Annotated in this window: 58 protein-coding genes and 1 tRNA gene (1 of these 59 cut by a window edge); 12 read left to right on the top strand and 47 right to left on the bottom strand. The window is 61.1% G+C overall.

The window, feature by feature from the left end; all coding sequences use genetic code 11:
* From ACERIT_RS06285 to ACERIT_RS06275, 3 genes are all read left to right on the top strand, one after another.
* A protein-coding gene (locus ACERIT_RS06285; protein ID WP_373673987.1) for an HVO_0476 family zinc finger protein crosses the window boundary here: on the top strand, positions 1-411 show its 3' portion. It extends 240 nt beyond the left edge of the window; only the last 411 of its 651 coding nucleotides appear in the window; the start codon falls outside the window, past its left edge; the stop codon is at positions 409-411.
* Positions 412-480: 69 nt separating this feature from the next.
* Positions 481-1,122, top strand: coding sequence for a protein-L-isoaspartate O-methyltransferase (gene pcm / locus ACERIT_RS06280; RefSeq protein WP_373673986.1), 642 nt, complete (start codon positions 481-483; stop codon positions 1,120-1,122).
* 64 nt (positions 1,123-1,186) lie between these two features.
* The gene (locus ACERIT_RS06275) at positions 1,187-1,999 is read left to right on the top strand and encodes a protein-L-isoaspartate O-methyltransferase (RefSeq protein ID WP_373673985.1); all 813 of its coding nucleotides are present in this window, start codon (positions 1,187-1,189) and stop codon (positions 1,997-1,999) included.
* 126 nt (positions 2,000-2,125) lie between these two features.
* Here ACERIT_RS06275 and ACERIT_RS06270 read toward each other — a convergent pair whose 3' ends face one another.
* Positions 2,126-2,593: a carboxypeptidase regulatory-like domain-containing protein gene (locus ACERIT_RS06270; protein ID WP_373673984.1), complete on the bottom strand. Its 468-nt coding sequence runs from the start codon at positions 2,591-2,593 to the stop codon at positions 2,126-2,128.
* Positions 2,594-2,667: 74 nt separating this feature from the next.
* On the opposite strand from ACERIT_RS06270, the gene ACERIT_RS06265 reads away from it, so the two are divergent.
* Genes ACERIT_RS06265 through ACERIT_RS06250 form a run of 4 tightly spaced genes read left to right on the top strand, consistent with a single transcriptional unit; the run spans position 2,668 to position 4,890 of the window.
* On the top strand, positions 2,668-3,804 hold the full coding sequence (locus ACERIT_RS06265) for an ATP-binding protein (RefSeq protein WP_373673983.1): 1,137 nt from the start codon (positions 2,668-2,670) through the stop codon (positions 3,802-3,804).
* Between the two features lie 36 nt (positions 3,805-3,840).
* Positions 3,841-4,209 carry a CrcB family protein gene (locus tag ACERIT_RS06260; protein WP_373673982.1) on the top strand — a complete coding sequence of 123 codons (369 nt, stop codon included), beginning with the start codon at positions 3,841-3,843 and terminating at the stop codon, positions 4,207-4,209.
* A complete protein-coding gene (locus ACERIT_RS06255) occupies positions 4,206-4,556 on the top strand; it encodes a CrcB family protein (RefSeq protein WP_373673981.1) in 351 nt (116 codons plus the stop codon). Before ACERIT_RS06260 ends, ACERIT_RS06255 begins: the two co-directional genes overlap by 4 nt.
* Before the next feature lie 43 nt (positions 4,557-4,599).
* A complete protein-coding gene (locus ACERIT_RS06250) occupies positions 4,600-4,890 on the top strand; it encodes a hypothetical protein (protein WP_373673980.1) in 291 nt (96 codons plus the stop codon).
* Positions 4,891-4,927: 37 nt separating this feature from the next.
* On the opposite strand, the gene ACERIT_RS06245 is transcribed toward ACERIT_RS06250, so the two are convergent.
* The 4 genes from ACERIT_RS06245 to ACERIT_RS06230 form a co-directional block, all read right to left on the bottom strand.
* Positions 4,928-5,779, bottom strand: coding sequence for a hypothetical protein (locus ACERIT_RS06245; protein ID WP_373673979.1), 852 nt, complete (start codon positions 5,777-5,779; stop codon positions 4,928-4,930).
* Positions 5,780-5,900: 121 nt separating this feature from the next.
* Positions 5,901-9,392, bottom strand: a complete 3,492-nt coding sequence (locus ACERIT_RS06240; protein ID WP_373673978.1) for a UvrD-helicase domain-containing protein — start codon at positions 9,390-9,392, stop codon at positions 5,901-5,903.
* Positions 9,385-10,650, bottom strand: coding sequence for a hypothetical protein (locus ACERIT_RS06235; protein ID WP_373673977.1), 1,266 nt, complete (start codon positions 10,648-10,650; stop codon positions 9,385-9,387). The genes ACERIT_RS06240 and ACERIT_RS06235 overlap by 8 nt, the downstream gene beginning before the upstream one ends.
* Positions 10,647-11,375: a hypothetical protein gene (locus tag ACERIT_RS06230; protein WP_373673976.1), complete on the bottom strand. Its 729-nt coding sequence runs from the start codon at positions 11,373-11,375 to the stop codon at positions 10,647-10,649. The genes ACERIT_RS06235 and ACERIT_RS06230 overlap by 4 nt, the downstream gene beginning before the upstream one ends.
* A gap of 372 nt (positions 11,376-11,747) precedes the next feature.
* Between ACERIT_RS06230 and ACERIT_RS06225 the strand changes: the two genes are divergently transcribed.
* Entirely contained in the window at positions 11,748-13,094 is a 1,347-nt protein-coding gene (locus ACERIT_RS06225; protein ID WP_373673975.1) for a tyrosine-type recombinase/integrase, read from the top strand.
* Here ACERIT_RS06225 and ACERIT_RS06220 read toward each other — a convergent pair.
* From ACERIT_RS06220 to ACERIT_RS06210, 3 genes are read right to left on the bottom strand one after another with little or no spacing between them, the layout of a single operon-like run.
* On the bottom strand, positions 13,076-13,261 hold the full coding sequence (locus tag ACERIT_RS06220) for a hypothetical protein (protein ID WP_373673974.1): 186 nt from the start codon (positions 13,259-13,261) through the stop codon (positions 13,076-13,078). The two genes, ACERIT_RS06225 and ACERIT_RS06220, sit on opposite strands and share 19 nt — an antisense overlap.
* A 37-nt stretch (positions 13,262-13,298) precedes the next feature.
* Positions 13,299-14,423, bottom strand: a complete 1,125-nt coding sequence (locus ACERIT_RS06215) for a hypothetical protein (protein WP_373673973.1) — start codon at positions 14,421-14,423, stop codon at positions 13,299-13,301.
* Positions 14,420-15,115, bottom strand: a complete 696-nt coding sequence (locus ACERIT_RS06210; protein ID WP_373673972.1) for a hypothetical protein — start codon at positions 15,113-15,115, stop codon at positions 14,420-14,422. Before ACERIT_RS06210 ends, ACERIT_RS06215 begins: the two co-directional genes overlap by 4 nt.
* Before the next feature lie 496 nt (positions 15,116-15,611).
* Between ACERIT_RS06210 and ACERIT_RS06205 the strand changes: the two genes are divergently transcribed.
* Positions 15,612-15,830, top strand: coding sequence for a hypothetical protein (locus tag ACERIT_RS06205; protein WP_373673971.1), 219 nt, complete (start codon positions 15,612-15,614; stop codon positions 15,828-15,830).
* A gap of 62 nt (positions 15,831-15,892) precedes the next feature.
* On the opposite strand, the gene ACERIT_RS06200 is transcribed toward ACERIT_RS06205, so the two are convergent.
* Positions 15,893-16,963: a Cdc6/Cdc18 family protein gene (locus ACERIT_RS06200; protein WP_373673970.1), complete on the bottom strand. Its 1,071-nt coding sequence runs from the start codon at positions 16,961-16,963 to the stop codon at positions 15,893-15,895.
* A 239-nt stretch (positions 16,964-17,202) separates the two neighbouring features.
* On the opposite strand from ACERIT_RS06200, the gene ACERIT_RS06195 reads away from it, so the two are divergent.
* Positions 17,203-17,898, top strand: coding sequence for a TVP38/TMEM64 family protein (locus ACERIT_RS06195; protein ID WP_373673969.1), 696 nt, complete (start codon positions 17,203-17,205; stop codon positions 17,896-17,898).
* On the opposite strand, the gene ACERIT_RS06190 is transcribed toward ACERIT_RS06195, so the two are convergent.
* Genes ACERIT_RS06190 through ACERIT_RS06180 form a run of 3 tightly spaced genes read right to left on the bottom strand, consistent with a single transcriptional unit; the run spans position 17,890 to position 20,410 of the window.
* Complete coding sequence (locus tag ACERIT_RS06190) at positions 17,890-18,867, bottom strand: YbhN family protein (protein ID WP_373673968.1); 978 nt, start codon at positions 18,865-18,867, stop codon at positions 17,890-17,892. The two genes, ACERIT_RS06195 and ACERIT_RS06190, sit on opposite strands and share 9 nt — an antisense overlap.
* Positions 18,864-19,502 (bottom strand): PHP domain-containing protein, encoded by a 639-nt coding sequence (locus tag ACERIT_RS06185; protein WP_373673967.1) that lies wholly within the window; start codon positions 19,500-19,502, stop codon positions 18,864-18,866. The genes ACERIT_RS06190 and ACERIT_RS06185 overlap by 4 nt, the downstream gene beginning before the upstream one ends.
* The gene (locus ACERIT_RS06180; RefSeq protein WP_373673966.1) at positions 19,499-20,410 is read right to left on the bottom strand and encodes a UbiA prenyltransferase family protein; all 912 of its coding nucleotides are present in this window, start codon (positions 20,408-20,410) and stop codon (positions 19,499-19,501) included. Before ACERIT_RS06180 ends, ACERIT_RS06185 begins: the two co-directional genes overlap by 4 nt.
* Positions 20,411-21,081: 671 nt before the next feature.
* Between ACERIT_RS06180 and ACERIT_RS06175 the strand changes: the two genes are divergently transcribed.
* The gene (locus ACERIT_RS06175; protein ID WP_373673965.1) at positions 21,082-22,173 is read left to right on the top strand and encodes an NAD-dependent epimerase/dehydratase family protein; all 1,092 of its coding nucleotides are present in this window, start codon (positions 21,082-21,084) and stop codon (positions 22,171-22,173) included.
* Positions 22,170-24,116, top strand: coding sequence for an ArnT family glycosyltransferase (locus ACERIT_RS06170; RefSeq protein ID WP_373673964.1), 1,947 nt, complete (start codon positions 22,170-22,172; stop codon positions 24,114-24,116). The genes ACERIT_RS06175 and ACERIT_RS06170 overlap by 4 nt, the downstream gene beginning before the upstream one ends.
* A gap of 168 nt (positions 24,117-24,284) precedes the next feature.
* On the opposite strand, the gene ACERIT_RS06165 is transcribed toward ACERIT_RS06170, so the two are convergent.
* From ACERIT_RS06165 to ACERIT_RS05995, 35 genes are all read right to left on the bottom strand, one after another.
* Entirely contained in the window at positions 24,285-25,193 is a 909-nt protein-coding gene (locus ACERIT_RS06165) for a glycine-rich domain-containing protein (RefSeq protein ID WP_373673963.1), read from the bottom strand.
* Between the two features lie 42 nt (positions 25,194-25,235).
* Positions 25,236-26,114 (bottom strand): hypothetical protein, encoded by an 879-nt coding sequence (locus ACERIT_RS06160; RefSeq protein ID WP_373673962.1) that lies wholly within the window; start codon positions 26,112-26,114, stop codon positions 25,236-25,238.
* On the bottom strand, positions 26,115-26,690 hold the full coding sequence (locus ACERIT_RS06155; protein WP_373673961.1) for a hypothetical protein: 576 nt from the start codon (positions 26,688-26,690) through the stop codon (positions 26,115-26,117).
* A complete protein-coding gene (locus ACERIT_RS06150) occupies positions 26,687-27,598 on the bottom strand; it encodes a hypothetical protein (RefSeq protein ID WP_373673960.1) in 912 nt (303 codons plus the stop codon). The genes ACERIT_RS06155 and ACERIT_RS06150 overlap by 4 nt, the downstream gene beginning before the upstream one ends.
* Positions 27,591-28,853, bottom strand: a complete 1,263-nt coding sequence (locus tag ACERIT_RS06145) for a baseplate J/gp47 family protein (protein WP_373673959.1) — start codon at positions 28,851-28,853, stop codon at positions 27,591-27,593. The genes ACERIT_RS06150 and ACERIT_RS06145 overlap by 8 nt, the downstream gene beginning before the upstream one ends.
* Positions 28,854-29,168: a hypothetical protein gene (locus ACERIT_RS06140; RefSeq protein ID WP_297884501.1), complete on the bottom strand. Its 315-nt coding sequence runs from the start codon at positions 29,166-29,168 to the stop codon at positions 28,854-28,856.
* 55 nt (positions 29,169-29,223) lie between these two features.
* Positions 29,224-29,904, bottom strand: a complete 681-nt coding sequence (locus tag ACERIT_RS06135; RefSeq protein WP_373673958.1) for a Gp138 family membrane-puncturing spike protein — start codon at positions 29,902-29,904, stop codon at positions 29,224-29,226.
* The gene (locus ACERIT_RS06130) at positions 29,904-30,782 is read right to left on the bottom strand and encodes a hypothetical protein (protein WP_373673957.1); all 879 of its coding nucleotides are present in this window, start codon (positions 30,780-30,782) and stop codon (positions 29,904-29,906) included. The genes ACERIT_RS06135 and ACERIT_RS06130 overlap by 1 nt, the downstream gene beginning before the upstream one ends.
* Positions 30,779-31,126: a hypothetical protein gene (locus ACERIT_RS06125; RefSeq protein WP_373673955.1), complete on the bottom strand. Its 348-nt coding sequence runs from the start codon at positions 31,124-31,126 to the stop codon at positions 30,779-30,781. The genes ACERIT_RS06130 and ACERIT_RS06125 overlap by 4 nt, the downstream gene beginning before the upstream one ends.
* Positions 31,126-31,689 (bottom strand): hypothetical protein, encoded by a 564-nt coding sequence (locus ACERIT_RS06120; RefSeq protein WP_373673954.1) that lies wholly within the window; start codon positions 31,687-31,689, stop codon positions 31,126-31,128. Before ACERIT_RS06120 ends, ACERIT_RS06125 begins: the two co-directional genes overlap by 1 nt.
* Before the next feature lie 4 nt (positions 31,690-31,693).
* Positions 31,694-34,816, bottom strand: coding sequence for a phage tail tape measure protein (locus ACERIT_RS06115; protein WP_373673953.1), 3,123 nt, complete (start codon positions 34,814-34,816; stop codon positions 31,694-31,696).
* 1 nt (position 34,817) lies between these two features.
* Positions 34,818-35,147 (bottom strand): hypothetical protein, encoded by a 330-nt coding sequence (locus ACERIT_RS06110; protein WP_373673952.1) that lies wholly within the window; start codon positions 35,145-35,147, stop codon positions 34,818-34,820.
* Positions 35,081-35,557: a hypothetical protein gene (locus ACERIT_RS06105; RefSeq protein WP_373673951.1), complete on the bottom strand. Its 477-nt coding sequence runs from the start codon at positions 35,555-35,557 to the stop codon at positions 35,081-35,083. Before ACERIT_RS06105 ends, ACERIT_RS06110 begins: the two co-directional genes overlap by 67 nt.
* 16 nt (positions 35,558-35,573) lie before the next feature.
* Positions 35,574-35,981: a hypothetical protein gene (locus ACERIT_RS06100; RefSeq protein ID WP_373673950.1), complete on the bottom strand. Its 408-nt coding sequence runs from the start codon at positions 35,979-35,981 to the stop codon at positions 35,574-35,576.
* Positions 35,982-35,998: 17 nt separating this feature from the next.
* Complete coding sequence (locus ACERIT_RS06095) at positions 35,999-37,294, bottom strand: hypothetical protein (RefSeq protein ID WP_373673949.1); 1,296 nt, start codon at positions 37,292-37,294, stop codon at positions 35,999-36,001.
* Positions 37,295-37,338: 44 nt separating this feature from the next.
* Positions 37,339-37,926, bottom strand: a complete 588-nt coding sequence (locus ACERIT_RS06090; protein WP_373673948.1) for a hypothetical protein — start codon at positions 37,924-37,926, stop codon at positions 37,339-37,341.
* A gap of 6 nt (positions 37,927-37,932) precedes the next feature.
* Entirely contained in the window at positions 37,933-38,379 is a 447-nt protein-coding gene (locus tag ACERIT_RS06085; protein ID WP_054519910.1) for a phage virion morphogenesis protein, read from the bottom strand.
* Between the two features lies 1 nt (position 38,380).
* Positions 38,381-38,665, bottom strand: a complete 285-nt coding sequence (locus ACERIT_RS06080) for a hypothetical protein (RefSeq protein ID WP_054519911.1) — start codon at positions 38,663-38,665, stop codon at positions 38,381-38,383.
* The gene (locus ACERIT_RS06075; RefSeq protein ID WP_373673947.1) at positions 38,662-39,045 is read right to left on the bottom strand and encodes a hypothetical protein; all 384 of its coding nucleotides are present in this window, start codon (positions 39,043-39,045) and stop codon (positions 38,662-38,664) included. The genes ACERIT_RS06080 and ACERIT_RS06075 overlap by 4 nt, the downstream gene beginning before the upstream one ends.
* Positions 39,042-39,428, bottom strand: a complete 387-nt coding sequence (locus ACERIT_RS06070; RefSeq protein WP_373673946.1) for a hypothetical protein — start codon at positions 39,426-39,428, stop codon at positions 39,042-39,044. Before ACERIT_RS06070 ends, ACERIT_RS06075 begins: the two co-directional genes overlap by 4 nt.
* A 3-nt stretch (positions 39,429-39,431) precedes the next feature.
* On the bottom strand, positions 39,432-39,800 hold the full coding sequence (locus ACERIT_RS06065; protein WP_373673945.1) for a hypothetical protein: 369 nt from the start codon (positions 39,798-39,800) through the stop codon (positions 39,432-39,434).
* 8 nt (positions 39,801-39,808) lie between these two features.
* Entirely contained in the window at positions 39,809-40,948 is a 1,140-nt protein-coding gene (locus ACERIT_RS06060) for a hypothetical protein (RefSeq protein ID WP_373673944.1), read from the bottom strand.
* Between the two features lie 15 nt (positions 40,949-40,963).
* Positions 40,964-41,416 (bottom strand): hypothetical protein, encoded by a 453-nt coding sequence (locus tag ACERIT_RS06055; RefSeq protein ID WP_373673943.1) that lies wholly within the window; start codon positions 41,414-41,416, stop codon positions 40,964-40,966.
* Between the two features lie 2 nt (positions 41,417-41,418).
* Positions 41,419-43,035 carry a hypothetical protein gene (locus ACERIT_RS06050; protein ID WP_373673942.1) on the bottom strand — a complete coding sequence of 539 codons (1,617 nt, stop codon included), beginning with the start codon at positions 43,033-43,035 and terminating at the stop codon, positions 41,419-41,421.
* A 372-nt stretch (positions 43,036-43,407) separates the two neighbouring features.
* On the bottom strand, positions 43,408-44,979 hold the full coding sequence (locus tag ACERIT_RS06045; RefSeq protein WP_373673941.1) for a phage minor head protein: 1,572 nt from the start codon (positions 44,977-44,979) through the stop codon (positions 43,408-43,410).
* Entirely contained in the window at positions 44,976-45,356 is a 381-nt protein-coding gene (locus tag ACERIT_RS06040; RefSeq protein WP_373673940.1) for a hypothetical protein, read from the bottom strand. The genes ACERIT_RS06045 and ACERIT_RS06040 overlap by 4 nt, the downstream gene beginning before the upstream one ends.
* Positions 45,353-46,957 (bottom strand): hypothetical protein, encoded by a 1,605-nt coding sequence (locus tag ACERIT_RS06035; protein ID WP_373673939.1) that lies wholly within the window; start codon positions 46,955-46,957, stop codon positions 45,353-45,355. Before ACERIT_RS06035 ends, ACERIT_RS06040 begins: the two co-directional genes overlap by 4 nt.
* A 6-nt stretch (positions 46,958-46,963) precedes the next feature.
* Positions 46,964-48,673 (bottom strand): hypothetical protein, encoded by a 1,710-nt coding sequence (locus ACERIT_RS06030; protein ID WP_373673938.1) that lies wholly within the window; start codon positions 48,671-48,673, stop codon positions 46,964-46,966.
* 9 nt (positions 48,674-48,682) lie between these two features.
* Positions 48,683-49,126, bottom strand: a complete 444-nt coding sequence (locus ACERIT_RS06025; RefSeq protein WP_373673937.1) for a hypothetical protein — start codon at positions 49,124-49,126, stop codon at positions 48,683-48,685.
* A complete protein-coding gene (locus tag ACERIT_RS06020; protein ID WP_373673936.1) occupies positions 49,119-50,381 on the bottom strand; it encodes a DNA methyltransferase in 1,263 nt (420 codons plus the stop codon). Before ACERIT_RS06020 ends, ACERIT_RS06025 begins: the two co-directional genes overlap by 8 nt.
* A 2-nt stretch (positions 50,382-50,383) precedes the next feature.
* Positions 50,384-50,620, bottom strand: a complete 237-nt coding sequence (locus ACERIT_RS06015; protein WP_144426115.1) for a hypothetical protein — start codon at positions 50,618-50,620, stop codon at positions 50,384-50,386.
* A gap of 183 nt (positions 50,621-50,803) precedes the next feature.
* On the bottom strand, positions 50,804-51,334 hold the full coding sequence (locus tag ACERIT_RS06010; protein WP_373673934.1) for a hypothetical protein: 531 nt from the start codon (positions 51,332-51,334) through the stop codon (positions 50,804-50,806).
* Positions 51,335-51,460: 126 nt separating this feature from the next.
* Positions 51,461-51,715 (bottom strand): hypothetical protein, encoded by a 255-nt coding sequence (locus ACERIT_RS06005; protein ID WP_373673933.1) that lies wholly within the window; start codon positions 51,713-51,715, stop codon positions 51,461-51,463.
* Positions 51,715-55,374, bottom strand: a complete 3,660-nt coding sequence (locus tag ACERIT_RS06000) for a hypothetical protein (RefSeq protein WP_373673932.1) — start codon at positions 55,372-55,374, stop codon at positions 51,715-51,717. Before ACERIT_RS06000 ends, ACERIT_RS06005 begins: the two co-directional genes overlap by 1 nt.
* A gap of 301 nt (positions 55,375-55,675) precedes the next feature.
* Positions 55,676-55,751 (bottom strand) — tRNA-Cys (locus ACERIT_RS05995).
* Between the last annotated feature and the right edge of the window lie 449 nt (positions 55,752-56,200).

Genomic DNA, 56,200 nt, shown 5'->3' with positions numbered 1-56,200 from the left:
GGCGGCGAGTTCATCGTCGATACGCCCGACGCGCTCCTGCAGGCGCGGGTCACCGGGATCGAGGTCGGCGACGAACGACGCGTCGAGGAGGCGAACGTCGAGGAGATCGAAACGCTGTGGACGCGGGCCATCGACAACGTCTCGGTGAAGGTGACGCTGCACCCGGCGGACGGCGATCGTGAGACCACACGGGCGCTCACGGTGAACGTTCCCGGGGATTACGAATTCGAGGTGGGGAAAACGGAAACGTTCGGCACGGAGGAGTTCACCGTCGAAGGGATCCAGATCCGCGAGAATGCACCCGAATACCGGTTCGATAAGCTCGACCACAGCGGCGACGTCGCGTTCGCGAAGGACGTAAAGCGGCTATACGCGCGCGATGAGACCTCGACCGCGTGGTCGGCGTGGTGATCGGTACGGAAACGACACGGCGACCACGACCGTCACAGCATTCAGGTCGAACCGACCCGTAACGTCGCTATGACCTCCGCCGACGCTCGCGATCAACTCATCGAACGGGTGGCCAAGCGGCGGGAGACAAGCGATCGCGTGCTCGAAGCGATGCGGTCGGTGCCGCGCCACGAGTTCGTTCCCGACGCGACGATCGAACGCGCCTACGCAGATCGGCCCCTGCCGATCGGCAACGGGCAGACGATTAGCGCCCCCTATATGGTGGCGACCATGACCGACCTGCTCGAACTCGAGACGGGCGACCGGGTGTTGGAGATCGGCACCGGATGTGGGTATCACGCCGCAGTCACCGCGGAGATGATCGGCGAGAGCGGGCAGGTATACGGCGTCGAATACGTCGCCGAGTTAGCCGAATCCGCACGCGATCGACTGGGTCGACTTGGATACGACGACGTCGTGGACATCCGCGTCGGCGACGGCCACGAAGGCTGGCCCGAACACGCCCCCTACGATGCCGCATATCTGACGTGTGCGGCCAAAACCGAGGTCCCCGATGCGATCATCGACCAGACTCGAGAGGGCGGCCGGATCGTCGCGCCGGTCGGCCGACGCGCCCACCAGGAGCTCGTTCGACTCACGGTCACGTCCGAGGGGATCGATCGCGAGACGCACGGCAGCGTGCGGTTCGTTCCCATGGCTGAGGAGTCGTAACGCGATCGAGTGCCACCCGTCCCCCGAGCGTGCGGTTCATTACGACCGAGTGCCATTCTCGCGTATGGACGAGACGGCGCTTCGAGCGGACATGATCGAGAGCCTCGAACATCGCCTCGATCGAACCCTCGGGGAGGAAACTCTCGCCGCGCTCCAGCGTGTCCCCCGTGAGACGTTCGTCCCCGATGCGCCGTACTCAAATCGTCCGAGCGAGGTACACGGGTCTCGGGCGCTCGCCCCCACGACCGTCGTGCGGATGGTCTCGGCACTCTCCCCGACCGAGGGCGACGAAACGCTCGTAGTCGGTGCGGGTGTGGGCTACACGGCAGCGATCCTCGCCGAGATCGTGGGCGCCAGACACGTCCACGCGATCGACATCGATCGCGAACTGGTCGCACTCGCTCGCTCGAACCTGGCGAGCGCGAACTACGATCCGGTCTTGGTCGACAGACGGGACGGGAGCGAGGGACTCCCGGAGTACGCGCCGTTCGATCGGATCCTGCTTGAGGCAGCGGCCGTGCGACCGCCGCGGAGGCTGCTGTCACAGTTGACCGAGGATGGTCGGCTCGTTTTCCCGCGTGGAACGGGCACGCAGACGCTCGTCGCGGTTCGACCGGACCGAGCCGACCGGACCCGTCGAACAAAGTCCGCGGATTCGGGTGGCGCATCCGTCGAGGGAACGACCGGCGTGGATGGGTCGGTCCGCGTTCTCGAGGAGGCCGGGCCGCTCCAGCTTCGACCGCTGCTTGCCGACGGCGAGCGGGGCCGGATCGAGCGGAATCGAACGCGTCGCGAGGACGCCGAACTCTCGAATCGAGGGTACTTCGCGAAACAGGGCTGGGAGCAGGAGTGGGTCAACTGGGACGATCATCGGTGAACCGACCACGGCGAAACCCACTCGAACGTCCGAGCGAACGCCCGTTTTAACGTCCAGAGATCCGAGCGAACATCCGTTTTAACGAGCGAGCGAAGTCCCGCCCGAGCGTTCAGCGAACACCGCCGATCACTCGGCAACGATGAGGACGTCGGTGTTCTCCCGGTCATCGGTATACTCCGTTCCTGCGGGCGGTTTAACGTCTATCGAGAGCGTCCCGTCGACCTGATTCGGCCCGAGTTCGGGCTCAACCGTGACTGTAGCCACTCCGGAGTCGTCCGTCCGGGCAGTCGAGACCCCATCGATCCGAGCGGTCTCCCCACGGACGACGACCGTCGCGTCCGCGACCGGGGTGCCGTCCGGATCGACGACCGTCAACGAGAGTTCCTGATCCCCCGGCGTAGTCACCTCCGGGTCAGGTTGGACGTCGAGTTCGACGACCGCGAGCCCCTGGATGCCACTCACCATGCTCATCATCACGCTCAAACTCGCGACGCCGACGACGAGCGCGATGACGAGACGGATCGGGAGTCCCTCGATGGCTCGTTCATCACGACGGAGCTCGGCGGCCACTGCGATCAACCTGGTAGCGATCATAGGGAGGATGCATCCGGACTTGGAAATAAACGTACGGACGAAGGTATTTGTAGGAATCCGACCCAGTCGCGTCAATGCAGGTGGACGAGCACGACGGAACCGCACGGAACGAAACGGAGACGGCGGAGACGACGCACGTCCTCGGTCGAACGGCGAACGCTGGAGCGGGAGCGATCGCCCAGATCGGGGCGTTCCTGGCGCGGGACGGCAGCGTCGGCGCCCCTGTTGGAATCGACGCCGACAAACCGCACGCGGCGGCGCTCGTAGGAAAACGGGGGACTGGAAAGTCGTACACGCTCGGAGTCCTTGCGGAGGAACTCGCTCGCATCCATGGCGTCTCCCCCATCGTGCTCGATCCGATGGGGGTCTTCAGCGGGCTGAGTGACCTCCCGAACGGTCGGGTGCTCGACGCGAGGATCGATCCGTCGACGTTGCCGCCGGACGTCTGGCCGGATCTCGTCGATATCGATCCGTCCGGCTCGGCCGGAAGCCTCCTCTGGCGGACGATCGCGGAGCGTCGAGACGGCGACGACTCCGTCTCAATCGCGGGAATACGGACGGCGATCGAACGGACGGAGGCGCCGGAACGGACGAAACGGACCGTATCGAATCACCTCCAACTCGCGGAATCGTGGGGGATCTTCGACCGCTCGGCGCCGACCGCGCGTGAACTGTTGGGACCCGGACCAACGGTGATCGATTGTCGATCACTGGCACCGGCGGCCATGGCAGCCGTCGGACGCGTGATCGCACGCGGACTGTACGACCATCGGATCGGCAGATCCGGGGGGCGGCTGCCCTGGCTACTCGTCGACGAGGCCCACGCGTTTCTCGACGGGATCGCAGCCCCCGCGTTTCGGACGCTTTTCACGCGCGGACGAACCCCGGGCGTCAGTCTCGTGTGTGCGACCCAACGACCGAGCGCGTTGCCCGACGTGGCCATCTCACAGGCGGATCTCGTGATCGCACATCGGCTGACCGCGGAGCGTGACGTGGCTACCCTCCGGGATGCACAGCCGACGTATCTGGGCAGCGATCTGGGCGAAACGCTCCCGAGCGGGACCGGGGAGGCCCTCGTCGTCGACGATCGGACCGAAAGCGCACACGTCGTTCGGATCCGGGAACGGAAAACGCCCCACGGCGGGGACAGTCCCAGGGCCAGCGAGACGGAACCGGTCGTGTCGGGAGCAGCGGGGAGTCAGAACGAATAACCACCCCCAGCCGAAACGGACGACGAGACGGGACCCATGACCGGAATCGCGAACGTTCAGTCGGCCGTTCACCACGGACGCGATGTGCTGTTGGTCGCCACGGGCGGCGCACTCGGGGCGAGCGCACGGTACGGGATCGAACTGATCGTCGGACCCATCGTGGGCACGCTCACGGTGAACGTCGTCGGCGCATTCGTGCTCGCCCTCATCACGGCACGGTTGCTCGATCGACGGATCATGCTGTTTGCCGGAATCGGATTCCTCTCCTCGTTTACGACCTACAGCACGTTCGTCTCGGATGCCGTCTCGGCTGAGCCGACCGGTGCCGCGGGATACGTCACGGCAAGCTACGCCGGCGGGTTCCTGGCTGCGGTGGCGGGACTGGCGATCGGAGGTCGTCGATGACCCTCGACGCGACGGGAGTGGTGATCGTCGCAGCCGGTGGCGCGATCGGAGCGACGGCCCGTTATGCAGTCGGTCGGCTCGCACGGCGATCGTTGCTCATCGTCAACGTGGTCGGGAGCCTCGTGCTCGGTGCGGTCCTCGCTGCGTCCGTCGGGGAGAACATCGCGCTTGCGGCCGGAGTCGGTGTCTGTGGATCGTTTACCACGTTCTCGTCATTCGCGCTCGAGACCGTCCAGCGGGCCGAAGAGCGTCCCATCGATGCGGCGGGGTACGCCATCGGGACCCTCGTGGCGTCGATCGGCGCGTTCCTCCTCGGCGGATACCTCGCGGCGGTCGTTCCGGCGTGAGGGGGTCGAAAGCAATAGGGGCTCGAAGCTCCTACCGACGGACGTGACGGATCACGAGGACGCCGACGGAGACGACGGGGGTGACGGGGAGACAGGTGACCACGCGAGCACGAACGCCGATCTCCGCCTCGACGATCTCACCCTGCCACAGCGGGTGTTCGTCGCGGCAGTACAAAACCCATCACGCGGAATCTTCCTCGTGATCCTGCTTGCGTTCGCGTTCTCGTTTTTCATCGCGCTGTGGATGGCGTTCCCACGAATCGGGGCATTCGTTACCGGCATCGCGCTCGTCGTCGGGCTCGCAGTCACAGCCGTAGTGGCACTTCTGCGGTGATACGGCGGGTAAAAGTCGGCGGCCGCACCCGACCGTCTCAGTAGCGCGAGGGGAGGAATGCGAACGCGATCAGCATCAACACGGTCGCACCGATGATCCACGCCACGCGTGTCAGTCCCGACATCCGCTGTTCGAACTGGTCGATTTCCGCCTGCTGGGCCTCGAAGGAGTCAATATCGCTGGAGAGGACGACCGTCTCGCTGTCGGGGAAGATCGCGACGAAGTTGGTGCCACCGAGGGTGACTTGACTCTGTGGCGTCAACTCGGAGGACATCGTCTGGGTCGCTTCCCACTCGAGGAGCGCCGCACTCGCGGACACGTTCGTGACCGTGGCATCGTGGCCATCGTAGACGATGGTCTCGCCTTCCTCGATACGCCGTTCCTCCGGCGTCGGGAAGTACTCGTCGGCGGGAACGAGGGTTGCGTCGTCGTCCTCGTCCGTGACGACGACGAACTCCTCACCGTCCCGATCGATCGTCTCGTTGTCGGCTGCCGAATCGTTCTCGAGGATCGCCTGGCGGTCGAGCACCTTACGGAGGGTGACGGCGTTCGGGTCCTCGCCCTCGATGACGACCCGCCAGTCGTTCTCCTCGTAGGTTACCGTGGAGTCGTTGGCCCACTCGGCCGACTCCTCGACGGTTTCCTCCCACTCCACCGTTGCCGACAGCGACACCGTCTCGGCACCGTGGCCGCCCTCCTCGACGGTCTCAGTCACGTCGGCGACGGTATAGGTCTGGCCCCCATGTTCGAAGGAGTCGCCCGCACCGCCCTCGAACTCGGGGTCGTCAAACGAGACCTCCGGCGAATCGGCCGTCGCCACGAGTCCACCGGCCGCCGCACCAACGACGAGAAGGAGCGCGACGTACACGGTTACAGCGCGTCGTTGCATGATTCGAGCATGGGTCACCGTCCGTATAACCGTTACCTTCCGTCTACGCACTGGCGATGTGATTTGAGCGAACCAACGATGTAACTGAGCGCCGACGCCGATGGGAACTCACGCCCGAGAATCACTCGTCGAGAAGCGTGGCGAGTCGATGCTCGACGACTGCCGGCGGCCACGAGGAGACGATGGTCTCGCGTTCGACGCCGAACGTCTCGATCGTTCGCGACACCGGGACCGTCGACGTCGCCTCCCGCTCGAAGAGGTATGCATACGCTGCCACCTGGAGCTCGTACCGCCGTCGCGTCTCCGGGGTCGGTTCGGTCAAGGCGATCTTCACGTCGGTGACGTGTCGCTCACCCGAGGGAGAGTCGATGACGAAGTCGACCTCACCGTGAACCTCGATCTCGACGTCACCGACGGTGACGAGCCCATCGATCGGCCGCTCGACGGCGACCGTCTCGGCGCGCTCGATCCGTTTCCAGAGGTCGGAGGCGAGGAACTCGTCGAGGACCCCCCGCCGGAAGAAGACGAACAGGGCCTCACGTTCCGCGTCGTCGATACCCGGCGCATGTTCGTGGATCGTCACGTCGAAGGCATGACGGACCTCGTCGGTTCCCTCGCATAAGGCGTCCGCGGCCACGTCGCGCTCGACGAGCGTTGTGAGTACCTCGTGGATGCAGGTCCCGACGTCCTCGGGGGCCAGCCCATCGAACGACAGGGGAAGATCGTCCGGGACGTCGTTCGTCTCGGTGTGTAACGACCTCCCGAGAAGGTGATCAAGAACGAAGCCGTCGGGATCCTCGGTAAGCGGATACATCGTACTCGGGTTTACGAACCGAGGGACCCACGGAGCCAGTTCGTCACGACGGGGCGGCGTGACCGCGACATCGGACGGATGAGACGCCCGGGGAGGCTCCCGTGTGGCGAGCAGATCGACGTCGTTGACGCCGACGTCGAACCCACCGTCGCTCGAATCGGGGCCGCCATCGACGGCGTATGCGCCGGTCTCGTCACCGTCGAACGCGAGGCCATCGCGGAGCGCATCGAGCCACCGATCCCGGGGGCGACCGTCGTCGGGAAGCGACCGTGGGAGCGGGACGACGAGATGATCCCGTACACGAGTTATGGCGACGTACAGTAGTCGCCACGCTTCGGCCCGATCGGTGGCTGCAGCCCGTTGGAGACGGTCGGGACCGACGAGGGCAGCCCGATCCGACGACTCCGCGACGACGTCGCGCCAGTGGGCAGTCGCCCATCGAAGCCCGACGTCGCGGGTGCGCGTGTCCGATGGATCGTAGATACCGCCGCCGAACGGTGGAATCGAAATATCGGTCGGAACGTCGGCGTCCGTCGGCGGTGCAAGTCCCGCAAGAGTGCCTCGTGTGAGGAGTCGGTTGGCGTGCGGGCCGTGCGACCGGAGGTCGAATCCGGGATTTGCGATCACGACGACGTCATCCTGATCGCCTTTTGCGTCGTGAACCGTTCGGAACTCGACGTCGTGGTCCATCTCGGCGGTGCTTGGCTGGTTCGGTCCCGTTCGTGGGGTCTCCCTGAAGGGCTCGAGAAGGTCGATCACCTCACGTGGGGAGTGGTGTTCGTCTGATTCCCATTCCTCGAGCGTCGCGATGAGAGCGTCGAGGTTGGCGACACGCCGTGCGGGGTCGACATCGGGAAAGCGATCGTATGGGTCCGCCCGGAGCGCAAGCACATCGATGACGTCCTCCAAGGACGTCGACGCGGGATGGAATGAAAACCGATCGCGCCGCTCACGGAGGTCGCAAAGCCCGGCAAGCGTCTGATGGTGTGCGTCCGTGAGGTCACACTCGTCGAGGACGAGATCGAGGTTCCACTGGTGAGTCTCGAAGTCGTCGACGAGGGAGGAAAGTCCGAGTTTGGAGTCGGTAACGAGATCGGACAGATGTTCGGGATCCGCGGGAGAGACCAGCCACTCACAGACGTCGAGAACCGTCTCAACGACCGGACAGTCGAAGAGGTTCTCGCTCGCGTTACGCACGCTGAGGCCCTCCTCGGCAAAAGCCTCCTCGTACGCCTCCATCTTCGAGGACCATCGGAACAGCACGGTGATTCCGATCGGCTCATCGTTCTCGTCTGTGAACGTGCCGTCGGCGAGTCCCTTTGAAAGGAACGTCGCGACGACGGTCGCCTCCCCCCGCCCCTCGTGTGGGTTGATCCACGCGAACGAGTCGGGGTCGACACTTGCGCTCTCGAAGGCGGCGACGTGGACGCTCGTCTCCTCGGTCGCGTCCCGGGCGGCTTCGAGTCCAGGATACGTTACGTCCAACTCGCCGAGATCACCGCGGGCGGGATCCGTGAGAACGGGCTTTGCGATCCGATTTATCGCGTCGGCAACGTCGGGGAGACATCGATAGGTCGTCGTCGCAGTCCGATTCTCGTGGACGTCCCAGTCGATCCCGAGATACGTCCCGTCCGCCGTCGCAGACTCGAACAGCGTGGGCTCCGCATGTCGCCATAAGTAGATGCTCTGGAGGACGTCCCCCGAACAGAACACGCGCGTCTCGGGCGTAACGAGATGGGAAAGCGCGGCGTGCTGGATGGACGAGACGTCCTGGGCCTCGTCGATGATCAGGCTCCGGATCCGCGTGTGGTACCGTCGTCGGATCCGGATTCGATGTGCCTCATCGATGCCGTCGATCCGACCGTCGAAGTACGCGTCAACGAGGAACGCAACGTCCGTGTGCGAGACGACGCCCTGCTCGCGAATGCGCTCGCGGTACGCACGACGATACGCATCAAAGACCACACAGAAATCGTCGAGACGTGCCGCCCACTCGTCGTGGAGTCCGGCGTCCGCGTCGACGACAGTCCGTCGATCATCCGCATCGAGGTGAGCATACGCGTCCGCATCCACCGACCCGACATGGCGGTGGACGGCAGCGATGACGTCGTCGAACGACTCGGGAGGCCCTTCCGCGTACACGCTCTGGAGGGTCTCGTCGAGTTCGGTCCGCAGCTCATCGGTCGATATGCGACGGTCCCTGCAGTGGGAGACGGCGGTTTCAAGCATCTCACGCACGTCGTCCGCGTACTCCTCGCTCGGGTATGCCGCCTCCAGCCTGTCGAGCCGGGAGGCCAATCCCGGATCGTCCCGCATCGTCGCATAACACGTCCGATGAACGCGTTGTAACCGGGCCGCGTTCCCGACGTCGGGTATCCCGTCGAAGCCGACGTCGTGTGCGATCTCACCGACCACGTCGCGAAGGATGCCGTCGATAGTGCCGACGTAGGGGGCACGTCGGACGCGGTGGATGAGATGCTCCAACTCGGCGGACGTGATCTCGGTCGCGACCGGAACGAGGTCGTGTTCGACGATCTCTCGCAGTCGGTCACAGACCTCGGGAATGATACTCGACGCCTCGTTGCGGTTGAACGAGACGACGGCGACGTGCTGTTCGGGCATCGGATCACCGTCGACGTACCGGCGGAGAACGTCCTCCGCCGCGACGTGGTGTGCGACCATGGACTTGCCGGAGCCGGGAACACAATCGAGCGTGAACAGACCCGATTCATGCTGGAAATACGCGTCCCGAATCTCCCGTTGTGCATGCTGAATCCGTATCGGAGCGTCCTCACCCATCGTCGATCGCCTCCGTGCCGTCGAGCATCGTGTCCATCGCGTCCGGAAGCTCGCGATCGGGACCCACGAGCCGTCGCCGCTCCTCGTCGAGCACGGGGTCGACCTCGATATCGTCGAGTAACTGGGAGGGGCGTCGCTCCTCACCATCGCTACGTTCGGTGTGTCGAGTCACGATCAATCCGTTCCCGGCAGCACGCACCGTGTCGTCGAACTGGTCGCGGTCCCGACCGTCGGTCCACGCCGTCCGCGGTGCCAGGATTCCGGTCGGACCGTCCCCGGCCAGGATCGTCTCCTGAAGCTCCGGGGGGACGACGCTCTCCGTCCGCTGGGGCCACTCCCCGTCGATCAGTCCAACCGCGATGACGTACGGGACGTCCAGTAGCCAGATGTCATTGGCTTCGAGAACGTCGACGGCCCGAGCGTTGGAGTGTTCTCGCCGACCCGGGCGTTGCGTGGCGATCAGTTGGCACAGCTCCGCAACGTCGTTCCACGACCGGTCCATCGTTCCCTCGTCGAGCCGATCCGCGTATTTGTGGGGCAGTTGCTCCACGAGCGTCTTCATCCGGACGACCGCGCGCGCGTCTCGTTCCGTCTCGATGAGCGCCGGCGAATCGATCGCCTTCGTCACCGGAATCGCGAACTCCTCGTACGTTTCGACGACATCGGCCAGGACGTTCGAGACCGATTCCGGAGTGGGAGCCGGACGTTCCATGAGCCACTCCAGGAACGTCACGAATCGGTCGTCGATCGCCGTGGTCCGCTGAAATTCCTCGCGCCACTCCGCGAGTGGTCGGGGGCCGCGGGGCAGCGCCCGTATCGCGGTCTGAACCGTGTTCGGGTCGAGCGGCCAGGCCGCCGTCCCCGTATTCGCCGTGTTCGCCGACGTCATCGACGGCGGACACCACCGATGTTCGAGCGGTCGACACAGCGTTTCCCGGTCGATCGCTTCGAATTCGAGCGCCTCACACACCGACTCGACGAGCGCGTACGGACGCGTCCGTGTCACGCGAAGCTGGGTCCAAAACACGGGAGCAAGACCGTACTGTATCGCTGCGCGGTGGAGGGGGGCCTCGTACTCGTCGAGATCGCGCACGACGACCACAACGTCGCGTACGGGAACATCGTGATCCAGGAGGGCAGCGACGGTTGCCATCACGCTTCGTGCTTCCGCTCGACGTGTCGTGGCCACGACCTCCGCGACCGGGACATCGGTGTCGTCGAGCGGCTCGGAAAGCGTGAGACGGTCGGGTGACGTCACGATTCGAACACCACCGTTCCCGGATCGGCGACGTCGAGTAACTCCGGGATGCGACGCGCGAGGTACGATCCCGTTCCCCTCCGAAAGTGAACGTGCACCTCCACGGACGTCCGTTCCAGCACCGCATGCAGGAGATCGATGTGCGCAGCCGGAATGCTACTCACGCCGACCAACGATACGCGCTCGATCCCCGGAAACGTCGCCTCCCAGATCGCATCGTCGGCATCCAGAAGCCGCCGTGTCGCCCGACGAACGAGTTCGACGTCGGAGACGGACTTCGGCGTGTGCTGGCGCAACGCTCGTTCGATGCTCACCACAGCGTCCAGTAGTTCCTCCGAATCGGCATCCATCGGCGTTTCCAGCCCGCTCGCAGCATCTCGAAATGCATCGATCCGTTCGGGATGATAGCCAGTCACGTTCTCGAGTTCGGTTCGAGCCTGTTCGAGAGCCCGAGGATCCGATCCCACGGCGGGAGAGGAGACCGCCTCGGCAACCCGCTCGTCGGCCGATCGAACGGCGGGGATCATCGATAGTCGGTCGATCCGATCGAGTGCAGTCGGTGAGTCGTTCACAGTGCCAAGCAGGCGGATGGCGATCTCGCTCGGATCCACAAACTCGACCCCGTCCTTTGGCGTTCGTGCCTCACGAAGTCGTCGCTGGATGTTTCGCCGGTGGAGTTCCACGGGCGCAAGCACGAGTTCCGTGATACCTGGCGTGGGGTCCACACGCGACACCACCGATTCGTCGTGTCCCACGTGGAGCGTCAGATTCGATGGGAGCGATTCCCGAGTCGGACGTGCCATGCTACCACGAGAGCCGCTGGCGAGGGGCGGGTGGGACGGGTGATCTCATTACTGACCGATTCCTCATCGTGTTCGTGTATCGATCGTCGGCCGGCCAACTATCTGTTTCGTTCGGATTCAGCGAGCGTTCGGCGATCGGACGGATCCTCACCGGGGAGTGCCGTTTTCGCCAAGCAATGCGGCAGGGTCACCATCGACTGTCCACTCGAGTTGAAGGGACCCGTATAAAATCGTTCAAGCCAAGGGCCGGAAGTGAGCCAAACCCTCATATTCCAACGGTGAGACCCCTGATGTATGTCGGATCTCAACCCGCGCAAACTCGTCGACGATCTTCGAGCGCGGCTCAAGGGCAACGGTGACGAGCCCTGTCAGGTGCCACTCGAAGCGGATCGACGCCATCTCCTCAAGATGAGCGACAATATGCGTCTCATGCAGTCGGAGATCGGCGACCATCGCCAGCTCAAACTGCTCCGTCACGTTCGAAGAATGGCGATCGTTCCCGAGTGGCCCTCCGTTGCCGACTTCGAAGAAAACGACGAAGCCGACGAGGCGGGCGTGGACGATATCGAAGATATCGAGAAGCTCCTCAACGAGAAGGGCTATCTCGGATTGACGCTCGAATACCGTGCTGCGGCGGATGCGCTCGTCCGCTGGATCCACAGCGAGTACGAGAACGAGCACACGAACCAGGACTATCGAACCGCGCTGCGATCCTTCGGTCGCTACCGGCTGAAGAAGGACGAACCACCCGAGAGTCTGGCGTGGATCCCAACGACGACCAGCAACGATTTCAATCCGGTCCCCTCCGAGCGAGACCTGCTCCGATGGGAGGAGGATGTCGTCCCGATGCTCGAAGCCTGTCACAACCCGCGTGACCGAGCCCTGATCGCCGTCCAGTTCGAGGCGGGCTGTCGTAGCGGTGAGCTGTTCGATATCCGAGTCGGCGACGTCTTCGACGGCGAGTACACGACCAGTCTTCACGTCGATGGAAAGCGCGGCGAGCGATCCGTTGCGCTCGTGATTTCGTTGCCCTATCTTCAGGACTGGTTGACCGACGACCGTAGTCCCGATCGGGACGATGCCTACCTCTGGTCGAAGCTGAACAGTGACGAACGACCCTCGTATCGAACCTGGCGCGATTACTTCGAAGACGCGGCCGAACGCGCCGGCGTCACGAAGTCGGTCACACCGACCAACTTCCGGAAGTCGAACACCCGATGGCTCGTCCTCCAGGGGTACAGTCAGGCGCGAATCGAAGATCGGCAGGGTCGAAAGCGTGGTTCCGACCACACGCGCCGGTACATGGCCCGATTCGGTGAAGAGAGTCAGGAACGCTCCTACGCCCGGCTCCACGGTCTCGAAGTCGAGCCCGAAGAGGACGCTGGGGACATCAGTCCGGTCCAGTGTCCGCGGTGTCAGCGTGAAACGCCCCGAGACAACGAGCACTGTATGTGGTGTAACTTCGCACTCTCCGAGGACGCCGTCGATGCGGCGAAGACGCGACAGGAGCTCGGACTCCAAGCGGTTGGCCGCCTCGTTAGTGAGGAGGGACTCACTCCCGAGGAGGCCGCCGCTGCGATTGACCGAACGGTCGACGAGCGGGTGCAGGCTGCGCTCGCGGATCATGACGGCTCCTCCTGATCGAGGATATCGAGTATTTGACGGGCGTCGTCGGATAGAACGCCCATATCCAGCCCGGCCAGGGCCTCGATCGCCTCGCGGTGGTCACCGAGCTCCTCGTGGATGACTGCCTCTGGATCGTCGCGAGGATTCGGTCCATCGTCCCTCCTGGATTGAGTGACGCTCATCGCGACGCACCTCCGACTCGGTGGCGTTCTCGATACATCACTGACCACCTCGTCCAAAGCGAGACGCATCTGCGAGTTCCTTCGCCTCTTCGAGGAGGTCATCGGCAGGTTCGGCCGTATATTCATCCAGCGCGCGTGCAATGGCCTTCTCATCGACCGGTACGTCGCCTCCGTCCTCGGCCTTAGCAAGCACTTCGGCGAGGAACTCGATCAGGATCTGCGTGTGGATCCGGTGAGACTGCTCCGAGAGCCCAGCCTCACAATGGTAGCGATACAGGCGGCCCTCTGGGAATGCGTACGTACGCTTCGGTGGGCGGGTCGACTCGTCGGGACCGTACGTCGTGAGATAGACGCAATCGTAGACCCGGTCGGTCGCTGTGACGCCCCACTGCTGGTTCTCGGAATCGTCGACGTCGATGTAGTCGTGTTGGCCGGCGGTCTCGTGAGAGAGCTTGGCAACGCGGAGCGGCTTGTTCTCCGCCTTGTCGATCACGACGCTTCCAAGACGGATGGACGAGGCATCACCGCCATCGGCTCGCAACGGAGGCGAGACGTCACACGCGTGAGTCGTGAGTTCAGCCATCGTCTGGAATTCCGTCGAACAGATGTCACAGTAGTGTAGCTCGTCTCGGAGATAGTGTTCTCGTTGTGCGTAACACGCCCGCGAACAGTAGGGAACCGAGTACTCCTCAACGACGAACTCCGGCCATCCGGTGTGGAGCCGGCCACAGCCGCCGCAGATCCAATTGCAGCCGGGTGAGCCGAGGACAGGAGTCTGGGAACCTGCTTCCGGACCATGCTCATGGACGTACCCTCCATCGGTGAGCAGGTCGATATCCTCGTTCTCCCAGCGGAGCGTGCGGTCGGACGTGAGCTCGATCAGTTCGAGGGCAGTCTCGGTCGCGACGATATGGTTCGGACCACTGGCCTCTGCCTCAGCTGAGGCCCGCCGTTTCGACTGGAACGGGCCTTCAGTGACCGCAGTCCGATCCTCGTCGAAAACGTAGTACTCGGGATTTGTTCGTGGCCGGCCGCCGTCGGTGACAACCCTCGAGATCCGGACCTCGTGGAACGTTTCGTGATCGTCGGCCGCATCACCCACAGTTTCGAGATCGCCGCGTTCGATGGTACCGCACTGTTCGCACTCGGCGACGTAGTTCATCGAGAATCACCCTCCTCAACGAAGCGGGCATCCTGGAGCGCGGTCGCAATTTCGTCGGTGGGTAGCGACCACTCGCGTCCATCGGCGTCGGAGATTGTCTCGCGAACACAGGAACTTGCGGCATCGAGCCAGTCGCTCGTGTCGGCCCAAGACGGACGCGTCACCTCGAAGTATCCCGGCGGATCTTCGAGAAGGACGTAGGCGCCGCGCCAGCCGTTGTCCCTCATCCGATCGTCGAGATACAGTATGCCGCCGCGGGAAATGTGGAGTCGCTCCTCGTCCGGAACGACACGAACCGCAGGCGTGTAACCGATTTTGGAGTGAGTTGCTCGGGTGTAGCGGTAGTGGTCGTAGACAGCTGCCGCCGCACTCTCGACATCGGTATCGAGCGTAATGGGGCGAACGTCACGAACATACGGCCGACCTCGAGCCTGTTCCGCGCAGGCTTGGCACCGGCGGGAGATATCGTGGCCGCGTTTTGGCGCATTGACCTCAACCTCGTGCGTCGGGAGCTGTCGGCAGACGCCCTCGATAGCATCGGGCGCTCCGCAGTGACTCGGGTCGGCAGGGCGCGAAGCCCCACCGTCGGGCGTGATACATTCTGCTGGACGAGCGGTCGGCTCGGAATCCCGAGAAACGGTACTCTGATACTCCGGGGTAGTGTATCCCCGGCTGGTTGCGTACTCCGTCATAGTTTGGCTGTGTGCGTAACCCGCGGCACCTGGACGCGCCAGTGATCCTGGTAGAGAGTTGGCGCGTCCAACGAGCGCCGCGAGGGTACGTGCGATGTTCGAGTGGCTCGTATAAATCTGGGCGTTGTATTTCCGGCAGTTGTAGCTCAGGGTGTCATCAGTATGAAGAGCATCAGCGTCCGTTGCGTTATCTGCTGAAGCACCACTTCTGGACGTGACCGTCCGTCGGAGCTGACGGAGCTGTCTCTCGATATGCTGTGCTACCGAAACGGTTTCACTTGGCGGATTCGTATATTCCATTGCTTCTCCCCAGAGAAGCACGGTCGGGCGTTCCAGCGCCCGGCCATCATTCTGATGACCACCCGTGCTCCGTAGTCATCCATACGTCGCGTGCGCTATAACACTTGCGTCTATAATACCAACGTTCGCAATATAAGCACAATCTATTTGCTACCAGGTTCGGTAGAGGAGATATGGACACAAGCGAGGGTGTAGGATGAGTAATGGGCGTGCGCTACTGACTGATCGTGAACGCGAGATCGTCGCCGGCGAGGCAGACGTCGACGATCCGTACCGATATCAAACGATCAGCCGAGTTCGACAGCGGTTTTCGCGGCTTGAGGATGATCTGGAAGCGATGGAAAAACACGGCGAGCTAGCTGACGAGGTCCGAGAGATCGTTTGCGCCGAAAGCGATCAGGAGCCCGACGGCTGACGAAGTAAGATGGCCGACAATCGAGAAGATGGATAGACCCTAACTGCGAGATCGACGAGGAATTACTGGGTGGGAATCTCGGTGACCTCGATGACCGAGTCCAACTCGCTATCGAGCACACGATAAACTCGATTCTGGGGTGGCCCTTCGTGTTCGACCAGCTCGTACTCTCGGAGCTTCGTCAGCTTGTTTCGTCGTGACCGCTTTCCGATCGGTGTCTGCGGGTAGCCAGCGTACAACTGTTCGGCCGCGTTCTCGTATCGCTCGTGGAGTTCTGAAGCCGAGACCTCGCCAGCGACGCGAATCAGTTCGTAGAGTACGTGATGATGTAGCGGGAGCGAATTGAGGTTCGATTGCCGAATGCGGTGGAGCGCTCGGTCGTACGAATCGTCGATGTCTACAGGCCGGATCGTTGCGTGGGAGCGTTCGACTGCTAACTCAGCAGCTGCGTAGAGTGACTGGATCCCGAACCGTGCGACACCGGCGACGTGATTCGCAATCGATCTGAGTTGATCCCGAGTAACGAGATCTTTTGCGAGCCCCTGATTCGCACGGGCTTCGAGAATATCTGCGAGTTCATCCGTGCCGTATCGACGCAGCTGAATGTGCCGATCGCCGTCGAACGAATGGCTGTCACCAATCGGTACCTGAGCGAGCCACGACTGCGGGTCGTGGCAGATCGCGACGATCGATATTCGGGGAACGGCGTGGAGGCGTTCGATCACATCGTGGTCGTGAATATTATCCGCCTCGTCAAGGATCACGATGAAGGGATACTCAACTGTGTCACGGAGAAGTTGGTAGACATCGTCGACCGGCGTGCTTCTCGAGACCTGGTCGTTGACATCGACCGGATGTTGGTGAAGTGCCTCGCGGAGGATTGCACCGGTACTCTTGCCGAGGCTTCTGATGTGAGCGTGAGAGACAGGGGCGCGCTTTTCAAGCCGATCGAGAGTGTGTCGCGCGAGCACCGTTTTACCGACACCACTGGGACCGCTGATCAGGGCATTGTGTGGGGCAGATCCGGTCAGCGCTGGCTGAAACGCACGAGAGAGCTGACCCACCTCTGACTCGCGGTGTATCAGCTCCCGCGGGAGGTAGACATCTTCGAAAACCCGGGGATCAATGATCATAACGAGTAGTATCTGTTGGGAGAGTGAATATAAACAGGGGTTGAATTTCCGGCAAAGCTCTATTCAGAAAATAAGACTCGGAAGGACGAAATCTGCAGGTTCAAATGACTGTATAAACGATAACTTTGAATGCCTAGTTCAGGAAATCGCAAGTTCTGATACTGTGGGGATGAATTCAATAATAGGAAGGGTAACGTGACAACGAAATCCCCGATATACTCCTATGAGATGTTATGATTATGAGTGAGAGTTCCCGCTATCGGCTACTACAGATACTATCTTTGATTGTTGGTCTTGGAGTCCTTGCCTTCATAGGTATAGTATTCACGCCTACAGAGTATCTGCCACTGGCTCAGAAAACCGATCCCAATTGGCTCTTGCTTATATTTGGGATGGTTGGACTCTATGTGATTCGCCCATTCCTCTTATGGCCCTTAAGTGTCTTTTCCGTATTTATTGGCTATATATCGGGATTTCCAGAAGGAGTTCCGTTTGTGTTACTTGGAACAGTTTTGACGTGTTTACCGCCATTCCTTCTAGCCACCAGAGTTGGCAACGATTTTGCATACTTCGGACAAGTTGCAAAACGAGGATCAAGAATCGTAGAGACGACAGGCGAACTCCGCGGAATGGTCGCTGCTCGACTCTCACCGGCACCCGCAGACGCTGTCTCCTACAGCGCCGGACTCGCTGGGGTCTCAGCACAGTCTTTCGCTATAGGAACTCTGGTCGGCGAACTGCCGTGGGCGATTTTCTATGTACTCATAGGCCAATCACTTCGGTCGTTTTCTGTTGCAGCGGTTCAGCAAACTGACCTCCGCCTGATTTTACTGACTGCTGTGGTTTCCTTCCTAATCGTCGCTCGTCCGCTATACGAATTCGTGCGTGATAACACTAAACAAAGTGAGGATGAGCAGACAGGTCCGTTAAGATGATTCTAGATTTTTTCGGTCGCGAACGTATCGATAGGAGGCGAAGACAACAGTCCCCAGAACGGCCCCGTACCAGAGTGTTCCCACCCGGATCACTAACGTCGAACTGACGGCAATCGCCCGCGAATACTCAAAAAAGACGAGCATACCGACCATACTGGCTTCAGCAGCTCCCAGACCACCAGGTAACAGACTCGCAGCCCCGACAACCGAACCTAATCCCAGCACAAATAGTGCTAGTAATATCGACGCGTCCGTAGCGAAGCCATTCAACACAATCCAGAGTGCGACGCCCTCCATTCCCCATGCGACAAGACTGATCACCATCGCCACGCCTAGCTGCTTTGGTCGAAAGAGTGCATATGTACTTTCATAGAATTCTCTGATCTCATCAGCATAGGAACCGATCAGAGGAATCGTTTCGCATAGAGTTAGAATTCGTAGACAGAGCGATCGCCACTGTAGGAGTGCAACGCCGCCTACAAATAGCACGGTAACACCGATCAGCGTCGTTGACGATTGTCTATACAACACGACTCCGAGAAACGCAAACGCTGCCAACGCCAACAGATCAGTCACACGTTCTGCACCGACAACAGGCGCCGTTTGATTCACCGGGATGCCCTGTTCGTCTCGGAGAAACCAGGCCTTCCAAACTTCACCAGCCTTTCCCGGAGTTATCACCATCATCAACCCACTCACGAATACCAGGAGACTGGTCTTGAGCGGCACGTCAACCCGGAGTGTGCGGAGGTAATATTCCCACTTGAGAAAGCGGATACCGTAACTCACAGTAACGAGACCGAACACAGCCCCAATCCGCCACAATTCGAGTGATCCGAGTGCATCAACAACTGCAGGGGCATCTCCGAACAGAAAAAGGCCAAAAAAGACGGCAACTGTCAAGAGAGCGGTTACCCAGAGACCGTGTGTCCGGATCGCATCCTGGATTCGATATAGATACCCGCTCATAGGTTCAAATAAGCGAGTGCATCGTTGAGCTTCGTTGCAACGTGCCCGGAGAAATAGCCACCGCGACCACCAGTTTCCGTCGTGCCCTCACGAATTGCATCGAGGATTGGTTCATCACACATCGTATAAGCCCGTCCCACTTCCATCGGGAAGTGAGCGTCACTTCCGCCCGTGATAGTGAGGCTATGTTTTTCTGCAAACGAGCGTGCGTTTTGGTTATACTGGGGAATAAGACAACGCGAGTTTAGCACTTCGACGCCGTCAATCATACTAGCAATCTCATCCAGATTATCGGTGTAGTATTCTCGAAGCTTGTCAAATGGGTGTGATAGAATAGCGAGCCCATCTTGGTCATGTATCGACTCGATAACTATTAGCGGGTCGTCCTGTGGTGGCGCCTTATTGACATTAAGCGCAAGCAGATGGCCCTGTGTCGTTGTTACTTCAACTCCAGGAATGACAGTCAGGTCCGCAGGTGCAAGCGTATTCACCGCGTCAAAGCCTTCAAGCGTATCGTGGTTCGTGATTGCGATCCCGTCTAATCCGGCTTCCAACGCTGCTTCAACCACATCTTCGGGGCTGGCTCGTGAACAAGGTGATGCATCCGTATGCACCTGCAAATCATACTTTTTCATCGAACTACCTCAATTGCAAGTTCGGGGACGTTGTAGAGGACAGCAATCGCCACGAGACCCCACATAATCAGGTTCGCGATCGAAGGGCGATCTGTGAGGAGATATTCCGGTTGTCCGGCCACGTCGGTTGTGTGAACGAGATGATGGTAGCGGAACACGCCGAAAAAAGCGAACGGGAGTGTCACCATCATCGTCGGATCGGTGCGGGAGAACGTGTACAGCGAGTATGCCATCAGCAAGGTCGCCATCGTCATCACGAGCAATTGATCAAGGTTCCCTTTCGAGTACTCTCCAAGCACCTCTCGACTATCGCGTGGATTTGATGTGATCTCAAGTTCGTTACGTCGTTTCCCGAGCGCGAGTACCAGCGCGAGGAGGAAGGTGCTGACAATAAGCCAGGGACTCAGGAACACATCGATAGCGATGACGCCAGCAATCGCACGGAGTACGAATCCCACCGCAACGAGCAACACGTCAACGAATACGAGTTGTTTTAAATAGAGTGAGTAGAGGGCATTCTGGGCGAGGTATACAAGTAATACAACTAGAAAGAACGGTCCGAGGCTGTACGCAGCTACCAATCCGACGAGTGTGAGAGAGCCGCCAAAGACAATCGCAACCGGGACAGGCACCTGTCCACTAGCGATGGGACGATGCTGTTTCTCAGGGTGATTTCGATCCTCTTCTAAGTCGTTAATGTCGTTAAAGATGTAGGTTGCCCCAGCAACGGCGGTGAATGAAACAACACCAATGAGTAGGCTGATCCACGCATCAGCATTAAGAAGGTTCCTTGAGAAGACTATGCCTAGAAGCATCACGCCCTGTTTGTACCACTGCCACGGGCGAATTTCTCGAACTAGTCCGGTAACCGTAGTAACTGGATTACTCGTGTGCGACGATTCAGCCATTCAGTCATCTAAACCAGTGGAGAAAAGGACAATAAAGGTAGCGTTGCTGTCTGATAGCCCCTACGTACTTTTTTCGAAGTATTCGTCTCTAGTCCGGACATCTGAGTAAAGATCAGCAAGTACGTGTGTATACACCGTGACTGCTGTTACAAACCCCCAGTACGGGTGGACTGTCCAGAGTCCGACAGTGAGAACGCCACCGATAAGCAAATGACTCAGCAATCGCTGGTCACGCCAGATGTCGCCGCTTTCGAATATCGTAGATTGATCGAGGAATATCTGAGCTGGGTTTCGGAGACAGCGACGAGCGTTCGTCCAGTCTCCGCGATTGATCCGCCCGATTACAAAATGATCAAGATCGATCCCGACACCCAGTAGGAGCACGTATCCCCAGAGGCCCGCAGATGCGGGCACGCCTGAGGCCCCAACAGCAAGCGGGATTCCGATTGCGGCGGAGAGGAGTGCGTGAGCTCGGGAATACATCTACAGATGATTTTCGCCGGTGAAAGGGTAATTCTGCTGGTTATGTCCCTACAACATCTGTTCAGTTGGGATTGTCGAGAAGGGCACAGCCTGGTAAATAATATTTCTAGTTCCAAGGCGGTTCGTTCACAGCGACAAAGTAGACAGAACAGAAAGCATAATGGGTTCACGCTAAGTCGTTCGACACGATGAGTACGATAGAAGAGGAAACATCTCAGGATAACCAATACGACTCCGTGGTTGTCACCGGTGGAACAGGCTTTCTTGGCCTCCATACGTGCCAGCATTTGGATGAACAGGGCTGGGACGTAACTGCACTCGATCTGAAGCCGTTCAACGAAGAGGACGATACAGAGGGCATTGACTTCATAGAAGCAGACGTCCGCGACGAGGATGCCGTATTGGATGGGTTTGAAGAAGCTGATGCCGACGTAGTTGTCCACAGTGCGGCAGCACTTCCTCTCTGGGACGATGACGAAATATGGGAGGTAACGGTAGACGGCACGCGTTCTGTGCTCTGGGCAGCAAATGAACTCGACATCGATCGAGTCGTCTACATTTCCTCAACAGCAGTCTATGGAACACATGAAACGCATCCAATTACGGAAGAGTCACCGCTTGATGGTGTCGGGCCATACGGTAACGCCAAGATAGAGGCCGAGAAAGTCTGTAAGGATTTCCGTCGGATGGGGATGTGTGTCCCGATAATTCGGCCGAAAACGTTCATCGGCCCGCAACGACTCGGGGTCTTCCAAGTTCTATTTGACTGGGTCGAGGACGGCGCGAATGTCCCGCTCGTGGGATGGGGTAACAACCAGTATCAGCTCTTGCACGTAGACGACCTCGTGCAGGCTATCGAATTGATGTTCACGTTGGAGGAAGAAGAAGTGAATGACACATTCAACGTGGGTGCAACGGAGTACGAAACAATGAAAGAGGACTTCCAAGCGTTGCTTGACGAAGCTGGCACTGGGAAGCGCGTGATCGGGACGCCTGCCCCATTGACTGTACTTGCACTCCGTGTATTGAACGCGCTCAATCTTTCGCCGCTATATCCGTGGGTATACGAGACTGCCCATGAGGATTCCTACGTATCTGTGGACAAGCTGCGTAGTCTCGGTTGGGAACCTGAATATTCTAACAGAGAAGCACTCATTAGCACATATGAGTGGTACTTAAAGAACTATGAGCCATCTACTGATCAAACCGGAAAAGATCATAGAGTTGCTTGGGACCAAGGCGCTCTGAAATTAGTCAAGAAGGTATTCCAGATTATATGAACGGTAATATAATTCGGAGGGGGACTGATCGTCTTGGTTTCTATCATTTAGTAATGGTTGTAGCGGTTGCTATTTTCTCGTATCAATTATTTGCTATGTGGCCGCACACAGTTGATGACGCCTATATAAGCCTAAGATACGCAGAAAATTGGATTTCCGGAGGGGGTCTGACTTGGAATTATGGCGGAGCGCCGGTTGAAGGATACTCAAATTTCCTTTGGGTCATGATTATGGCATCGTACTTGTCACTCGGACTTGAGGGCATTTTCGCGGCTAAGATACTGGGTGGGTTAGCTGCGATTGGCCAGTTGCCACTCATATATGCAATTGGAAGGGAAGTTGGCCTTTCGAAGAGGGCAAGTTCGTTTTCTGTATTGCTTTACTCAACAATTCCCGCAATAGCATTTTGGGCTGTCGCCGGCCTAGCCACGTCTTTGTTTACGCTGTTGTTCCTGGTGTCAATTTATTTGGTTTTGCGAGAGAATAGCGTCTATGAACGGGTTTGTGCGTCGATATCATTCGGGTTATTCGCTCTCACCCGACATGAGGGAATGGCAGTTTTCCTCGTTGTGGTGGGTGTCTACTTTCTGCTGAAGTATAGATCGGAATCAATCAAAAATGCCGGCATAAAATCCGCTCAATTACTGTTCTTTGGAGGGTTTATTTATACAACATACTTCATATGGCGACTACTTTATTATGGATACCTTTTCCCGAATACAGTTTACATAAAGGGGGGAGCAGGCACATCGGTGATCACACATCCGCTACAGTTTGTTTCCTATTTGTTTGTTCTTTTATTGCCAGCCGCCATTGGATATTATATCCACACAAAACAGTCTGCAAGCAGGAAGCTAACATTTGCTATATCAGGGGTGTTACTGACTACTGGTCTCTCAGGGCTTGTACTAGGGTTGATTATTACACCCGACTTTATCGCAGCAACTCTATCGTCGGATGGAGTGCTTGAAAAATCAACTATAAATACAATCAACTACCTCAGGATATTATCAGGTTCGGCAGGATTGATGATATTGGGTATTGGGGTAAGTACTCTCCTGTCAAAGAAGGTGGCGGGAATTGTGAATCCACTGCCCATGAATGGTTCCAATTCAGAATCTGTGATACTATTAATGAGTTTAGTTTTGGTTTGGGTCGCCTTGTCAATGGTGATCTCTTCAAGTATGATGCACGCAATCAGATTTTTCCATCCCGTGGTCCCAGTTGTCAGTATTCTAAGCATAGTTGGGTTGGTGAGTCTCAACAATATTGTTGAAAATGGGCCAGAAAGATCCAATTTAAGCAAGGGCGTATTGGTTGTATTGGTGATATTGTTGATAAATCCGTTCGGTGTCAGTAGTATACCACTACAATCAGAATCAACGGCCCAACTTCAAGATGGAAGTTTCAATTCGCCAGTGTATTCCCATGATGAGCTCCAGTCATTTGGGGAGGGCTACGGGTCACTATTGGATGATGGTAATATTCCGCTTGGGAAGTGGTTAGACAACAATACAGATAGAACGGATTATGTAGCACTTGGAGATGCTGGAGCGATTCCCTATTACTGCAATTGTCGTGTCATTGACTTAATTGGCTTAAATAGCATCGAAGCTGCCCATGGAGATCGCTCTTCACAGGATGTACTGAATAAAGAACCAAAATTCATTATTTTGACTGGCAATAGCAAAAGTTCATATCAAAGAGGTGGATTAATGGGGAGCATATACTCGAGCGAAACTCTGGAAAATGAATATAAATTATTGTTTGTCGTTGATCATAGTGGCGAAAAGTACGATAGTTTTAGAGATAGCGAATATGTTTATTGGGTGTTCGTATCAGATGGCGAAAATGTGACTGATCTTCGTTCATCTATGAATTCATCCTTATCATCTGCCACACTTGTTCTTCCAGAAGGAAAAGAAGCACAAGAATCAAATTAGCATACGATTTCCTGTGAGATTTTAATATATTCATCCCCGCCTATGCGAAAATGAGGGTTAAGTGTCTAAATGTCTCGATATCAAGGATGTACAAGTCAGCTTACTCAGCTATAGATTGAGGTTGTTATCAATATTCTATACAAATCATGTGATATGATCTGTTACAGATTATATTGGCCCAAAGCGAACGATAACAATTCCTGAGGCACCGCGACCTCCTGATGTGACAGTACTATCCGAGGAGTTTCCTCCCCCTCCGCCAGACCCGGTGTTCGCCTCGGCATCGGTTCCGTTATCTTCGTTGTAGCCGTCACCACCATCATATTCAATACGTCCCCCATCACCACCCCCGGCTTTGCCTATGGGTCGCAAATAGTCGCTGTTGTTTGTTGCACCATCATTGCCTTCAGTCCCGCCAGCTCCACCGCCTGCGAACAGACCGCTTTGTCCATAATCATCTCCGAACGCATAACTCATGTCAACTCCCTCACCGCCGTTGCCCGGATGGTCGAGATACCCATCTCCCCCTTGAGGAGTGTCTCCCTCACTACCGGCACCGCCACCACCACCAGCAGAACCACTATTTGACCAGTTCACAGGCCCGTACCCACCAGCATAACCGACTCCAGTGTCGGCTATTGGCAACCCACCATTGTTTTCGTTACAGCCTCCACCGCCACCGGATCCACCGTCTTTGCCTTCACTCCCATGAGGCGCGCCACCACCGCCACCTAGAGCAACCAAAGAGCCGAAACTGCTGTTGCTTCCGTTTTCACCAAAGTCATTCGATCCACCTGCGCCACCGTCACCAACAGCAATAGAGACCTCCTGGGAGATCGTATAGTTCTCTTTGTGTATCAGCTCGCCAGCACCACCGCCACCGCCGCGGTCACCGCCACCACCGCCACCTCCGCCGATAATAAGAACATCAACGTCGGTTTCTTCAGTTTGCGGAATGAGTTGCCCACTATTCTCCCATACATAGCGCCTGTATGTTTCACCGTCAACTATTAGATTATCAACAAGCGCTCCCTGGCTGTCTGGTATGAGTTTTCTAGACCACGATCTCCCTGTCACTTGGAGAGACCTGTCCCCAAAGACAGTCAATCCTCGAGGCATCTAAATCACCACATAGCCGAAATGAGATCCTACGCCGGGATTCTCAATCGTACTTCCAGTGTAGTTTTTTGCACGAAGTTTCAGCACAGTCGGTTCACCCGAGGTGTTTTCATGCGATGCGACAGGTGTCCGGTCACTTTCGGTATTTGCGGTATTCTGTGACTCCTGAATAGTATCGTTTCCATCAAGCAACTCTACGTCAAGCCCAGTTGGCGCGAACGCGCTGGAAGCGTCAAATGCTCCCCACCGATAGACCGCTAGCGTTTCGCCGTCATCGACGTACACTGGAACCTCAATCGATTCTCCATTCTTGAGTACCGTTATCGGAAGTCGCTCTGGGTTGTCGACGACGACTTCACGGTAGTCGATCGCTGTCCGGCCAGCGATCTTTTCGGAAAGCTGTGGACCAATATCGCGGTGATCCTCGACGTTCGTGATTCCGGTTATATCTGTATCAAAGGTCCAGATTTCAGCAGTCGGATAGGTCTGATCGACGTCTCGTTGATGAGCAACAATGACCTTATCGGCCTCATCTCGGACAGAATGTTGTTGATCGTCGTAGATGGCATCCGGATCCCATCCAATAACGATCGTCTGTCCTAGGGTGTCGCCATCAAGAACGATCTCGGTGGCAACATCCCTAGCGAGCCAGCCGTCAACGAACGCCTCCCCGGGGTCGATGGTGATCGACAGTGAGTCAGCCGAGTAGGTAGCATCAAACTCGTTGAATGCCGTCTCGTCGAGGGAGGTGTATCGCTGTGCCGACAATGTTGGGTCGTCAGCAGGTACGATCCACCCGTCGGTGTATTGTCCGGTCGTCTCGCCAAATTCGATATTTCGATTTGTCGAACCGCGAGCCCCAGGCTGTGCGCGATCCATTTAGACCACCTCACTATTGTCGAGGTACGAGAGTTCGATCCGGACAGTCACAGCGTGATCACTATCCTTCGGATCGAGTCGGTTGTCAGGATCGTCAAGCAAGGCTCGATTTGCCGCGATATCGTCACTGTTCGAAGGATCAGCCTCACTCACGAGTGCAGCCTCTTTCAGCGAGAGACCAACTGCCTCGTCGCTTCCAATCAGAAGAACGGCCGCGTACTCATTGTCTGACGAATTGTTGACGTGATCGTCGATTGCATCGCGATAGACTTCATTGAGGAGGTGCTCGTCACCAAGCGATTCGGCGGTCCCGTCATCACCAAACGCCAGATGCGTCCAAGTGACGCTCTGTGAGTTTACTTCGGGATTGTGGAGCTGTGCGAGGTACTCACGGTACGTCGACGTCGAGACGTTGTGCGTCGAGAACTCGGTCTCAGGTTCTAGGTCTTCGAGTGCTGCGATCCTCTCTAGTCGGCTTATCCGGTCCCAGTCAGGGATTAGTTCGCGGATCGTTTCGATCGCGTACGTTGCCACTCGGACGTTGTCTGTAACTGACGTAGTTTGGACTTCTGTCATAATTCTGCGTAGGTGTCGATATTCCAGCGACCTTCGTTCCAGGACGCTGCTTCAACGGGTTCAATTCGTTCGCGAACCGTAGCACTGACCGCGATCTCTTCAATCGCGACCGCATCAATCTGGACGGCGGCTCCATCGCTGATCGCCGGCGACTCGCTCGCGACGAGAGGCATATCGTCGACAGCCGTTGCATCGGTGAGTGCGACCGTCTCCAAGTGTACCTCGTCCTCAAGCACCGCTTTCAGGGTGTCGTAGTGGTCGAGGTTCCAGCGGCCCTCGTTCCAGAAGGATTGCGTCGACTCCTCTATTCGGGTGTGGGTCGTCTCGTTAACGATGGGCAACTCCGAAGCGACGACATCGGTTTGTACAGCGGCTACGTCGTCGAGTGTGAGCGTATCCTCGAGTTCCTCAGTCAATAGGATCCCGACACCGACGCCAGCGGCGACTGCGGCGTCGACGACATCGATGAATTGCGAACTCGTGATGTCGACAGTCGAGAGTTCGTTACGGACGTCAAGCAGGATTTGTGCCTGTGCGCGATCAAACGGCTCCTCAACGTTGACGTTCTCTACGTCGGTTGCGAGTAATAGCGCGACAATATCACGCACCTCCTCGACGGTTGCCGTCGTGATCTGCGACCGTAACGCCGCCTTCACGCGAACACGGAACGCATCAACTGTCTCGTCTTGGCGCCGATTAAGTCCGAACAGGTCGGCGATCTTGTTGAGCGGCTCGCCAGTCGCCGTTTCAACGAATTTCTGTTTCTGTACCTCGGTGAGGGTTTGCTCAAACTCCTCATACTCGTTCGCGAACGCAGTCAGAAGGGCCTGCCAGACCTCTCCTTCCGAGTCGTATGGCGTTTTGAGAAGCTCCTCGAGTCGCTCTGCGGGCGTCTCGTCACTAGACATCTGTGACAGCCACCTCGTCGGTGCCGGTCATCGCGACCTCGAGGTCGCGGATCGTCACGTTCGACTCGCTCTCGGGCGGATCACCCGTTCCGAGATAGACGTCGGCCTGGACAACGCCCCGAACCTCCATCACGCGACGCTTCACCTGGTCGTAGATGACGTCTTCTCCGATTTCGAGACCAGGATACTGGATGTCATCGTGAGCTTGTCCGCCGATATACCGGATGATCGAATTCTCGATCCGATTCTCGCCATCATCCGGAAACGTCGAACTCGTCGTAAGATCGACATCGACGTAGATGGTGATCCGATCGGCGCGTTCGAATGATTCGATTCGTTCACGACCGTCATCCATCGTCGCGATCCCCGAGAGCGAGCCATACGATTGGAGGCCAGCGCCACGACTCTCGAGGATAGCCTGTGCGATACTGTCATCGGCGACGTTCGGTGCGAGGACAACCACCTCGGGCCCGTACTCGTTGTTCTGGTCGTCACGCCGCTCTTCGACACGCACAGAGACGATATCCTCATCGAACTGGAAGATCGACGCCTCCATCGCGGGTGGCGTCGACGATCCAGGTGCCGCGAATGTGTTCTCGTACCGCAGTTTGAACTCCGCGTCTGTCTCGCGGTCGCGGCCCTCAGCGAAATCAACGGTGGAATCACCGGTCGGCTTTGGGTTCGTCACGGCGTCGACGCCGGAAACAGGGTCTTCGAAGCGGATAATCGTTCCAGCTGCGACATTCGTCTCCTCACCGAGCCACCGTTCGTCGAGATCCGTCTGCCAGGGTTTGAGCCCCTCGACCGGCGCTATCACCGATGTCGCCCCCTTGGTAAGAGTGACACCCTCGGTCGTCTCAAAGGGAATCCGCGGGCGAGTCTCGGTCCGCTCGGTCGTGATAGTCGTCCCTGCCGAGATCGTGACGTCGCTCGGTGCCGGGTCACTGCGCGAGAACTCAACCTCACCGGTCGCGGGGCGGGTCGGGATCCGTGAGAAGCCCGCCAACGCGAGTTGTTTGTCAAGCGCCTCGCCGCTCGCGTCCTGGTAGAAGCTCGCGTAGTAGGCACCCTCCGCCGCGGCCCACTGCCGCGCGAGTTCGATCGCAGTGGCGTCGATGATCTGGGTGATCGGCGAACTCGGACGGAGCTCGATGTCCTCGCCGAGCTCATTCTTGAAGATACGCTTCAGATCCTGTCGGATCGTATCGACGTGCTTCCGTTCGAAACTCCCGTCCTGCTGAACTCCGTAGGGCATCTATCCGACCTCCGCGGCGAACTGGACGGTGTCGCTATCGAAGAGCGATACACCAACTATCACCTCGGCAACGCGTGCGCCCGGTTCGTTCCGCCCGATTTCGACGGAGTCCACTGCGTCGACGCGCTCGTCTCGGATCAGCGCCCGACGAATCTCCCGCTCCAGGATCGCGTCGGGGCCACCGACCGCCTCGAAAAGGTCGAGACCGTGGTCCGGCGCGAACGGGTCCTCGCCGCGGACCGTCGAGAGTAGAATCTTGAGCTCCTGGACGGCGCCGCGCTGGCCGTCAAGGAACTCCGCTTTCTGATTCGGCATCGCGATATCGCCGTTCGATTCGACTCGGAGCGTTCGTTTGTATTTCATAATTCTCTCATGATGACTCTAGGTCAGTCGTTCCCGGGTCGATGACGTCGACCGTCTTCGTCGACGTCGAGCCGTCGGGCTGGGTGTCCTCGTACTCAAGCTCGGCGTCGGCATTGAGGACCGCCGCTGCGGATGCTTCGTTGCCGATCGTCACGGCGCCGGCCGCGTCCATCGCAATGACCTTTCCCGAGGTGTGCTCGACGCGGACGCGGCCGTCAGGGAACATCCGCAGTGCCGAGCCGTCGTCCTGGATGGCAATCTGGAACTCCCCATCCTGGTGGTCGGGGACGTCCATGTCGTCGAGCCAAATCTCCGGGAGGAAGACGCCGGCTTCGAGGGTGAACCGCCGCTCCCCTTCCGGCGCGACCTCGCCGGACGTCGCGAGCTGTTTCTCGATGGGCTCGCGAGCGTGGAAGAGGAGCCCCTCGTCGCCCTCCTGAACGGGGACGATCATCCCGGCGCCGTCGGTCGCGAACGGCGAGGCGATCGGGACGTTGTCGACGAGGGCGTTCCGATCGGCCTTCAGCTCGACCTCGGCCCGCCGGGTTGCCTCGTTGACGCCGACCACGATGACCGTCGACGTCGTGTAAATCCCGCGGACTGAGTCGTTGACGAACTTCCGCAGCGTCGCGACGATGTTTAGCCCGCCCGAATCGCCGCCATCGCCCTCGGGTACGTCGCGGGACATCAGCGTGTCACCCCAGTTCGGCCGCGGCCGCCACCGTACGTCGGCTGGTTCGCGGGCCGCGCCGCCTCGATCGGCGTACACTTCCCCCGGACGAGGTGGTCACCCGACTCGGTCGAGGACTGAAACTCGTACTCGTCGACTCTGTAGGCGCCCTCGAAGTCCTCGGTGTCGACGTAGACCGCGGCGCCCTTCTCGATCGCCGGTTCGAGCATCGCCTCGAACTCAAGCTTCTCGTCGACGTCGTCGTCCGGCTCCGTCGTGTCCTGGATCGAGAGCAGGGTGTTGTCGTACGAGAGCGTCGGCGCGTCGACCGTCTCCTGCGTCTGCGGGACGAAGTGAAGCCGGCCGCGCGAGGCGAACCACTCCCAGGCCGCCCCGGTCATGTCGGCGGCGTAGTCGAGCAGCTCGTCGAGCCACGCTCGGACCTGCTGCTCGCGAGTCACCGAGTAGGCGCCGTCGATCTCGTCACCGACGTCCTTGACGATCGGGGTCAGCCCAATCTCGCCGGCGATCGCCGAGACGATCTCGTCGGGGCTGCGGTTTCGCCACCGACCGGAGATCCTCGTCTTCGTCGCCGCCTCGGACTCGTCGACGCCTTTCAGACGGTAGTTCTTGTCGCGGCCGTCCCGCGAGGGCTTCGCCGTCTCGATCTTCCCGAGGCAGACCGTCGCGACGTCGGCCTCGTCCCATCCGAGGCGGATGCGGACGAGGTCTCCCTTGTCGATCCGGCTCCAGGAGTCCCGCGAGAGGTTCCACGTCTGGACGTCGAACCCGAGCGGGTCCTCCTTCGGCTTCCGGACCTTGATGTCGAGGTTGAGCCCGGTGAGGTCGACCTCGCCGGCCTCGACGCTGCGGACCTGGGTCCAGACGCGTGTCATCCGTCATCCTCCGGCGGTTTGCCCGACGGCCCCGGGACGAGGAACAGCTTCATGTCGTCGCCGAGGTTGTCGGGTGTGATCTCGGTCGCCTTCCCGGACGGGTCTGCGAAGTAGCAGACGAACCACGGGAGGTACTCGTACGGCCGGTACGGCGTCGCGACCGACTTGGTGATCCGGTACCAGCGGTTGACGTGCTCGAGCTCGACGGTCCAGCGGTCCATCACCGCGTTGTAGTCGAGCCGCACGGCGATTCGGTTCCCGGGGAACGCCCGGGGTGTGAACTCGATGTGGATTGGCCGGCGTTCCGTCGCCCGCTCGTTCGGGATCGGGATGACTTCACCCATCAGAAGATCCCCGCGAGTCCATCCTGGACGTCGCCCAGGAACTCGGCGATCCCGTTACTGTTCGTCGTTTCGTCGGTCGTTCCCGAGTCGTCGTCCTGCGGTTGGGCGACCGACGGCGAAGAGTCGCTCGCGGCCGTCCCCATGTCGCCGGACGGGGTCGATATCGAGATCTCCGTCATCCCGACCGTCGCCTCCCGGACCTCGGCGAGCTCGATCGTCACCTTCCGGTGCGACCGGATGTTCCCCTCCCCTTCGACGGAGAGGTCCTCGAGCTTCGCGAGGTCGAGGGAGACGTGGTCGACCGACGCGGGGAACGGCTCCGTCGACTCCCGGAGCCGCTTCAGCTCTCGGAGCTCGGAGTCGTCGACCCACGCCTCGATCGACGCGGAGAGGGGCTCGGTATCGACGTACGAGTCGTACTCGAAACCCTCCTCGGTCGTCTTCGACGGGGCGTTCCAGCCCCCGCTGCCGTCGACGCGCGTTACGCCGGCGAGGACGATGTCGCCGACCGTGACGACGTCTGCTGTGTCGTTCGCTCCGTCTCTCGGTCCTGTGAGTGCCATGATTCTAAGCCTCCGATAGAGTCTGCTTGAGCAGGAGCTCCAGTTCCGCGAGCGCGTCTTCGCCGCCGTTCCGCGTCGCCTCGCGGACCATCTGACGGATCTCCTCGCGGTCGCTTGCGTTCCCGAACTCGTTCGTCTGCTCGAGGACGATCTGGATCGGGCCGCTCCCGCCGGCGGCGGGCCCGCCGCCGAGCGCGGCAGCCGGGCCGCCGGAGCCGCCGATGGCGCCGACGAGCGTCGACGCTGCCTGGCCGAGGGGCGTCCCCTCGGCGACGCCGGCTAGCGTGTCCTGGAGCGTGGAGTCCTCGCCCTCGACACCCTTCGCGACGGTCGAGACGAGCTTCTGCCCGCGCTCGATCAGGTTCGAGAACGGGCCCTCCTCGGCGTTCGACATCGGGAGGACCGAGCCCGCTTTGTCGGCGACGTCGGTCACGGCGTCTTTGACCTTCCCGCCGGCTGACTTCGCGCCGTCCGCGACGGTCGAGGCGAGCGCCGCGCCCTTCTCCTTCGCGCCGGAGACGACGTCGAAGAGCTTTCCTTTGATGGCGCCGGCGACGTCGCCAGCCGCGCTCGCGACCTTCCCGGCCGAGTTCTTCAGTCCGCTCGCGATGGCCGAGACGATCTTCCCGCCGACGCTCATAATCGACGAGAGCGGCCCCCGCTTCGCGTTCGAGAACGGGAGGAAGTCGCGGATGACCTGGACGACCTTCCGGATCCCCGCGGCGACGTTTGGTGCCGTCGCCTCGAGCCCCTTCATGATCGCCCGCGGGATCTTCTTCGCCGCCTTCATCGCGATCCCCGGGACCGACGTCCAGAAGTCGACGAGGAACCCGAGGTACATCTGCCAGCCCTTCACCCAGAGGCCGAACCCGGCCTTGAGGCCGTCCCAGAGGAGCCCGGGGAGCGCCATGATCCCGTCGAGGACGAGGCCGGGGACTGTCGTCCAGAACTTGACGAGGAACCCGAGGTAGAGCTGCCAGCCTTTCACCCAGAGGCCGAACGCGGCTCCGAGCCTGGCCGCGAGCCCCTCGACGATCGTCCAGGCGAGGGCGCCCCAGTCGATCGAGCCGAGGGCGTTCGCGATCGTCGAGCCGATGCCGGAGAAGAACGCGACGATGTTCCCGGCGGCGTCGTTCATCACGCCCTCGAGGGTCTTCGTCCCGTTGACGAGGCCCATTATCGCGTCGATCGTCCAGACGACGATATCGGAGAGCAGCTTCAGCCCCTTGATGATCGCCATGATCTGCAGGACGAGCGGCGCCGCAGCGACGGCCAGGAGGATCTTCCCCAGCTCGACGAGGATGCCGATGAGGGGGTCGATCGTCGGCTTCAGGAAGTCGATGACGGCGCCGATCCGGTCCATGAGGACGGCGAGGTCGCTCCCGACGCCGAGGATGTCCTTCTCGATGACCTCCTTCATCACGAAGAACGCGGCGACCAGGACGCCGACCGCAGCGACGATCGCGAGCGCCGGCGCGGCGATCGCCGCGAGTGGTGCGAGCAGCGCGGAGAGCGCGCCCGTCAGCGTGGTCGCACTCGCGGCGCCGGCGATGAACGACCCAGAGACAACATTCAGGACGGCCGGCAGGATCGCAGCCTGGACGTATGCAGCGCCGAACGCGACGGTCGCGGCCGCCGCTGCGCCCGTGAGTGCGACCAACGCGGCACCGAGCCCGCGAGCAAGCGTCTCGTTCTCGGAGATTGGATCAGCGACGGACCGGAGTGCACCGACAAGCGCAGTGATCGCCGGCTTCGTGCCCACAAAGATCTCGTACCCGATGACCTGAAGCGTCGAGCGGAGTTGCTGGACCTGGCCCGAGAGCGTCTGTGTCTGCTTCTCGGCCAGCTCCGCAGCGGTTGTCACACCTCCGATTCCCTCTGCGATGTTTTTGACCGGCTGATTCGTGTCCGCGATGTCACTGGCGAGTGCTTGCGCGGCCTGATCAGTCAGCCCCAGACCGACCTGGAGACGTGACGCGATCTCGGCAGTAGACTCACCCTCGTTTGAGAGTTTGCGGAGGTTCGTGATCAACTCCTTCGTCCCCGTCTGTTCCGAGACGTCCATCCCGAGCGCCTGCGACACTCCCGAGAGCTCTTGATCGTTCAACTCTGCGAGGTCGCCGATGGCACCCTGTATCTCGGCACGGAGATTGTCTTCCAGCTTCTGCTGTAACTTGTCCGTGTCCTCCATCAACGGCAGCAGTGCCCGCGCACCCTCACGCCCGACGAGCTGCTGGGCGAGAGCAATTCGCTCGGCCTGCGAACCGACGTCGTCCATCTCGGACGAGAGGGTGCCCAGGATGTCGGTCATGCTCTTCAGATCGCCTGACGAGTCGGTGAACGCCTGAGTCGAGAGGCCGAGTTCCTCCAGGGCCTTCTGGGTTTCACTACTGTTCCCGGTCAGGCGCGAGAGGACGGCGTTCAGCGACGTCCCGGCCTTCGAGGCTTCGAGGCCGGAGTCCGCCAGTGTCCCGATGGCAGCCACAGTCTCGGCAGCCGAGATGCCCGCGGAACTCGCGGTCGCCTGGACCTCGGTCAGCGCTTGTGAGAGGGACTGGATGTTCGTCGCGCTTGATGCGAAGGTCGCACCCATCGCCCCCACGATGGCGTTGGCCTGCTCGGCCTCCATGTTGAATGCGTTGAGGGACTGCGCCACGGTCTTCGCCGACTGCGAGGCGTTCATCCCCGAGGCGACGGCGAGTTCAGACGTCGCCGCCAGGGCGTCCATCGACTCCGAAGCGTCGAGGCCAGCGAACGAAAGGGCCTTCATCGCCTGCGCGCCCTGAGACATCGTGACTGGGAGCTCGACGCCGATGCGCTTCACGGAGTCTCGCATATCCTCCATCTGCTCCGTGGTCGCGCCCGACGTCGTCTGGATCGTCTGGAACTCGCGATCCAGCTGTCCGAACCGGCCCGCGAGCAGCGCGATTGATCCACCGAGAGCTACGGTCGCGGTCCCCAACGCCATGAAGCCCATTTTAGCCCCACGGGCGCGGCGCTCCGCACGGCCCATCGACTCGGCGGCGTCGTCACCGGCGCTCTCGGCACTGCGGAGGTCTCCGGACGCCCGATCGGATGCTGTCAGTACTGTTGCTATCCGTCGGACGTTGCCGCTAAAACCTACCATGTTAATTCACCGATAAGACGTTGTCATGCTTCGAGACGCCCTTCGTGACGCTCTTTCCGGTTGAACCGAACGAGGAGGGGATGTCGCCCGGGACGTCGCCGGCGTCGACGTCGAGTCCCTCGAAGCCGCCGAGCCCGCCGGCGCCGAGCTCGGACTGGTCCGACTCGATCGCGTCGTAGGCCTCGGCGTACCAGAGCCGCTTCGTCCAGGGCCACTCCGCGACCTCCTCAAGAGGGATGCCGGACTCCTGATGGATCCGCGTGGTTACTCGGCCTGCGGGGGAGCTTCCCCACCTTCTTGAAAATCCATCATCTGGTCGATACCGGCCCACTCGGCGATCCGCATTGTCAGGCCGATGCGCTCGCCGGACTTCATCTGCCGCCAGCGCTCCGGCGTGAGCTCCGGCGATACGACGGCGCTATCGCAGAGCGCGAACATCCGGTCGGAGCCGTCCATCTGGCCGGCCTCGCCTTCGCCGGTCGCGGCGCCGACGATGAGGTTGAGGATCTCGTCGTCCTCTGGGTCCTGGACCTCAAAGACCATCCCGCCGAACTTGATGTATCCCGTGTCGTCGCCACCGAGCGACCACTCCTGGTTCTCGAGGTCCTCGGGGTCGATCTCCTCGGGGTCGACCTGCGTCAGGTCGACGGGCTCCTCGTAGACGTCTTGGGGTTCAGTTTCTGCGTTGGTACTGTCAGCGTCCGGCTGGTCGTCACCGGATTCGGAAGAATCGGAACTCATGGTCTACTGTGTCGGCTTACTCGTCGTACTCGTGCTCGACGCGGTCGAACTGCAGCGAGCCCTCGTACATCGGCATTGAGTCGTTCTCGTAGTCGTCCGCGGGCGCGAAGCCGAGGAACTTCCCGTCGAGGAAGTTCGACTCGACGCGGGGCTCTGCGTCCGCGTACTGGACCGCGAGGGAGACGGTTTCCGCGTTCTTGTACGCCCGCTCGAGGCGGGGGATCGATTGCGAGACGGCCTTCACCGCGACGGTCGCCTCGACCTCTTCGTCGACGATGACCCAGACGTTGCCGTCGTCGCCCATCGTCCGGTTGTGCTCGTGGTCGGCCGAGTCGTCCCAGCCGACCGAGTCGAGGTCAGCGACGCGCTCGCCGTCGATGAAGACGGAGATCTGGTCAACGTCGAAGTCTCTGGTTTGTGGCATGTGTTAGATCACTCCTGTTACACCGTGACGGTCATCTCGAGACCGAACTCGTGGACGTTCCCGGAGAGGGTCCCCTCGATGGAGATCCCGCTCCAGACGCGGTTCGCCTTCTCGTCGTCGGTCAGCTGGTCGATCGACGGCACGTTCACCGAGACCTCGGCGAACGGGTCGTCGGCGCCACCGACATCGCCGGCGAAGGCCGACTTGATGGTCGACGAGATCATCGTCCGCCCGTCCTGCGTGAACGGGACGCGGTCCTCGCGCAGCCGCAGCGAGGTCAGCGCGTTCTCGACGATCTCCGCCGCGTACGCCTCGGTCATCGAGACGTCGGAGTACTGGTAGTTGCTCGAGGCGCCGGCCGTCGAGACGGAGTTCGAGAGGACGGTCGTCCCGCCCACGTTGATGACGACGTTCACCGGCCCGTCGCCGTTGACGTCGCCGCCCTCGAAGGTCTCCTTCGTCGACGGGTCGCCGACGACCGCGTCCTCGAAGTAGTCGTTCGCGAAGCCGTACCCGTCGCCGTCGAAGAACGGGTCGAACCACGGGTCGTTCGTCGCGAGCTGGCCGAGGATCTCACCGCCGGGGTCGCCGCTCGACTCCATCGCGATGAACGGGAGGACGTCGCCGCTCGAGACGTACCCCGCGATCTCGTGCGCCGCGGTCATCGCGGCGTCGGTGTCGGCGAAGGTCGTCCCGTCCTTGATGGGGAGGACGACGCCGGCGCGGTTGCCGCCGGCCCAGGTGACGAGCTCGTCGTACGTCCCGATGTGCTCGCGGCCGGCCTGCGTGTTCGCCCGGTGGAGACGGTCGGCGCCGACCTCTCCGAGCCGGTCGAGGCGGGTCCAGTCCGCGTGGTAGTACGTGATGTCCGCGGTCGTCCCGTCGTCGGTCGCGATCTCACCGGTGTCGGTATTGATCGCGACCTCGCCGTTGTCCGGTGCCGCCGGAAGCGACTCGGTGGAGAAGACGACGTCCCGAGCCGCGGCGGTCGGGACGGGGTCCCCAAGGACCGGCGTTGTCGAGACGGCGTTCCCGTCGTCGATGGTCTCAGTTTCCTCGACTGCCTCCAGGACGACAACCATCCACTCTTCGACGCCCCGGCCCTCGAGTTCTTTCGAGGACTCGTGGACGTCCGAGCCGTCGCCGTAGTCGTTCGCTACTTCAGCGGCACTCCCGTACCGGTTGACCTCGCCGAAGGACGCGTTCGGCGGCGCCGCGGTCGCCGTCCCGATGACGGCGACGTCGGTGAAGGTCGGCTGGGGGAGAGCCGCGATTTCTGCCGTAAGGTCGATATCGACCACTGAAACTGGCATTGTACGTGTTCTCTGTCGTGTTCTGTCGCGTTTCGGTTGGCTGACTATTCCATGTCGACGGCGTACTCGGCATCGTCGACGGTCTCGTGGACCGTCTCGTGCTCGTCGACGTACGAGACCTGGACCGACCACTCGAGGCGGTAGGTCCCTGCAACGCGGCTGGGGGTCGGCGGGTTCAGCGGCTCGATGAGCAGCGGCCGCTCGCCGCTCGCGCCCACCGAGTCGAGGTCCATCTCGAAGACGATGTACCGCCAGATCGCCCGCGCGAGCTGCTTCCCGCGGACGTCCGGCGGGACGCCGTTCGCGTCGTGACTCGCGTCGACGGCGACCGTGATCGAGAGCTCATCGTCGAGGGAGCGCTCCTCAACCTCTGCGAACTCGGCCGCGTCACCGCGGTCGTCGATCCGCGAGACGCCGCCGAGGGGTCGGCGCTCCTCATCCTCGGCGCCCTGCGAGTCCCAGCCGAAGACGATCGCCGGGTACTCCGGCGCCGCATCGACGCGGTCCCCAGCGTGATCGGGCCCGGACCAGTACGGCGTCAGATCGTACTGGTAGTCGACACCGTCGTAGGAGAGCGTCTGGACGAACGGGAGGTCCGCCTCGATGCGGTCTTCCTCGGCAGTCGTGAGCATCGTCAGTCAGAGCTCCGCGCCTTCGAGGCGCACGTCGATCTCGTTCCCGATCGTGTCGGGAGCCTTCTGGTAGGCGAGGCGAGCAGCGGGCCCGAAGATCGGCCGGGCGGGGATCCCCGCCTCGGGCGCGCCGAGCTCGTGGACCTCGCCGTACTTCTTCGTCGTCCCGATGACCGCGTAGAGCTCCGCCGTGTTCACCTCGGACGTCGAGGCGATGTCGCCGCGGAGCTCACCGGTGTCGACGAGCGGCGCCGTCGACGACGTCCGGACCTTCCGGGACTGGAGCGTCGACGCCTTGATGGGCTCCCACGAGTTCCCGAGCGCGTCCTTCCCGCGGGCCATGTTCCGCAGGAGCGTTTTCAGGACGGTCGAGTGAAGCTCGACGAGCCCGGTCTCGAGACCGGAGTCGAAGGCGTCCCGGACCTCGTCGAAGTGGTTCTCGTCGCGGACCATCCTACTCGGCCTCCAAGAGGTCGCCTTCGTCGAGCGCCTGCTCGATCCGCGTTGAGCGCCGGACCGTCTTCGGCTCGGACGTGTCGTCGAACCAGACGCCGGCGACGTACTGCCGGTCATCGATCGGGACGACGTTGACGAGCTCACGCTCGAGCGGTTCGATGACCGTCCTCCGGTCCTTGTGCTCGCGCTCGTACTCAACGAACGCGGCGAGGTGCTCGCCGTCGAAGTCGGTGACGGCATCGAGCGTTTCGTCTCGGTTTAGGTCTTGGTAGTTCTCGATCATGACAGGTCTACCTCCTCATCAAGTTCGCACTCAAGGACGGCGAAGCCGTGATTCTGGGAGCGGTCGGCGTCGATCACGCGGTAGGCCTTCCCGTCCTGGACGATGACCGACGCGCCCTCGCCCCCGCCATCGCGGAGGCCTTCGTCGACGAGGTCGGCGTCGGCGAGGTACACCTGGTCGGCATCGATCTCAACGCCGAAGGTGCCGTAGGAGACCGACTTCCCGCCGGGGTCGGCGATCGCATCGATCGTCTGCGGCGAGGCGTCCGTCTGGTTCCAGGGCTGGCCCCGGGAGTCGGCCGCCTCCGCCTGCTCGAAATTGTAGAGCTCGACGTCGACGCCGACGCGGCGGAGCGCCCGGCGGGCCGGGAACCGGCTCATGCTGTCACCGACCAGAAGTCACCGCCATCGGGCCCAAGCGTGTCTGAGGTGTCGTACTCGATCACCTGCTGCCCGTGTGTCGTCGCCTCCAGCCCCTCCGCCGAGAGCGCACCGGCGTAGTCGAAAGAGACCGGGCCGATATCTTCCGACTCGACCTGGCGCTCCTCGTCGACGAGGAACGTGATGAAATGGCGGGTCAGCTCCCGCTCGATCTTCGCGAGGCGGCGCTCCGAGAGGCCTCGGCCTTTCAGGCTTTCGTCGACCTCCATGTTCGCGTCGTCCATGTACTCGCGAACCTCGGACTCGGTGAGGTCTGTCTGGAACCCGCCACCGGTGATGTCCTCGTAGGACGTCCGCGAGTCGGCGTCGGCGAGTTCAGCCATGCGTTACTCCTCGCGCCGCTCGTCGATCGCCGAGAAGACGCCCTTCCGGCCTTCGCCGTCCTCCTCAAGAGTTTCGACCTCATCGAGGATGTCGTCGTACTCGCCAGTCTCAAGCGCGTTCTCGACTTCGCCGATCGTGCCGTCGAGGAGCTCCGCCAGCTCGTCCTCGTCGACGTCGGCACCGTCATTCGGGAAGTCGGAGCTCTGTTCCTCGTCGGACGTCTCCTCGGGGCGCTCCCATGCGCCGGAGCGGTGGTCGAGGTACTCCTCGACCGCCTCCTCAGGGACGTCGTAGACGCCGGGGCCGCGAGCTCGGAAGTTCCTCGCGCCGTCGTGGAACGTCGAGTTGCGGGTCCATCTGAGTTCAGTCATCGGTCACCTCAGATATCCCGGATGACGACCCACTGCTCGGGGAGCATCAGGTGGAAGCCGATATCCTGGAAGCCCTTCAGCCAGGTGACGGCCGGGTCGTTCCCGATCCACGTCTGGGTCCCGAAGCCGCGGTTCTCGTCGATGGCGAAGCCGCCGTCCGTCGACGGGGCGTCGGGCTCGTCGAACTCGCCCATGTTCTCGCCGAACCACGGGAGGAACGCCGAGCTCGGGCCAGGGCGCCCAATGACGATGTTCCGCCGCTGGGTGTCGGCCGCCGCGTCGTACGGCTCGAGGACGTTGTCCATCGCGGCGTCGTCGACGTCGTTGACGACGTTCCCGTCCCCATCGAGGAAGTTCCCGTCGCCGTCGGTGCGCGGGAGCTTGACCTTGACCATCCGAATCTCGGGGATCTCCTCGTCGACGAGGCGGCGGACCTGGCTGCCCGTGAGGCCCCGGACCTCGACGCCCGAGAACCGGTCCTTCATGTCGTCGTTGTTCTTGATGTCGTGCCAGGTGCTCGGGGTGACGTAGGCCACCGGATCGGTGGTGACCTGCGCGTTCATGAACGTCTGGTCGGCCTCGTTCAGCAGATACGACGCGTACGAGAAGTCCTGGTACGGCGTGGAGTTCGCCCGGTCGTCGTAGGCGTTGGTCGGGTCGATGACGTTGTCAGTCGGGATGTCCGAGTGGGGCGTCTGCCCGTCCTGCCCGACGAACCCTTCGACGCTCTGGGTGCCCTGCCAGGTGACCTGCTCGCGGGTGAGGAACAGCGCCGCTCGGAGCTGGTTCGCGCCCCAGCGATAGAGCGAGAGGATCTCCCGCTCGCTGTTCAGTTTCGCGTCAGTCTCTTTCTCGGGGGCGATCTTCTCCTTGAACGAGTAGGTCGTGATGTCCTTCTCGCTGATCTCGCCGAGCGTACCGATCGGGGACTCTGCGGCTCGGTCGACCTCCCGCATCGGGGCGACGGCGCCGCCGATCTGGAAGTAGTTCTCTTCCGGGGCGTCAAGGTCGACAGCAGCGAACTCGCTGTTCGCGCTGGCGACGTCCTCGCCCTGGACCTCATCCATCTGGTCGATGTCCTGAACGATCTCCTCACGCAGCGTCTTCGGCGAGAGCAAACCGGCCTTCTTGAAACTAAGTCGTGCCATTTTGTATTACCTGAGTTACTTGTGCCGCAGGACGGCCACCTTGTTCGCGGTCTCGGCGCTGGCTCGAGTTCCGGTCGCGAAGACGCGCCCGAGGATCATCTCGGGCGTGTCACCACCGGCGGAGTCGTAGGCGCGGACGCCCGTGTCCGTCAGGACGACCAGGTCGCCCGGTGCGACGGCGCCGCCGGAGGCGTCCTCGTACCAGTCGACCGGGCCCTGCGCGAGCGCGCTCCCGGTGCCGGCGACGTCGCCGGCGGCGTAGTCCATGTCGTCGACATCAGGCGCCCGCTCAAGCGTCCCGATCGCGTTACCGGCGCCGGTGGGGAGCTGGACCTGCGTCCGCCCGTTCGCCTCGCCGGCGATCTCGACGGGATCACTGCGTCCCGCGACGTTCCCGTCGGGGTCCGCGATGACATCGACGTCAAGGCTCTGCCCGGGGTCGTAGAGTCGGAGGTCGCCCTGAACCATGTTCAGGCACCTCCGTTACCGCGGACGGCCGCGCGGAGCTGCTCGACGTCGTCGTACTCCGCGGCGTCGACGTCGTACTCCTGCTTGAGGTACTCGTAGTTCGAGCCCTCGGCGGCGAGCGTGTCCTGCGCCGTCATCACTTCGCCGGCCAGCTGCTCGGCGTGCTGCTTCTCCTCCTCGCCGAGGTCGCCGCCGGGCGTGCCGTCGGGCTCGCTCTCGCCGCGAGGGGTCGGGGAACCCGCGAGCTGCTCGCGGACGATCTCGACCGGGTTCTCGTCATCGTCCTCGGACCAGCCGGCGTCGAGCGCCAGCGTCTCGACGAGTTCACTCGGCTCGAACCGGTCGGCCAGCTGCTCGGCCTGGAGCGGCGAGTCCTCGGCCGCCAGCTCGGCGAGCATGTCGACAAGGGGGTCGATCTCCTCCTCAAGCTGCTCGATCCGCTCTTCCTTGTTCTCGATCGTTTCCTCTTTCTCGGAGAGCTGCTCTTCGAGGTCTTCCTTCTCGTCGACGAGACTATCTCGCTCGGTTCGGACCTCTGCGAGCTGCTCCTGAAGTTCTTCGGTGTCTGCCATATTCTGTGAAGTACCGCTAGTACCGGAGTCTCCAGTACCGGTTCCCGCACGGGATTCCGCCCGCTCGTCTCCGTTCTGTGCTTCGGGCCCGGGACTCCCGGAGAGACCCTCCCACGCGACGTCCTCGATCCAGTCGTAGCCGTCGTGGACCTCGAAGGGAGTGTCCTGGAGCGCATCGATGATCTGGTCGTTCAGGTCGTCGAGCGAGGCGACTGCCTCGCGGTCGACGATCGCAACCAGCTCAGGGTCGTCGTTATCCTCACTGCGGGTCGCCGAGATCCCCTCAATCGCCACAAGGTTCGCGACCGCCTCGTCGAGGAACTCGTCCCCGAACATCTCACCGTACGCACGGAACCGGAGAGTGAAGAGCCGGGAGAGCTGCTCGACGGTCACATCGACGCCGCGCTCGCTGGCGTCGATCTCGTGCTGCAGCTGCTCCGACGGGACGCCCAGCGTCTCCGAGAGCTCGTGGACGCGGTCCTTCCAGCGCCCGACGTCGCTTCCGAGTGCCTCGACGCCGTCACCGGCCGGTTCGATCGAGGCGCCAGCCGAGGCTCCTCGGTCGAGGATGGTGATGTACGGGACGTCGAGTATCTCATCGACACGGTAGGCGCTGAGATCCTCGTCATACTCGCCGAGGACGCGCCACATGTCGGGTGACACCTCGACGAGTCCGGCGTCGACGAGATCGGCCAGGTGGTCGTCGAGAACCTCCGCGTTCTCGGAGACCGGCCCGACGCCGTCTTCGTACTCGAACGTGCCGGCGGAGCCGACGATCTCGTCGGGATCCGCCTGCTCAAGCATATCTTTGTGGCCCTCACCGGGACGACCCTTCAGAAGCTTCGCCTTGTCGAACGCGCCGCTGTCGACGGCTTCTTTCAGGACCTCTCGGTCCCAGTACGTCTCTTTGCCCGAGCCTCCGCGGGTGATGTCGCCCTCTCCGAGAGGAACAATCCGTACCTGCTGCTCCTCGTCGTTCTTATCGATTGACGCGACACCGCCAGAGAGTGTCTCGGCATGCCGTTTTCCGTGTTGTTTTTTCGTCATGTTAACACATGGTTGAGTCCGCCAGTAGGATTCGAACCTCACCAACTTGTGGAAGCAAGTCGAGCGACCAGCTCAAGCGGTTGAAGAAGTCGAAAGCGCCGAAACAGAGTACGGCCAGTCCGCGCGAGTAGTGACCACCGCCATTATCAGAAGTCAATTAGTCGGCAGTAATTCGCTCCAGGTCACTGGGGCTGGAGAAGACTCGGCCACCGCGATCCAAGTCGACAACCACGACAGGTGGATCGAGTGAAGTATTTTGGAGTCGACGACCGTCTTCGATAATCTCGGTGACGACTCCAGATTCCAACGTGAAGTAAAACGGCGATCGCCAGCGGACAGTGTCTTTCTCCTCGAGGGTTCGAGCGAGTGCCATTATTCAAACATCTCGTTTTCCTCGAGTCCTGCACCAGAGATGCGATACATTGCCTGTTCGATCGCATCGGCATCACTAGTACCCTCAGCGACTAGCTTATCTCGCGTCGCTCGAGCGTACGACTTGAGTGGCCTTTTGCCGAGTTCGTCGAGCAGATCGGCGTTGACACTCGTGTGGTGCGCTGCGACCGCGTCACTCTGACCGACTGTTGACCCAATCGCATCGCCAAATTCGTTGACTGCACGACGTCGCTCGTATATCTCGTGCTTGAGAAGGAACCGGCGAGCGTCGTCATCAAGACGACTCCACAGATTTTGATGAATCATGATAACGCGCTCGTCTGAGTCCCAGAGTCCACCGTACTCCCACGTTCCTTCAGTTATCGCGATACCGTGGTCGTCCGACTGAAAGGTCTCGACGATGTTCTCTTCGTCCATACCGACGATGTTCGAGTTCCGGACTCCCTGTTCGATTGTCTCCTCCGCCATATTGCCACGGGGCTGGTCGACATACGTGCGCTCAGTCGAACCGGCGTCGTCAGGCTGATTCGTCGACGGTATCACGATACAACGACAACGAGGATGGAATGGCGGGCCATCACGACGGGCGTCCTTGAGTGTCAACGTGCGACCCTCCCAGGGCGAGCAAATTTCGCAGACATGCTGATCCCCAGCCGTCGAGACCTCCGTCTGCACCTGAACCTCCACGTCCGGACCCATCGCCCGCTCGTACGTTGTGATGGTCGCCTCGTTATGCGAGTACATCACCTCGGTCCGGGCCAGAGTGGTCGCACGCGTCCGGCCGATCTTGTCGACGCGGTCGGTCAGCCGGCGGGCCATCTCGTCCGGGTGGATCCCCTCTGTCAAACCTTCGGCCAGCTCCCGGGAAATCTCTCGGGAGACGTCTTGGGTGATGCCTTGGAGCGCCTCGAAGTTACGCTCGTAGAGCAGCGAGAGTTTGTCTCGGTGAACAGGGCGTTGGAGCGCGGTTGCGAGGTCTGACTGGAGCGGGTCGGCCTCCATCCAGGAGTTTGCGTTCTTCCAGCCGCGCTCGTACGCCGACCGGACGTACGTGTTGCCGTCCCGGGAGATGACTTCGAGGACGCCTGCTTCCTGCTGAGCCCGTAGCCAGGCCATAAATTCCTCGTGCTTCCGTGCCAGCCGATCGAACTCGAAGTCCCGAGTGACGAGGTCCTCAGGTTCGAAGTCCGACGCCAGCTGCTCGACGAGGTCCCGAGTGGCGCCGTACTCCTGGTCGGCCAGCAGCTCGACAAACCCCTCGCGAACGTCGGCCGGGACGTCGTCGCCGGCGAGGATGTCCGACAGCGAGACGCCCTCGCCGTCGTCGTCCCCCTGGAGACCGAGGACGTCACGGTTAGCAACACCTCGCCGGATCTCCGCTCGGATGTTCGCGAAGCGCCCGCGGAGCTTCTGGGCGTACTTCCGCTGGATCGTCGTCGTCTTCGACGGGTCGTTGGCATGCGCGTCCCGATTCCCGGCCTTCGTCGGGTGGGCGTGCTCGCCTTGCAGCTGTTCAACCCCAGCAGCCACGGATGCATCCGTGGAGCTCATACAATTATCACCCCTAGGAGGAGCGCGACCATCCAGGCGAGGAAGTACCACGGCTCATGCCGAATCGTCCGAACGGCGATCGGAACCTTCGACCCGTCAGAACCATACTCTGGGGCGTCTTCCGAAAGCGACGTCCCGACTGGCCGGCCGAGGATGGCGTATCCCGCGAGGATGAAGGTCAAGAGGACAGTCAGCTCCGACTTTCCCGAGATCCAAGCGAGGCCAGAGACGAATCCCGATGCCGCGCCGATTGTCGACGCATGGATCTCGTTGAGCGTAATCGAGTGGTCGATCATCGGGATTGTGATAAATGTAGAGTCGTTCGCTCGGATCCGCTTCGCCGGCTCGGCCGGCTGGGCCCCTTCATCATCGGTCATACCTCGAACTCCTCCCGCTCGTCGTCGATATCCATCTCGTTCAGCTCATCGCGGGCATCGTCCTCAGAACTCTCGGCGGCCGGTGGCGGTGGCGTGTTCTCGGGGGAGTCCTGCTCGTCAGGCATCTCGAGCGGGTCGCTCTCCCACTCGTACTCCTCCTGCTTCGCCTCGAGATCGAAACCGGCGAACTCTGCAAACGCCTCGGCCGGGAGATCCTGCTCCGCGCCACTCTCCTTGTAGGCCTTCCAGGCGCTCGCGAACGCCTGCAGATTCTCGTCTGGGAAGCTCTCGCGCCGCAGCGGATTCTCGTCCTCCGGCGGCTCGATCGAGAAGGAGACGTCGCCGTCGTAGCGGTCCCCGCTCGCGAGCTGGTCGGCTTTTTCTACCAAGATGGGCTCGAACTTCCGCTCGAGGTACCGCCGCTCGGAGTCGACAGCCTCCTGGTCGCGCTCGCGCTGCGGGTCGACGACGAACTGATTTAGGTCGTCGGCGTACGCGATCTGGTACTTCCCGACCGGCATCACCGAGAAGATCTGCTCGACGTCGTCCCGGATCGCACCTTCGAGATCGGGAACCGAGCCCTCCTCGACCTGGACCTTGACCGTGTTCGGGACGAAGTCGACTCGGCCGGCGAACGAGTTCTGCTCGCCGCCGCGATCTTCGTCGTCCTCGGGGCCGTACTCGCTGGAGACCTCGCCCCCCATGTGGGCCTCGGCGTAGGCCTCCGCCTCCTGCTGCGACCAACTGTCCGAGGAGTAGATCCGATGGGGGTATCCCGTCTGCCGGATTGCGAAGTCACGATCATCGAGCTTCTGTTTGAGGGCGTCGACCCGGTCAGAGACCGCGTCGAATAGCGACGTCCCCCAGACCTCGCCGTCGTCGGCGTCGTAGGTCAGCTTGATGATGTCGTCGGTCGCGAAGTGGATCGGGTCCTTGTCGTCGTGCCCAGGGACGTCCTCGTGATACTGCGTGTACGCGGCCGCCTTCCCGGTCGGCGACCGTGGGTGGTCGGAGTCGACGTCGTCGCCCGGCTGGATAAGGATCGGTTGGCGCTCACGGGTGTGGATCTTGAACGTCGACGGCTCGAGCGACATCAACGCGACCGTCGCGTCCGGGTCTTGCTCAGTGCCAACTTTCTCGACCAGGACGGTCCCCTTTCCGCGGCGCTTCGAGGGCAGCGAGCCCAGGAGCTTCCGGAGGTCGTGGCCGAGCTCGCCGGCGTGGATCACACAGTTGGACGCCCAGAGGTCGAGCGCGTCCTCCATGTCGCGATCGCGCTCCCCGCTCGCGTTCTCGACACGGATCTTGTAGCCGGGCTCGGTCACCGCCTCGTTGAAAAGGTGGAGTGGGGCACGGGTGAGCGCAAAATCGTTGTAGTAGTTCTGCCAGTTCTCAGCGATCGTCGCCGGAGCGTCCCGCTGCTCCGCCTGGACAGCGTCAGTACTTGGGCTCGGTGTCGAGTAGCCGAGGACCCAAGAGATGATCCCCTCGCTGTCCTTGCGTTCGGTAGTTTTCGCCTGGCGGTGCTCGCCTCGAGGTGCTGGCGTTGTACTTGGCGACAGCTGTTCGAGGTGCTCTCGAAGTGATCTTCGCAGTTCCATAGTAGATCAGCTCGTGATTAGGAAAGCCTCGCCCGCGGAGTCGTCAGGCGCGCAGCCCTCGGCCGCCCAGGCCGCCATCATCATCGCGTCGAGGCGGTCCGGCGAGCGGCCAAGACGCTCCTTGATCTCTTCCTTCGGAGAGGCTTTCACCAGGTCGCCCGACCGGCGCCGGCGCTCCTCGAGTTCGACGGTCCGGGCAGCTGCGTACAACTCCTCGCGGAGGTTGGCGACGTCCTCGCTGTCCCCGACCGGCGCGATGTCCGGAAGGTACTGGCCGAGGACGACGAGGCCCTCGGTCCACTTGTCGTAGTACTCCTCGGCGCCGTCACCGTCGCCGATCTGGTCCTCCGCCGGTGCAGTTCCGGCCTTGAACCGGGCGACCGTCTTCAAGCCGTAGGCCTCGACTAGGTCATCGGCCAAGCCCGAGCCCTCCCCGACGGCGTCAACCGCTATCAGCGGGACGTACTCGAGTTCGTCGACGATGTCCCGGACGCGGCTGTAGTTCTCGTTGTGGTCGGTATCCTTCCAAGAGTGCATAACCGCCGCGTTCTCGTAGAGGATGCTGACCACGGTGCTATCCCCGCCCTTCCGGGCGACGTCAACCGCGACGCCGAGGAGCTCGTCGCGCTCGCTGCGGGCGGGCGACTCGTTCTCCTCGAGGCAGATCTGGACCTCGTCGACGTAGAACGGGCGGTAAGACTCGGCACCGTCGGGCGGGATGATCCCCGCTCGGCGTCGATACCACTCCTCGTTGAGGTCGCCCCGGAAGTCAGGGTTCGGCCGGAGGTCGGGGTTCTGCTCGAACGTCGGCTCGCCATCCTCGTCGAGGCGCGGTGCCGACATCCGACGGGCGTCGTTGAAGCCGGGCCGTAGTGCCTCGATCAGCTCCTCGCGCTTGAGGTCGCCCGCCTCGATCTCGTCCAGGAGAATCCCGACGCCGGGGTAGTCACCGTCCCAGTACGCCTGCGCCCCGGGCCACGGTTCGTTGTTCCAGTCCTCCCAGTCCTCGGCGATCTTCGGCAGATCGACCAGGCCTGGGATGGGCTCTTCGTTGAGTTCACCAGCATCAATGAGGACGTTGTGGCTCTCGAAGCTGGAGAACTGGATGACGTGCCACTTCGAGCTCTGGCGCTTCTCGTAGACGATGTTGTCCTCGCCCCGCGGCGGATTACAGATCGCGACCATCCTGTCGTTCGCGTCGGTGATATTCGATTCGGCCGATTTGAAGTGGTCCTCCTCAATCGAAGGCTTGTCCGCCTCCTCTATCACCATCAACATCTCGCCCGCGTGTCGGCCTTCGAGATCGTCAGGGTACTTCGGCGAGACAGCCTTCCAGTACCAGGAGTCGTCGATGTCAAGGCGATACGGGTTCGAGTCGATCGTCCGGCCCGGGAGTGTCGTCTGCTTCCAGATCGACTTCATCGGTCGCCACATCGTGTCCTCGAGCTGTGAGTAGGACCCCGACGTCGTCTGGTTCTCCGAGTTGATGTTCGAGTATAGAAACGCGAGGTTCAGCGCGGCCACGCCAAACGACTTCCCGACACCGTTGCCCGACTGGATGAGCACATGTCGGTGTTTAGCGGTTGCTCGAAGCAGCCGCTTCTGGGTATCGGCGAGGTCCAGTCCGAGGTGATCCTCGGCAAACCGGAGGTAGCGATCCACCCCAGAGGTGTACCTGCTCGGATGGAGGTTTGGAGTGGTATCGGTCGTACTCATCGTGGGGGATCAGTCGTCAGTCTCGTCGTCGCCGGTTCGGATGTAGGCCCGCCAGTCGTCGGCGCCAGAGAGTTCGACCCGATCGGGCTGTCGTTCCAGTTCGCCGATGTCGAACAGCCACTCGTCTCGCATCTTCACTACCTTCGCCGCCTTGTACGGGTCGCCCTGCTCGAGGAGATCCTGGATCGCCCGGTTGTAGACCAAGCTCGAGACCATCTGCGCGTCGTCACCGACGCGGTCGCGGATGTAGTCACGTAACCGGTCGAAGTCCTTCGAGATGTTCGACTGGCTCGTGTCGTACCGCTTCGCCAGCTCGGTCTGGGTGACCGCCCGTGGATGACCTGCCCGCTGGATGAGCGATAGGATCTCGGCCCGGCGCTCGACGTAAGTGTACTCCGTCGGGTGTTTATCCGACGGAACCTCGACGGCACCGTAGTCGATTTCATCACTCATTATCACCAGCGTCGTCGTCCGCGACTGCCTCCTTCGCGCGTAGGGCCTCTTGGATCCGGCGTTCGACCACCGGTCGGTAGACGTCCTCCTCAAGTTCGAACCCTATGCATTCGCGATCGGTTCGGATCGCGGCGACCGCGGTCGAGCCGGAACCCGTGAAGGGGTCCAGGACGACGTCGCCGGGGGCGGTGCTTTGCTCGATGAACTCCTCAAGCAGGCCGACTGGCTTCTGGGTAGGGTGCTCCTGTCCCAGCGTCGAGTGCTTATGTACGATGACGTCCGGTCGAGTATGTTCGAGTGGTCTGGGTGAATCGAGCGTTGCGTAAAGAACGAACTCGTGCTGGAGACCCCAGTAAGTGCCACCAGCGCCGAAGTTCGGCTGGTTGTTCGGTCGCACCTTCGACCAGACGATACAGTTCCGGACCGTGAACTCTTCCTCAGTGAGGATGTCCCGGAAGATATCGTAGGTCTTCCAAGAGGCGAAAACGTAGACGTGACCGTCCCCCTTGAGGACGCGCCTGAGTTCCTTCGCCGCGTCGCGGAACACCGATATCGCCTCGTCGAGGCCGTCGTTCGCGACGGTGCCCTTGTGGCTCACTTTCCCTCGAGACCCGAGGGTGTCGGTGAGATCGAGATCGATCCCGTACGGCGGGTCGGTGAGGACGAGGTCGACCGAATCGCCCTCGAGGCGCTCTGCCATGCCGGCGATACAGTCCTCAAAATGAACCTGGTGATCGACATCGTACTCGTAGGCGACCCCAGCGCGATGATCGTCACGGATCCGCGCCAGTAACTCGTCGAGGTCCTCGCCGCTCGCATCCGCTAGAGCGGAGATCTCATCGCTCTTTCCGTGGTCCAGCAGGTAGTCATACTCGAGTGCATCCCGCGTAGGATCGTGGTCGCCAGAGATCTTGTTTAGTTCTTGACGCCAGAGCCTCCGCTCGGCGTCGTCCTCGAAGTCGTAGAGCTTGACTGGGACCTCCTCGAGCCCGACCTCTTGGGCAGCACGCCATCGGTGCTCTCCGTCTGCGATCAGACCCTCTGGGTCGCCGTCGTAGCCAGGCAAGTCACCGGTGTTCGCGACGATTGCGTTTCCGATCCAGCCCTTCTCCAGAAGATTCTCGCAGAGCAGCCCAAACATCTCATCCGACTGCTCATTGGGATTTTCACCGTCTACCGTGAGTTCATCCGGGTGAATCGCTGTCTCCTCTTCAGGCTGTGGGAGATCCCCAAGCGATAGCGTTTCATCAGCCATGATCAGTCCTCGTCGTCTTCTGAAGCCGAAGTTGAAATCGATAATCCCGGAATATCGAGTTTCTCAAGCTGGAGATCCCACATCCGACCGATGATCAGGAAGAGCAGGGCGGTGAGGGAGTACATCACCCACTGGTCCGGTTCCGTCGGTGTGAGTTCCATCGTGAGAGCCACCCAGACGAGAAGGAGGGTTAGTGTCACAACTTTTCTAAACCAGCTCATATGGGACTCGTCAGGCATCGGGATTAGTGATCGTAGAAGGCAACGCAACTCGATTTTCGTGCGATACATCGGTCGTTGAGGTGTGTGTAGGTCGTTGGACATAGCGGAGTCAGATCGTCCAGTACATCGTCGAGGTACCACGCGTGTCGCGCAAATTGGGATCTGCCTCTATTGCGATTCACCGCTGAGGAAGGGGCGTCTCTACTTCGAACCAGCTCGATCAATCGCCTCCTCCGTCGCTTGGCTGAAGCAATCGAAGTCGTTACCAGCCATTTCGGGCCGTTGTTTCAGTTCTTGAACGCGCTTAGCGAGGTGAACCCAGTCGTGGGCGATGCCGAACTCATGAAGCGTGACGCTCAGTTGAACGGCCACATCGCGAGCACGGTCAGCAGACCGTGGTGGGGGTGATCTGTAGGGACTCATGGTTCCACAGCCAGTACAGTACGACTCCTTCCCCTCCTCTGTGTAGGCATGCTCGAGACGCTTTGGTTCCCTTACCGACTCGAAGTACTCGCGATCGAGAAGATCCCATTGGTGTCCTTCCGGGAGGACCTCGTCGACGAACGCCAGTATCCTACTATGCTTGATACCCACTCCCCAGGGGAACCGCTCGTAATGCCGGAGGAATCGGTAACACTCCTGGCACACGCGGTCGTTTCCAGCGATGAGTTCCTCGAAGACCTGCCCGGGATCGTCCGGTACTTCGAGTCGATCATCGTGGATGCGACGCACGGGTCGGTCGGTAGTGAATGTGTTCGAAATAGCCATTGCTGAATGGGGCCCTGCCGTTCGGCAGGTTGAGGAGCGAACGCGACACCTCGACGATAACCGTCAAATGTACGTCGGTTTCTCCGAACATTAACAGTTAGGCGACTGCCGTAATTCGGCAACAACCTGCGTGAGATCGTCGAATTTGCGGGTTCTGATGAGAAGGTCCCGCGTTTCGAGACGTTCGAGGGCGTCGTCAAGAGCACTCTCTGAGAGGTTCGTTTCCCGGAGGAGCTCTTGACGCGAGAGTTGGTCAGTACCGTTCTTCTCGAACGCGAGACGAACACACTGACAGCTAGGCGGAAGGCTCTCGAAGGGGTCGTGACCGTGAGTCGTCGATCGCATCAATCGGGGGTTCCACCCCCGTCTGCGTTCTGCCAGTCCCAGATCACCCCCCGTTCATCATCGATCTCGGGGGTATGATCGGCTCGATCGGCCGTGGCCGGGTCACGGATCGCCAACGACCACGTATTTGTAACCCTATACGGAGCAGTTGGCGATCCATCGAGGTCGACGAAACCGCTGTTCGGGAGGCCGGTATCACGGTATAGCGTCGCCCCGTGGGAACCATCACCCTCGAAAGCCTGAACGACAGTCTCCTCGTGCAGTCGCTCGAGGGTCTGTCGAGCGTGCTCCTTGCTACATCCCACGGCCTCGGAGATCTCTTTCGCGGTGAGGTCGCCAGTCGATTCGCGGAGCACCTGGACGATCTCGCGCTGTAGATCGGTAAACGTCCACTCGACTCCGGGCACCTTGACGTCGACGAACCCCGCCGGGCTCGCATCAGTACGGACGAAGACAGTCGCTGTCCGATCCGGATCGTCGGCATCCCGAGCGTACCGACCGGCGGCCTGTGCGACGTGGTTCTCGCGAACGGAGGCCAGGATCGCCTCGGCAGTCTCGGCATCCGGACCCTCGAATCCTCGACCCTTCGCACGGTGTTCATTACCGTCCCCGTCGACGCTGGTTTCGACTTCGGCATCCTGATCAATCTCAGCGAGGAGGTCAAGGACGTATCCATCACCGGGATCCATACACCCGTTGACGAGCCCGATTTCCTCAGTCGCGAAGTCGTTTCGCGACTTCTCCTCGCCGTAGTGCATCAGATTCTCCACGTTTCCGTGTTCGTCGCGCTCGAGGCGAACACCGGCCTCTTCCATGAGTTCGGCGAGTCGATCCTCGACCTGAGCGGTGGTGATAGCCGTTCGGAAGCTGTCGCCGTACTCATCGACGAGTTGCTCCATGAGCGTACGGAGTTTCTCGTCGTCAAGCCAGTCGAGAGCCTTCGACTTCTTCCCAGATAGGGGTCGCGTCGCCTCCCCGATCTGAACGACGCGAAGGCCGCGTTCGTAGCGTCGCCAGAGCTGCCGCTCTTCGGTTTCGAGGACGTCCTTCGTATCGATCCAGGGGACAGTGTTCGCCTGCCAGAGCGGCTCGGCGGGGTGGGCATCCAGCCCGATCGTGCTGCGAGCTGCGCTGAAGTCGGGGGTCACCCGGACCATCCGAACGTCGTTCGACGTGTCGTCTAAAACGACAGAGACCCACTCCCAGTTCCAGTCATCGTCGTCCCGAGCGTTCGCCTCGAGACGCGGTGGCTCGTGTTTCGTCTTCCCGACACGCCGGTCATTCGACCGAATCTCGGCCCGGAAGATCGCCCTCGCGAGCGCAGGGGCCAGGAGGTGAGCATCGGGCTCCTCGAAGTACCAGTCACGTTCTGGTTCTTGCTTTAACGCTTCGTCGACGGCATCCCGCTCGGCAGCAGCGTCGCCTTGGTAACCGTCGTGCGTCGACAGTTGAACGAAGGCCTCCCAGCTGGTGACCGGAGCCTCGATCTCTCGCAGGTACGCTCCAACAGCCTTCCGGACACGATCGGTCGAGATATCGATTCGGTAGTCTGGCTCCTCGTCGATGACCACGTTGTTCGCCATCCGAAGCCCGGGTGCGTACGCGAAATTGTGCGTTGCGATCACCAGGGGCCAGTACTCGAAGCCACCATCTGGGCCTTCGCGGTACTCTTCCCACTGCTTGATCGCGTGGCACTCGCCATCCTCGCAGCATGGCAGGTCGACACTCTGGTCGTTGTTCTCCTCGAGGTACCGGTGGGCCGCGGAGAATGGCATCCCCTTTCCACTCGAATTACACTGCTCGTCAAGCCACTCGCTCGCCGGCTGGTCGCCGATCGTGATCTCGACGCGATCGTTGTCCTCGTCGTCATCGGGATCGTAGTCGCCCGCTGCGACAGGACAAGCCTCGTGGCGCCCCCGGAGAACGTGGAAGGTGCCACCGTGCTCTTGCGCGTTCGCAATTGCCTCGTCGCGAGCGTCCCTCGTCTCGAGCAAGTGGACGACTGGGCGCTCATCGGTGACATCGGGCAGCGTCGCCCACCGCGTCGACGCGATCGCGTAAGACTTCCCGAGTGCGGTCGGAGCGTCGACGATCCGATCGTCCTCGTGACGCATCACCTCGTGAATGGTGTTCTGCAGTCGGTCACGAGCGTCGTCGGTTGTGGGCCAGCTTACCCCGCGTTTCCGTGCCGCCCTTCGACGCTCCTCCGGCCCAAGGGTATCGAGTTGTTTCAAAGGGAGCGCTGAGGTCGTCTCCGAAGAGATTTCACTGTCGTCTTCAATCTCGAACGCGGCCTCCAGGAGCGGCGGGAAATCCTCATCGCGCTTTCGGTCTTCCTCGGGAATTTCGTACCTCGGTATATCGAATCCGAGTTTACGAAGGTGTTCCACGCCCCGCCACCAGGTCTCGCCGTCGACGGGGCGAGCGTTCGCTGGCGTAACCTCACCAGCATCGATCGCCGCCATAGTGACTGGGCCACCGTAGCCGCCAAGTTCGCCGGTATCCTGCCAACGGCTGTCGTTGACGATGTTCGCTGTCCCGGAATCGGAGGTGACGGATCCCCAGGTCGGCCAGAACGCTCGCTCACCGTTCGACGTCGTCGCATCGTCGTTCCACCGCTGGACGATCGTCTCCCCGGCCACCCGCTGCGCGTCGAGGCGGTCGATCGCGACGAAGATGTCCCGGATATCGGTCGTTATCTCGTCACTTTGGGTGGCCTCGGGCTCGTAGTTCTCGAGGTTATGATCGTCGCGATCGATTGGGATGTCATTCGGGTCTCCACTGCGAGTACTCCGCGGGAGTTGGTCGTTCGCTTCGAGCAGGTACTCGAGAACATCCTCGGTCCAGTCGTTGATCTCGACAGGCGTACCGGGGACGTGCTCGCCGGTTGTAACGCACACCCGCTTTCCTGGGTAGATCTCGATACTCGGAAGATCTTCGTTCGACCCCCACGGATCCTCGTCGAGTCGCCAGGCAGCCTGCTTGACGTCGCCGAGATCCTCGGGGAAGTCGCCCCGGTAGACCGCGTGGACGCCGACGCCGGACTGGGAGATGTCGGTGTAGGTCGCACCCAGGTGCTCCAAGATCGCGATGAACGCCGGATGGACGTCGCCGGTCTGGGGGTCCCGAACATCGTCGCCGTCGATGTAGACGTATGGATCCGTTTCGCGTTGGATGAACGCACGGCCGTCGAGGCGGGGGTCGATCTCGGCCATCGCGACGGTTTCCCCGTCGGCATAGTGGCCGTCGTACCCCCACTTCCAGCGGGCGTCGCAGTCGCAGGAGACCGCGGTGTCGTGACCGTCCTTGTCGCACTCAGCCGGGGCGTCGCGATCGCCCCAGGGGGCGAACGGTTTCTTGCCGACGTGACCCATCCACTGCTCGCGCTCAAGCCACTCTTCGGGCCAGACGCCGCTGTTCGGATCAGTGAAGTCTGCGCTCGCCCAGCTGCTCCAGGCAGGCGGGTGGTCGCGGATGTTCTTCTGATCGCCGACGTCGGGGTCTTCGTCTTCCTCGACGTCGTCGCCCGCAAGTAGTGCCTCGACAGTATCGCGGTACTTCGTTGGGTCAGCACCGACTTGCGCGAGAACTTCGACTGCGCTCGCGCCGGGGTGCGTCTCGATGTACCGCTCGATCCGTTCGAGGACCCCGTCGCTCACGGCGACCACCTCCAGTCGTCCCACGTCGATTGACCATCAACATCTGGAGGCACTGGGGAGTCGGGTGGGGTTGGAACGTTTTCTGTCCGCTCCTCCCCGGTCGGTTCGGGATCGGTCGCATAGACAACTTCGTCGGCCTCGTCTTCGAGGACGGGCCGCTCAGAGATGTGTTGATACGTTGCGTCGAAAGCGGGCCCGGAATAAGAACGGCTCGGGCTCACGCCGGACACCCCCTGCGACCGCGTTCAGTTGAACACGGTCCAGGGGCCTCAGTCCGTTGGATTTTGAGGGTTTGGGGCCAAGCCAAGGGCCGGATTTGAACCGGCGTCGGGCGGCTCTGCAGGCCGCTGCGTCTGACCGAACTCTGCCACCTTGGCGCGCAAGCGTTTCTAGCAACGTCCGTCGGTTAAGCTTAGCGGTCGACGACATGAGGCGACCGGAGAGCCACGGAGTGTGACGGTCATCGGCGATCACCGCCGCCGACACATCGAGGATCGAACTCGTTCGGGTATCGAGGCCGAACCGGAACGGCGACGCGACAGCGCAGGCCGCCGATCGACACCAGGCCGGGAGGTGACCCATCCAGTTCGAGAAGATGACGTCGTCACCGGTTCCGAGCTCCGCTGCCGGTGATCGCGTGCTCAACCGTCTCGCTCGTGGATCCTCGTCCTCGGGTCGTATCCACGTCCTCCTCGATGAGAGTGCGCCGTCGATCGATGCCACGTTTCGACGGCTGACGAGCGTGCAAAAACTGACCGACTGGCGACACTCCAACTCACTCCAGAGCGTTGTCACTACTACAAAGGATGAATGAAATATGAATGGA

Source organism: Halopenitus sp. H-Gu1 (assembly GCF_041821145.1).
Lineage (GTDB): Archaea > Halobacteriota > Halobacteria > Halobacteriales > Haloferacaceae > Halopenitus.
The sequence above is the reverse complement of the archived record's forward strand: the minus strand, read 5'-3'. Positions and strand labels throughout refer to the sequence as shown.

Coding starts and splice junctions, on each gene's coding strand:
- pcm (WP_373673986.1), top strand. CDS start 481: ATGACCTCCGCCGACGCTCGCGATCAACTCATCGAACGGGTGGCCAAG.
- ACERIT_RS06275 (WP_373673985.1), top strand. CDS start 1,187: ATGGACGAGACGGCGCTTCGAGCGGACATGATCGAGAGCCTCGAACAT.
- ACERIT_RS06270 (WP_373673984.1), bottom strand. CDS start 2,593: ATGATCGCTACCAGGTTGATCGCAGTGGCCGCCGAGCTCCGTCGTGAT.
- ACERIT_RS06265 (WP_373673983.1), top strand. CDS start 2,668: ATGCAGGTGGACGAGCACGACGGAACCGCACGGAACGAAACGGAGACG.
- ACERIT_RS06260 (WP_373673982.1), top strand. CDS start 3,841: ATGACCGGAATCGCGAACGTTCAGTCGGCCGTTCACCACGGACGCGAT.
- ACERIT_RS06255 (WP_373673981.1), top strand. CDS start 4,206: ATGACCCTCGACGCGACGGGAGTGGTGATCGTCGCAGCCGGTGGCGCG.
- ACERIT_RS06245 (WP_373673979.1), bottom strand. CDS start 5,779: ATGCAACGACGCGCTGTAACCGTGTACGTCGCGCTCCTTCTCGTCGTT.
- ACERIT_RS06240 (WP_373673978.1), bottom strand. CDS start 9,392: ATGGGTGAGGACGCTCCGATACGGATTCAGCATGCACAACGGGAGATT.
- ACERIT_RS06225 (WP_373673975.1), top strand. CDS start 11,748: ATGTCGGATCTCAACCCGCGCAAACTCGTCGACGATCTTCGAGCGCGG.
- ACERIT_RS06220 (WP_373673974.1), bottom strand. CDS start 13,261: ATGAGCGTCACTCAATCCAGGAGGGACGATGGACCGAATCCTCGCGAC.
- ACERIT_RS06215 (WP_373673973.1), bottom strand. CDS start 14,423: ATGAACTACGTCGCCGAGTGCGAACAGTGCGGTACCATCGAACGCGGC.
- ACERIT_RS06210 (WP_373673972.1), bottom strand. CDS start 15,115: ATGACGGAGTACGCAACCAGCCGGGGATACACTACCCCGGAGTATCAG.
- ACERIT_RS06205 (WP_373673971.1), top strand. CDS start 15,612: ATGAGTAATGGGCGTGCGCTACTGACTGATCGTGAACGCGAGATCGTC.
- ACERIT_RS06200 (WP_373673970.1), bottom strand. CDS start 16,963: ATGATCATTGATCCCCGGGTTTTCGAAGATGTCTACCTCCCGCGGGAG.
- ACERIT_RS06195 (WP_373673969.1), top strand. CDS start 17,203: ATGAGTGAGAGTTCCCGCTATCGGCTACTACAGATACTATCTTTGATT.
- ACERIT_RS06190 (WP_373673968.1), bottom strand. CDS start 18,867: ATGAGCGGGTATCTATATCGAATCCAGGATGCGATCCGGACACACGGT.
- ACERIT_RS06185 (WP_373673967.1), bottom strand. CDS start 19,502: ATGAAAAAGTATGATTTGCAGGTGCATACGGATGCATCACCTTGTTCA.
- ACERIT_RS06180 (WP_373673966.1), bottom strand. CDS start 20,410: ATGGCTGAATCGTCGCACACGAGTAATCCAGTTACTACGGTTACCGGA.
- ACERIT_RS06175 (WP_373673965.1), top strand. CDS start 21,082: ATGAGTACGATAGAAGAGGAAACATCTCAGGATAACCAATACGACTCC.
- ACERIT_RS06170 (WP_373673964.1), top strand. CDS start 22,170: ATGAACGGTAATATAATTCGGAGGGGGACTGATCGTCTTGGTTTCTAT.
- ACERIT_RS06160 (WP_373673962.1), bottom strand. CDS start 26,114: ATGGATCGCGCACAGCCTGGGGCTCGCGGTTCGACAAATCGAAATATC.
- ACERIT_RS06155 (WP_373673961.1), bottom strand. CDS start 26,690: ATGACAGAAGTCCAAACTACGTCAGTTACAGACAACGTCCGAGTGGCA.
- ACERIT_RS06150 (WP_373673960.1), bottom strand. CDS start 27,598: ATGTCTAGTGACGAGACGCCCGCAGAGCGACTCGAGGAGCTTCTCAAA.
- ACERIT_RS06145 (WP_373673959.1), bottom strand. CDS start 28,853: ATGCCCTACGGAGTTCAGCAGGACGGGAGTTTCGAACGGAAGCACGTC.
- ACERIT_RS06140 (WP_297884501.1), bottom strand. CDS start 29,168: ATGCCGAATCAGAAAGCGGAGTTCCTTGACGGCCAGCGCGGCGCCGTC.
- ACERIT_RS06135 (WP_373673958.1), bottom strand. CDS start 29,904: ATGTCCCGCGACGTACCCGAGGGCGATGGCGGCGATTCGGGCGGGCTA.
- ACERIT_RS06130 (WP_373673957.1), bottom strand. CDS start 30,782: ATGACACGCGTCTGGACCCAGGTCCGCAGCGTCGAGGCCGGCGAGGTC.
- ACERIT_RS06125 (WP_373673955.1), bottom strand. CDS start 31,126: ATGGGTGAAGTCATCCCGATCCCGAACGAGCGGGCGACGGAACGCCGG.
- ACERIT_RS06120 (WP_373673954.1), bottom strand. CDS start 31,689: ATGGCACTCACAGGACCGAGAGACGGAGCGAACGACACAGCAGACGTC.
- ACERIT_RS06115 (WP_373673953.1), bottom strand. CDS start 34,816: ATGGTAGGTTTTAGCGGCAACGTCCGACGGATAGCAACAGTACTGACA.
- ACERIT_RS06105 (WP_373673951.1), bottom strand. CDS start 35,557: ATGAGTTCCGATTCTTCCGAATCCGGTGACGACCAGCCGGACGCTGAC.
- ACERIT_RS06100 (WP_373673950.1), bottom strand. CDS start 35,981: ATGCCACAAACCAGAGACTTCGACGTTGACCAGATCTCCGTCTTCATC.
- ACERIT_RS06095 (WP_373673949.1), bottom strand. CDS start 37,294: ATGCCAGTTTCAGTGGTCGATATCGACCTTACGGCAGAAATCGCGGCT.
- ACERIT_RS06090 (WP_373673948.1), bottom strand. CDS start 37,926: ATGCTCACGACTGCCGAGGAAGACCGCATCGAGGCGGACCTCCCGTTC.
- ACERIT_RS06085 (WP_054519910.1), bottom strand. CDS start 38,379: ATGGTCCGCGACGAGAACCACTTCGACGAGGTCCGGGACGCCTTCGAC.
- ACERIT_RS06080 (WP_054519911.1), bottom strand. CDS start 38,665: ATGATCGAGAACTACCAAGACCTAAACCGAGACGAAACGCTCGATGCC.
- ACERIT_RS06075 (WP_373673947.1), bottom strand. CDS start 39,045: ATGAGCCGGTTCCCGGCCCGCCGGGCGCTCCGCCGCGTCGGCGTCGAC.
- ACERIT_RS06070 (WP_373673946.1), bottom strand. CDS start 39,428: ATGGCTGAACTCGCCGACGCCGACTCGCGGACGTCCTACGAGGACATC.
- ACERIT_RS06065 (WP_373673945.1), bottom strand. CDS start 39,800: ATGACTGAACTCAGATGGACCCGCAACTCGACGTTCCACGACGGCGCG.
- ACERIT_RS06060 (WP_373673944.1), bottom strand. CDS start 40,948: ATGGCACGACTTAGTTTCAAGAAGGCCGGTTTGCTCTCGCCGAAGACG.
- ACERIT_RS06055 (WP_373673943.1), bottom strand. CDS start 41,416: ATGGTTCAGGGCGACCTCCGACTCTACGACCCCGGGCAGAGCCTTGAC.
- ACERIT_RS06050 (WP_373673942.1), bottom strand. CDS start 43,035: ATGACGAAAAAACAACACGGAAAACGGCATGCCGAGACACTCTCTGGC.
- ACERIT_RS06045 (WP_373673941.1), bottom strand. CDS start 44,979: ATGAGCTCCACGGATGCATCCGTGGCTGCTGGGGTTGAACAGCTGCAA.
- ACERIT_RS06040 (WP_373673940.1), bottom strand. CDS start 45,356: ATGACCGATGATGAAGGGGCCCAGCCGGCCGAGCCGGCGAAGCGGATC.
- ACERIT_RS06035 (WP_373673939.1), bottom strand. CDS start 46,957: ATGGAACTGCGAAGATCACTTCGAGAGCACCTCGAACAGCTGTCGCCA.
- ACERIT_RS06030 (WP_373673938.1), bottom strand. CDS start 48,673: ATGAGTACGACCGATACCACTCCAAACCTCCATCCGAGCAGGTACACC.
- ACERIT_RS06025 (WP_373673937.1), bottom strand. CDS start 49,126: ATGAGTGATGAAATCGACTACGGTGCCGTCGAGGTTCCGTCGGATAAA.
- ACERIT_RS06020 (WP_373673936.1), bottom strand. CDS start 50,381: ATGGCTGATGAAACGCTATCGCTTGGGGATCTCCCACAGCCTGAAGAG.
- ACERIT_RS06015 (WP_144426115.1), bottom strand. CDS start 50,620: ATGCCTGACGAGTCCCATATGAGCTGGTTTAGAAAAGTTGTGACACTA.
- ACERIT_RS06005 (WP_373673933.1), bottom strand. CDS start 51,715: ATGCGATCGACGACTCACGGTCACGACCCCTTCGAGAGCCTTCCGCCT.